We start from the raw sequence: 56,097 nt of genomic DNA on the forward strand, positions 1-56,097 counted from the left end.
AGCGGACGAAATCGGACCTCGAAGACCGTCTCGCCACCCTCGAACCGGAAGCGGATATCCCGGACCACGAGATCGAGACGGCGATCGAGGCTGCCCTCGAGCTGCGGAACTCGGTCGTCCTCATCGTTGCCAATGGCTCGGTCGGAACTGGATTTTACGTTGACGGTCGGGATTACCTGACTGCCGAACACGTAATCGGGGGCGCAACGGAGACCACCTTCCTGGAGTCCAAATCCGGTGAGACGACAGAATACACCGCACGGCGGGCGGACGACAGAATCGACACACAGGTACTTTCCGCAGAAATGGATCTCGAGGACGCTCTCGAGTTCGGGACCATCGACGACGTCTCCCCGGGAGACACGCTGTTCAGCGTCGGCCATCCATACAATGTCGGAGACTGGGTCTGTTCGGTGGGAACGTTCGAGGGGGAAGAAGAGGAGACTGATCTGGACGAACTGTACAGGGCCACAGTTCCGGGCCGCCGCGGCACGAGCGGGAGCCCGGTGTTCGATCTCGACGGCCGGGTGATCGGGATGGAGGTGGTCGGGTTGACGAGGGACGACCTCTACCATGCGCCCGAGCAACTGTTCACGAACTTCGCTGCCTACGAGCCGGATGGCGGGTTTGTCAGTATCGATACGATCGAAGAACGACTCCTGTGACGGAGAATGAACCGGGTTGTTCGATGCAGTGTCAGTTCGGCCCGACGGATCTGTGGGGGTTTGCTCGGGCTCGGGGTATCTTTGGGGTTGAAAAGGATGACAGACCTACCGGATACGTTCGGGAGCGGTTCCGAGTGGATTGTGGGATTGGGGTTGTCGATAGAGTGTATCACCACCTCCGTACAGAATCTTGGTATGTCATAACATAACATAAATTTTGTGGAGGCGGCCAAATCGACTTGCCTTGCCGGAAACACCGAACAGCGTTTTACTCGCCCCGCTTTATCTGTGTGCAACCGTTACCGTGACGAACCCCGCAGGGATCGGCAGCGACCCCGCCTTCACTCCTCGACGTCGTCTTTCTCGTCACCGACTCGGAGGTAGGCGTACGTTCCGGCGCCGCCGACTCCGGCGAGAGCGGCCAGCGGACCGAACCCGGGGACTTCGAGGCTCGCATCCTCGTCCGGATCATCTCCCGGACCCTCGCCGTTGTCATCGTCGGAATCGTCGCCTGTATCGTCTTCTCCGTCGTCTCCCTCACCTGTGTTCTCGTCCTCGTCCTCGTCCTCGTCCTCGTCACCGGCGTCACCATCCTCCTCGCCATCGTCGTCTTCGTCCTCACCGACGTCAGCGCGTTCGTCGTCCAGGCCAAGCAGTCCGTCCGAGTCCTCAAGTGAACCCTTCATGACGAAGTACTCGTATCCGGCGGAAACCGGGAGTTCGCGGAGGTTTCCTTCCTCGTCCTCGTACCCGTACGCTTCGCTGTCGGGGTCGAAGCCACCGAACACGCGTAGCGAAACGTCTCCAGGTCCGGTCGCCAACGAAAGTAGCTGGTTGTGGCTGAACGTGACGAGAACTTCCTCGCCGTCTACGGTTACGTCCCTGGCACGGACCGGCGAACCCCCGAGATGTTCGGTGATAGCTGTGAACGTGTCGGGATAGATCCCGAGAGCGTGTTCCGGCGTCTCGAACCGAATCGTGACCGTTCCCGCCTCCCCGTCGACCTCGAGTCCCGACTCTGCACCGACCTCTTCGTCCACCCTGAGAATCCGACCCTCGATCGCCGGCTCCACGACTCCCTGTTCGGTGAGATACTCGACGACTGCCGGCCCGTAGCGGGTGCCCGATTCGGCGATGACGTCCTCTTCGGGGATTTCGTGGAACGCTTCGTATCCGCTCGCGATGTCCTTGATGTAGTCGGTGGTGGCGACGGTGTACGTCTCGTCGTCCTGCAGCGGTTCGCCGTCCACGTACACTTCGTGGACTTCCGGTTCTTCGTGACCACTCCACTCGTACTGGATCCCCGCCACCTGCTGCCCCTGCTGGGCGCCGAAGGTGGCGCCCGGTAGCGCGTCGATCCTGGAGCTTTCCTCCTCGACGTCGACGAGGCCGAGTTCCCCGAGCGCCGACCGAATCCGCCACCCTTCCGCCTCGAACAGCACGATTTCGTTGTCGAACGGGTTGATCGAGAGGATGTCCTCGACCGTGAGCTCTCCGGGACCGTACGTGTCGTTCGTCCTGATCCCGCCGGCGTTCTGGAAGGCCACGTCGGCTTCGTCGTAATAGTCCAGCATCGCATCGGTGATGAGGTTCCCCATGTGGCTCTCGCGGGAGTAGTTCGTTCCACCCCAGGCGTCGAGTTCGTACGCCGTTCGTCCGGCGGGCTGGCTCACCTGTTCGTCGATCTCCTCGTGGAGGTCCACGAGTCGCTGTTTGAACACCGGATCCGGATCGATCTCCTCGTCGAGGTCGATCCGCTGCCAATCGACGAGGTCCCCGTCGGAATCGAGAGTCATCACGCCCAGGTGAGCGTACGCGTAGCCGATCTCGCTTATTGCGGTTCCCTCGTGGACGTCCGCTTCGTCGAACGTGATGTGGGAGTGAGAGCCGAAAATCGCGTCGAGATCGTCGACGGCCTCCGCGATCTCGTAGTGCGTCTCGTGGTTGACGTGCGAGGAAAGCACGACCGAGTCGCAGTCCTCCTCCTCGTAGAGGTACTCGGTCATCTCCTCGGCCCGTTCGACCGGATCCTCCTGGACGTATTCGTCGGGATAGTTGGTGATGTTGTGGAATCCCCTGAGCACCACGTTGAAAATGCCCACGCGGATCCCGTCGGCGTCGACGATGTGGTACGGCTCCGTGTCGGGAAGCTGGTCGCCGTCGGGCGTCTTCAGGTTCGACGTGATCCAGGGGAATTCGCTGTTTTCGAACTTCTCGAACGTGGCGTCGATCCCGTAGTCGAAGTCGTGGTTGCCGACGCCGGCGGCGGTGATCCCCATGTCGTTCATGAAGTCGACCTTGTGTTGTCCCTCGGTGAAAAACGAGATGAGCGACGAGCCGAGTTCGTCGCCGGTCGTCACGAACAGCGCGTCGTCCCGATCCGCGATGTGCTCCTGGATCAGGGTCTGGTATCGGGCGATGTTTGACTCGCCGACGTCCCCGACGTCGCTGTGAGAGTGCAGGTCGTGGACAATGGTGTAGGTGTCGTCCTCGTCGGCCGCCGCGCCGAGGCTGAACGTGGAAGCAGTGATGCCGGCCGCAGCTGCACCGAGCACCTGCCGCCGAGTCGGACGGAGGCTCCGATCGCGCCCACAGCCACAGCCACAGCTGGTCGTATTGTGCCCCTGTGATATCTTGTCTCCTCCGTGTGAATTGTCGTCGTCCCCCGAACGATACGCAGTTGGTCGTTTTTCTTTGCCGGACAGGTACTGTCGGTCGCGTCTCTCGTCTGGATCCGACATACCCTTCATAATGAAAGCTGGTCTAAATAATTATCCCCGGAAAAACCGATATCTCAATTTACACCCGGTTGAAAGTAACGCCGTCCGAAAGTTCGTCGGCCAGTCGCCGATTGGGTCGATGTCTGCTGCAGTTGCGAACCGTTCCTTCGAAATATTTCGTCGAACTGATCGGCGTCCAGAAAGGCGAATTTTGTCACCCTGAAACGGTCACTCGGGCTTGCGTCCGATCACAAGTTGACAGTCGGTACCCGGAACGTCTCGCACGTCGACATCGACGAATCCGGCGCGTCCGAGCCAGGTATGATACTGCTCCTCGGTGTACGTACCTCCAGTCTCCGACATGGCCAGCATGTGGACGGCAAACATCGGGGCAATGCTGGATCTCCCGCTGACGTACTCGAGGCATGCCACGGTGCCGCCCGCATCGAGTGCCTCGTAGACGTTCTCGAACAGCCGTTCGTTTTCAGCGGGAGAAAACCCCACCGTCAACCGGCCACAGAATGCGAGGTCGAACCCATCCGGCAGCGATTCGAGTGCGTCGCCCGGGACCGGTTCGACGTCGGATCCCTCGAGGTGCTGGCGTGCGAGTTCGATCACGCCGGGGCGGTCGACGAGCGTGACGGCGGCGCCCCGCCGGGCGAACTCGGTGCCGAACCGGCCGATGCCGCCCCCGACGTCGAGGACGCAATCGGGGCGGGGATGAGCGTGTTCGGTGGCCGTCACCGCTGCTCGCAGGAGGCTCCCGTCGACGGAAGCCATTCCGGCGGCGTAGTTTTCGAGCCCCGTCTCGGAAAACCCCGGCCGATCGCCGCCCTTCATCGCCGTCGGGAGGGCGAGGTATTTCTCCAGGGAATCTAGCCGGTGTGGAAGGATTCCTCGCTCTTCGATGGGCGTTTCCGGGTCGAACGCACTGAGCCGATCAGTGGGTCGGTACTCGCCGTTCCGTTCTTCGGCGAAGCCGAGGGCAACGAGGGCATCGAGCGCAACTGCAGCCGCGCGTTCGGTGACGCCAGTCGTTTCGGCGACCTCCGTCGGCTCCCGCGGCGCCTCGAGTAGTGTATCGACGATGCCCGTCTCCCGGCAGGCCCAGAGGACGAACACCGGTGCGTGTCTGGCGTATATCGTGTCACTGGCGTACGTCGTCTCGCTTCCGTCTGTTGGCTTGCTATCGTCAGTGGGATATTCGGTCATACTCGCACCGATGACGGGGCGAATAAAAAGGCGTGTGCCTGCTCGTTCGTCGCTTCGCCCGAAATCCGGGCTCACGGCTCCCCGCGGTCGCCGTTCGCTTCACGAGGTCTCACTTCGTTCGACCTCGCATGCGCGGGACAGGATTCGAACCAGAGGAAGACAGTCCGGGCTGCGGCCTCGCTTCGCTCGGCCGTTCCGGGCTGTGACTTCCAGGGTTCGAATCCGTGCCTGCTCGTTCGTCGCTTCGCCCGAAATCCGGGCTCACGGCTCCCCGCGGTCGCCGTTCGCTTCACGAGGTCTCACTTCGTTCGACCTCGCATGCGCGGGACAGGATTCGAACCACGCGAAGACGTGCTCGCATCGCTGCGCGCGTCTTCTCTACTTCGAATCCTCCAGGGCGCACTTCCGGCTCTCCCATTCGGTCGAGCCGAGAAGTGCGCGGGACAGGATTCGAACCTGCGGACCCCTATGGGACAGCGTCCTAAGCCCCACCTGCTCAAACGGCCCTCAGACACCCAAATACGCCTGTTTCTTCCCTCGACGAGATGCAAAATGGGGGCAAGAGTTATAAAAATATCTACGTCACAGCGACAGCCGAGACTCCGCCCCTACAGCGTCGGATTAACGCAGGAGCTAATGTCGTAGGGCCGGAATCGAAAATCCAGTACAGGGCGGTATAATCCCGGCACTGCAAGCCGATAGTCAAACAGTCCACTCGATCTCCCCCTACGTCCATATACGTCACCGCTATCGACGTAGAGTCACCTTGTCTGGCTCCGGCAACGGCTCCAGATAGTCGATACCCAGAGTGTAGTTGACATGGCCAAATGGAGACTCCTTTCGGACTCCATTCGTAATGCTGTCTTTCCACGCCCCACCGAAGAACGTTACCTCGTACCCGTCGAGATGACCAAGGACATAGTAGTCTGCATCGACCGCGTATTCTTTGACCATCAGTGCTTTCGGCTCTTTATTTGACGTTTTCACGTCTATGTCAGCGGGTTTCCCGTTGATTTCCGCAGCGAAGTCCTTTCCTCCGTCGCCCCACCTGCTGGTTGAGGTGTCTACAACCAGATCGGCGTACTCTGCAAACGCGAACTCACCCATGAGGCCTCGGTAGTTTCGCTCTTCTGGATCTACACCCCAGGTGTCCGACTCGTTGTTCCAGGCCTCGTTTTCTTCGAACGACTGGTTTCGTTCCTTCGCCATCTTACGGGCAAGCCGAGCATATCGCGGCGGTACTTTGATCGTGACAGTCATTCGTGAACCTCCGCCCCCGTTCGGAAGCTGGTGAGTTCGTCGATACGGCCCTCCAGGTCCTCGATCTCCTGGCGTAGCTCCTCAGCTTCTTCACCTTCTGTCGCCGCGAGTTGCTCCTTGAGGCCTTGGAGACGCGTTTCCTTGACCTCCTCGTCGACGTCGGCCTTGCGGACGTACTCACTCTCCTCGATGTCGTAGACGTCGCTCTCGGCCAGCTCAGTGACCTCCAAGGCGTCGTCGACCTTGCTCCGGTCGATACCCGTCACCCGCTCACGGTCGATTCCTTCGGCCTCCAGCTTCGCCAGTACCTCATCCTCGTCTTTCAGCGAGCGATTCCGACGCGTCGTACGCTGGACAGACCCGAAGGGGCCGCTCACGGGCCGGTCGTGATGCAGCCGGTTCAGCAGTACGTCAGCTACGTCCTGACGGAGGTCGTTGGCGTTGCGCTGGACGTCCGAGAGTAGGGTGTATAGGTTCACGAGCGCGTCCGTCTCCATCTCTGACAGTGTGGCCACGTCGTGGCGCTCAAGAGCGTCTACGAGCAACAGCGCGTCCGCATACACGTCCAAGTCCGGCTCTGACCGTTCGTCGGTTTCATTGGCGGGTTCGGCATCGAGAAGCTGGCTGGTGGTCGGCCCATCCTTCTCGATGATCACGCCCGCGTCCTCGTCGATCTCGAACCGTGGGTGGAGACTCAAAACCGCCGGGTACGGATCCGCGTCAGGTGGGAGTCGGTCAAGCTCGAAGCCGTCCGGCTCGCCGGTGATGCGCCGATACAGGGTCTCGAATTGGTCACGCTGGAGTGGTCGTTTCTCGTCCCTATCCTCGAAGTCGATGATGACACGTTGCTCCTGCACGTTGGTGACCCGAAATCGCTTGTGCGAGAGTGGGGTGATCAGCGTCGCTCCCTCGGGGAGATCGTCGAGTTCGTCGAGGAGCGTGTGCCACGAGACGCTGAACGTCATATCCGCGAAGAAGTGGCCGGAGGCTAAAATCGTGGGGGACGCTTCTCGGGCCGATCGGAGCCGTGGCCCTGGTGGCTGTTGGCACGAGCCCCCTCCAAATCTGCAAAACTCAGACGAGTATTTAAAACTCTCCGAGAGATTTATTACTCCGCACACTCATACACTCAGATGAGATGTCGAGAAGCGTCCGACTCTCGGATGAAACGGCGACAGCAATCAACGAACTTGGCGGTACGTTTGATAGCCCTGACGATGTAATTCAGCAGCTCATCAAGGAGGCTGGACATGAAGAACTGCTGGAGCAAGGTGCAGAAGAGGGGTCAACTACAGCCCAATCTAAAACAACGAACTCCGCAAAGGAACGGAAAGACCAATTTTTGTCTCAGCTTGGGGGTCGGGAGGAAGTCAGCAGGATAGAAAAGCTCCGTCGAAGCTCGTGGAAGGTGGATACGGATACCGACACCAAGATCATCTGGATCCACTACCACGTGGATTTCCAGTTCTGGGGTGGAAGCTGGAACGTTAACGATCAACTTTCAGATCGCGGAGAATTGATTCATGTATTCCTTGGACCGGGTGTCGATCAACTCTATATTGTCCCCGATGACGAGTTGCACTCTGGTCAGTTTACGATCTATAACACCGAAGACGAGTCACAGTGGAAAATTAGCACCGACCGTGGCACCCCACCCAACGGGGAAATCCTTGAAGACTCCTACACAGACCTCGCTCCGATCCTTGGCTGATGTTAGAACTACGTACCGAATGTCACCTGTGACATCAATTGTGGCCGATCATCTTCCTCCTCGTCCTCTTCGGGCGCGACGACCATCCAGCAGATCAGCTTCACCTCGTCTTCCTGAATCGGCGGGAGTGGATCGGGGGCCTCGAACGGCTGAAGACCCAGATCTTCGACCTTCTCGACGAGCTGACGCGACTTCTCAACCGGGGCAAGGGATTCATCCTCGTAGATCTCACGGAGTTCACGCTCGTACCGACGACCCCACGGAGCCTCGACGGCCTCGACCGTCTCTTGAAGCTCGTCCTGGGTCATGTCGTCCGGCCAGTTCTCCCGAAGGTGCTGGGCGACCTCGCGGAACAGCCGCCGGATGTCGGGCTGCACGTTCAACGGGTCGGTCTGCTCTTGCCACTGCGTGTAGATGTCCGAACGGGCCGTCTCCCACGCGTCGTATACGCGGTCACGCATCGAGTCCGGAAGCATACGATCGGTTTCCTCGGTACACTCGATCCGCTTGAGACAGGTGAGCGTGTCTTGGACAATCTCGTCATCTTCCTCATCCGTCTCCTCGGGGAGGAACCGCATGAACACCTCCTCGCCAATCCGAGCGCAGAAGAAGTATCCAGGCGTGTCGCCCTCAAACCCAGAGCCAGCCGCCCACGGAAGTGACGTGACCTGGTCTTCCCGTGTCTCCAGTCCCTTGCGGAGTTCCTGTCGGTACTCCTCACCGGAGTAGGCGGCCGCAGTCCCGCCGCCCTCCTCGTAGAAATCCCTGTCCTCCTCTTGGATCGAGCCGATGTCCTCGACGCGCTCCGCGAAGTTCTGATTCAACGTCTCCATGTCGGGGATGACGCCACCGCTCACGCCAATCGATCGGGCGGCCTGTGTGAGTTTCTGGCGTACCCGGTGTTCGAGTTCCAGGAGGTCGTCGAGACGATTTTCAGGGAAGAACGTGATCGGGTAGATCTCCGAGTGCGGTGAGTTCACGCGGTCGATGCGCCCATTCCGCTGGACCACCCGCATCGGGTTCCACGGGAGGTCGTAGTTGATGACCGTCCGTGCTTCCTGGAGATTGACACCTTGGCCAAGTACATCCGTGGCGATCAGGATGTCGTACTCGTCGGTGGCGTCCGGCGGCGCGTCCCCGGAGTTCGGTGCGAAGCCGTGAACCGCATCTTCGCGGCTTACTCCGTACTTCGCACCATCACCAACCACCGCCGCGATACGTCCCTCGTAGCACGACAGTTCATCGTCCTCCGCTACGACCTCCTCAAGATATTCGTAGATCCAGTCCACCGTATCTTCGTAGTAGGAGAACAACAGCACCTTGCGGTTCCGTTGGAACGCCGCCTCGACATCCTTGTCTTCGAGTTCGCGTGCCTCAGCATCATCTCGCGCTCGCTCAACGACCTCGGAGAGGGTCTCACGGAGGGCATGGAGCTTCTGGTCGTCCTCGCGGCTCACACTCCGTGCGCCGTCCCGCCAGCGTTCGAGTATCTCGATGTCGTTCTCCAAATCGTCCTGGAGGCGTATTGGATCGAGATCGGCGGCTGACAGTGGAACCCGACCATCGGCGGCTTCTCCGAGTGCTTCATCCATCGCCTCGTCGCTATCCATCTCGACCCATTCGTCGATGGCGTCGGGGTCGGGGAAGTACCCCTCATCCATCAGCCGGAGCGCGGCACGGTTTTGCTGGATCATCCGGTCGAGTGTGTTGGCAAAGGCATGACTGGAGGACTCGAACCGCTTGAGCAGACCTGTTCGGAGGAGGCCCACAAGCGAGAGTTCCGACGCGTCCTCTTCACCTTCGAGGTAGTATGATGGGCGATAGCGGGCGAGTGTCAGCTCTGACTCCTCGTGTTCTCCGGCGGCCAAGCCCCGTGCAACATCGCGGAAGTAGTCGTCACTAAGCGTGTCCGAGAACGTGTAATCGACGCGCTGGGGGTTCGGATCGGGGAAGTTGATACGGACAGATCCGCCTTCGCCGTCGGGCATCATCGCGTCCTCGTAGTGATTCTTGATGAATCGGCGTGTCCGGCGGACAGTCGTCTCATCCAACACGTCGAACAGCATATCGGGGCTGAGATCCGACGGGTCTTCGGACTGGGCCGTTTTGAACCGCTCACGGAGCGACCGGATGCCTTCGTTGGCGAAGGCGGCGTCGTTGCGGATGAAATAGTTCAGCAGGTAGTACAGGTCCCACAGCGAGTTGTTGACCGGCGTAGCCGTTAGCATGACCACGTCCTTCGGTGGATCACCACGGAGGAGCGTGCGAAGGGCGTGAGACTGTTGCGTACCAGGGTTGCGGAACGCGTGGGCTTCGTCGATGACGACAAGCTGGTACTCGTCCACGTCCAGATCCAGTACGTTCCTGTCACCACCGAGTTGGCTCTCGTTACGAAGTTCGGCGTAAGAGACCGTCTCGAACTGGATTCCCCACTCAGGTCCCTTCTGTTCCCACATACCGTCTCGGAGATAGGCGGGCGAAATCACGAGCGCACGCTGGCGGTTCTCCTGGACGTACTGGTGGAGCAACTCACCCGCGATGTAGGTCTTCCCGAGGCCGACCTCGTCTGCGATGATGACGCCACCGTGTCGCTTGAGGAAGCGGTTGGCCCGCCTGACAGCATCTTCCTGGAAGTTCACGAGATTGATCCCACCGTCTTCGTCCTCTTCTTCGGCCAGTTCGTCACCGTAGCGTTCCCAGAGCACCCGAAGGTAGATCAGGTACGGGCGATAGGGTTCGAATCGTTCTTCATAGAGGGCGGCCAGATCGTACGGTTCGCTGGCGGCCCACAGTTCCTCAAACCAGTCGTGGACGCGGTCAGTGACGTGCGGGTCGTAGGTGCCAAGGTTCAGTTCGAGGTTCGAGTTCAGTCCCGCACCGGTGAAGTTCGACGAGCCAGCGATCACACCCTCTGCGTCCGAGAACAGGTAGGCCTTCCCGTGGACGAACTTGTCCTCGTGGCGGCGAACCTCGACCTGGTCGCTTCGGAGGAAGTCAACGAGTTCCTGAAGTCCCTGATCAACGTCGCGGGAGAAACCCAGCAGGTTGCGGTCGCGTTCGAGATTCTCATCGAGTGATTGGAGAGCCTCGTCGATGCGCTGGCGTTCGTAGGCCTCACCACGTGGCTCCTCGGGTTGTCGCCAGCGTTCGATGCCTTCCTGATCGGGCTGAGCACCGATGAGGAGACGAACCTGTCCGACGTGTTCGAGGCCATCTGAAATCGAGAAGTATCCGCGTGGGTTGAAGTATCCTGTTACTACGTCGAGGTCGGGCTCGTCAGCAAGATGGCCATCGAGGTAGTCGAGGTACTCGTCGATAGCGCGGGCGAGCGTGTTTCCGTTGCGGTTATCGACGAACTGTGGGCGCTCAGTCATCGTTTCGCGTTCCCGCCGCGCGTTCTTCTTCGCGGTCGGCATGGTCAAGATCGAGTCGGTCAGCCCAGCTGGCATAGTAGTCGAGGACGCGGTTCAGACGCTCTTCGTAGTCCCAGCCGTCGTGGAACGTCTCGAAGATCACCTCGACGTGCTCGCGGGAGAGGCCATAGAGATGTGCCACGACGGCGTCCAGTTCGTAAATCTTCTCCTGTTTCGTGTCTTCGTCGAGTGGACCGTACTCCACTCCAACTGCGTCGGCCCAGTCCGCGTACCGATCGTCAACGGCGGCAAGACGACCAGATAACTGGATGACACGTTTACGAAGGGTGCTATCTTTTCCTGGTCGAGGTATAGGAAATGAATTAACCAGATAGTATTTTAGCCCCGTTTCTACGAAACGTCGGGCGTACCAATCCAACGGAATAGAACTTAATACACCGAGTAAATATGCTTCATCCTGCTCAGTTCCCCTCGGCCAAAGGAAGAATGGGGACTTCTCAACTAAGAATGTATTAGGTGGAACCAGACAAGGGATGACTGTTCTGCTATCAGTTGCCCGTGCAACGTCTCTAAAGCTAACCCTCGGTGTTAAACATGTCAGTGTGTCCTCATCAAACACCCAATCTTCGTCCATTTCATAATATGCTGATCTCTTACCCGCATATTGATACGAGTTCTCGCGTGACTCCTGAATGTAATCAAGGACAACATCAGGATCGGCCCATGCATATCGTTCTCCAGTATCAGGATTCCAGATGTTGAAAGATTTTCCAGTATATACTGGCCAGAAATCCTCGTCTGGATCGTCTGTGAAATGCATCAGTCGGGTTCCATCATCCTTCGTCTTATCTTGGGATGTATGTAGCTCAGACGTTGGCCTTGCTCTCCAGCAACCTTCTTTGTTCAAACCCAGAGGGGGTGTATCGGACATTTGTTTAAATACTCCCACTGATGCTGAATTGGCTGGAAGTGCCGGAAATGATGCTTTATCTGTCCAACCTTTCGCCTCATTCACGCTGAAATAATAGGGAGGTTCATTAACACCTTTATTGAAACTTTCAGCGTCAGGATACGGCCCTCTAATAGGGACAGTCTTCTCACCCTCCGTCTCACCCTTCGTGAAACTAAATAATCCTATAGTAAATCGAGGTTCCATTCCCTCAAAAGCCCAATTCGAATGATTTTTCAGGAATGTGAGATCTTGTATCGAGCCTTCTTCCATCACCTTTCGACGGAAAGGCTCCGAACCCGCGTTGGAAAACGCGCCTCGTGGTAAGACCACACCGACAGCCCCTTGATCTCGAACTAAGTTCCAAAATCTCCAGCTAAACGCGAGATACATATCTGGATCTCCACTTCCAATTCCAGGATAAGGGCCTTCTGTGAGGATTTTTGCTCTCTTTTCTTCTTCAATTTGCTCTTTTTGCAACTTTTGAACAAGATCTGGTCGCTCCGTTTCCAGCTCATCAATCCGAGCCTCTCGTTTTGTTGATGAGAGGCCACGGAGACCGGGATAGTGCCTTGCCCAGAACTCGTGTCGCTCTACCTTCGCTTTCTCCCATGGTGGATTTCCAACAATCACGTCGAAGCCCGATCCATCACCATCAAAGACCTCTGGAAAAGACGCCGGGAAATGTAGTGGATCAGTGGACGCCAGTATATCCTGAGCTTGCTCGTAACACTCCTCTTGCGTAATGTCGATATTGGTATCCGAAACGGGGTCTGTATTGATCTCGTCATCAATTCGTGACGCCGCCAATATGTCGAACCGCGCCCGAACCTCTTCCAGTTTCTTCTCAATCTCCTCCCGCGTCTCACGTGCCTCTTTAACCTGCTCGGCACTGGCATCCGCGAAGCTCCCTAATTGATCGATGTCGTCCCGGATCTCGTTCATCACGCTCTGACCACCCGCGAACATCCCCAGCGACGACTGCTCTACGTCAAGGATGTCGGTTACCTCGTCAAGCGTCCCAATCCCAGCCAGCGAGTCGCCAGTCACGAGGTTGTAATCAAGGAATGTCAGCGGAAGCCCTGGAACAAAGGTGTGAACCCAGATCGACAGGCGCGCAAGTTCGGTTGCAAGCGGGTTCAGGTCAACACCGTAGATGCACCGTCGGGCGACCTGACGACGGAGAAGTTGTCCCCGCTCAACTGGCGGTGCGTACTCCTCATCGTCGAAAGCCTCCAGTGCGGCGTCTTCCAGATTATCGAGTTCCTCTTCAACCGGTGGTAGCGGGTTCTCGGTGAGATACTTATAGAGTCGAGATTCAATCCGGTCAACAGCACCCACCAGGAAGTGTCCAGAGCCCATAGCGATGTCGGACACGCGAATGTCGAAGAACGCATCTGCGGCGGCGTTCTCGCCTTCCTCTTCCCGGAGTCGGTCAATCCGGTCGATGTGGTCATCCAGCGCAGGCTCCAGCGAGTGGTCCAATAGGTGCTCAACGAACCGCGTTTTCGTGTAGTACGTACCGGTCGCCTTTCGCTCTCCAGACTGTCCGTGGAGGTAGACCTCTCCCTCCTCGACGACCACGTCATCGTCACCAAGCGTCTGCTGGCCGTCAGTATCGACCGGTTCGTAGTGGCCTTCGTCGTCGATAGTGAGCGGCTGGTCGGCCACCGAAAGTTCCGATTCCAGTAGTCCCTCGTAGATCACGCCGAACTCCCGGACGCCGATGTTGCGGAAGTCTACTGGTCCCTGGAAACCGTCCTCGGTTTCGTCTACGAGCAACCGAAACAGCACGGGACCGAACTCGGCGTTGTTCAGCCGGAGATCCGCTAACATTGCTCCCGCGTCTGATATGTCGGGGTCTTCGGAGAGGAGCGTCCCGTCGTAGGCGGGAAGCCCGAGTTCGTCGTGTCCGTGGTGGACCGCCCGCGTGAGGTGCATCACGTCGTCCCAGTGGTCGTAGAACGAGTCGTCGAACTCGCCGCCGTCCTGAATGAAGTCGTGGAGATTCTTGGCCTTGCGCTTGAGCGAGTTCTCGTCGTACCGGGCGTTTCGACGCCGGGGGAGGAACTCCTCGTCTTCGGCGTAGGCGATGAACAGAAGTCGATAGAGAAGTATCAACGTCATCCGATAGGTCTCATCAAGCTCTTCCTTCGTCGGATCGTCGAGATCACGTGCTTTGGCGATGGCTTCCGCGAGGTCAGGGATCACGTCGTCGTAGATGCGTTCGCGGAGCCGCGCCCCGAGATCAGCGGCGTAGTCCTTTGACCGCTCCATGATGTCGTGGAGCGTCCCGTCGTCGCGGAGGGCGTTCGCAGAGAACAACAGCCAGAGGTACGCCGCTTTCTCGTCAGCGAGCAGTGTCGTGTTCACCTCGACGTAGGTGTCCGTCCGTCCGCGCGAGCCGAAGCCAGCGTCCGGATTCGTCGTGTACAGTCGGAGTGTATCGCCACTGTTCCCGATGACGTATTCGAGGTTGCGCTTGTCGGCCTCGTTGAGCGCATAGGCCACCGGCGACTGGCCCACGAACCGTTCTTGCGCGTGATCGAAGGACTCGTCCTCCTGGAGGAACATCGCTACGGCACGTTCGTGGCCGTCGCTGGTGTCCTTTAACACGTAGCTCTGATCGGTGAGCTGGTCGATCTCGAAGTTGAGGCCTTTGATCAGCTCGCGGGGATCGTCGTCGATAGCCTGGCGGGCCTGTTCGGCTGCATCTTCCCAATCGTCGCGCTCGGGGACACCAACCTTCAGCTCGTGCGTCGAGAGAAGACCCTGATTCCGTAGCCCGGTCAGCTCCTCGTCGAGCTGCGGGAGCATCTCGGTGAGGAACCGCTGGGCCGCGTGTCGGTCAGGCTGGTCGAGAGCGGTGTCACAGACCCGATCTGCTTGCCCGCGGTCGACATCCCGGTAGACTGGTGGTTCTTCGCCACTCGGCCCGCACAGCCCCGCATAATCGTCGTAGAGGGCAACGACGAGGATCGGGTTAACCCGTCCACCGCGTCGCTCTTTGTACGCCTTTTGTAGGAACTCTTTGGTCGGTCGTTCGCCGTGATCGACGACAATGACCTCCAGCGCGCTCGGTCCATTGCCTTGATAGAACTCGAAATCGCTGCCAGCCGGATCATCAGCCCATGGACGGCCGGAGCGAGATTCGAGAAAGTCCGAAGCCATACCAAAGGACATGGAAGACCGGGGTCATATATTTTGGTAGGTCACCTTCAGTCGGCGGTGGGTTTGCTACCTTGCCCCCGATGCCCGAGCAATCGATTCTGTTGGCATAGTCTCGACAGAATCAAAATCCGGTTCCGGGCCTCGGAGGTGTAGGAGCACGCACATACATATGGGGGCACACATACATACACATCCGATATTGGAAAAGGCGGTTACGGCCAACCCCTGGCCGGCGCACGGCCTCTGATCCGACTGACGCGGTTGCCCTAACGCCGGACAGCCCGACCATGCGCAATCCCACCTGGAGCGCACCGTGACGACATAACGCCGTCTGATGCCTTTCTACGCCGTCCATACACCCAACCAACCACCCCGACCGTTGGAACAGGCCGTCGTCGCCTACCCGAACAGCTCGTGGTCTGCGTACTCCTCGATGGCTCTCGGATGGAGGTAATCAATCAGATCAACCAACTCCTGGGCCATCTCGCTCACCTCGATCTCGTCCCCGTCGACTTCGACATCCTTGGTCAGAATGCCCATCGACTGTGTGTCGTCTTCAGCCAAGGTGTACCCATCGAGTGACTCGGCGTGCGAGGCAAGGAATTGTCGAAGCTCTTCATGCTGGGCTGGCTCTGCGTTCCAGAGGTTCACACGAAATCGAACCAAACCCTGTTCCTCAATGCGCGGTTGCATCCCGTATTTCAGCGGTCCAGGATGCTCCGGATGGTCGGATCCAAATCCGATAGAACGCTTGTGCGTCGGCTTTGCGATCCGTTCAGCGTCCTCGAAGTGTAGTTCGTCTTTGACCTGCGGAAAAACATGATCTCTAACGGCGATGATGAGCTCCGAATAGTCCTCGGAGTCTGACGTGCTCGTGACGGTCCCGGTCGGTTCCTCACTCAACGGACGGCGGACACCATCGGTCGTGAGCAGTTCGATACCTTTGTTCTCATCCCGATAGGTCGAGTACTCGACGGCCACGACATCGACGCCGTGTTCCCGCAGAAAGTCGGCCATATTGAGTGATACGTCCTGAAAGTCAGTTCCGACGACTACGAGCCGCTGTTCGTTGTTGAACTCCCGTTTGGAGAGCACATCATCGAGGTCGAAATACTCGCAGTGCGCCTCGCGAAGGCTCAGGATGTCGTTCGGCTCGGTGTGGCCCTGCTCCTCGCGGAGAAATTGGCGGTACTGATCGTCGAGATACTCGTAGTCGACGTTCCTAATTTCAGAGGCGTATTCGAGCGCCTGTGCAACGATGTCCCGCGGGGCGCGATCACGCTTGAGTTCCACGATTACGGTATCTCCCCGCTCGTCAACGCCGAGGATGTCGAAGATGCCGCCTTCCCCGGGACTCCCCTGACGGCCAACGTAGAGAACTTCGACTTCGCCGATTTTGGCTCCATCCGTCCGTACCAGTCGTTGTTCGAGGTTCGCTTCCGTGTCAAGTTCGGATTCAGGTACTCGTTTCATGTCATCTTGCTCCACGAGATACACTTCCATGCACCGCCCATCCAACGCGATCAATATCAAACTACTGAACAAGTCTAACTTTTAGACCGGTCTATCAATATGCTTACATCGGCTTTCCCGACCCCTCTGTAATCGTCAAGTGATGGCACTCGTCGACGAGCGGAAGGTCCAAGTTCTTGACTACATCCACGATAACGAACCGATCACGGGTTACGACATTGCGAGCGACAAAGACAACGACATCGACTACACCCAGAGCTACATCTACGACGTACTCGGCGAGTTAGAAGACGAGGGGATGATCGAGGTGGCTGATCGAGAACCGGAAGGGCGGAAGCGAGTCCACTACCAACTCACGGAAAACGGACGGCTCCTCCTCGAAGCCCTTGATAGGATCGACCCCTGATCCCAGCCGCTCCTGAAGCACCTGAACGATCTTCTCCTCCAGTGGGAGATGGATGCCGAGGCTGTCCACATCGTCGTCTTCGTATGAGGCTTGTACCGCCTTGGAGACCCTGTCGTGCACCGCTACCAGCTCCTCCGTCTCGATCTCCCGGAGATTGTGGGGCATCTCGTCGCCGTAAACGTTGGTAACAACCTCGTGCTCGCGATTGGTGAGTTCCATCGCTATTCCAACGGTGCCGGTCGAAGGTCTCGCCAGCGGAAGTGTTCCGTGTCCCCGTTCTCGAACTCGATGGCGAACAGATACGAGTCTCGTTCGTCGCCAGTGTGCTCGCCAGCGTCGTCCTCGATCACCTCGACAACTTCCCCGATGCGGCCGTGATAGCGGTCGAAGTCGGGGTCATCACGGTCGGGGATGTCGACGCGGACGCGATCACCGACCTCGAACCGTCTCATTATCGAAAACATCGATGGACGGGTTCCTGATCGTTACGGTCCAGCCCACTGTTCGCCCATCTCGCGGGCGCGTTCGTCGACGTCGTCTCGATGCTCGACTTCAGCCAGCGATACCCGACCCGCCATCCGTTCCCAGCCGCAGCAATCGTGACACTCGTAGTATACTTTCCAGCCAGCCGGTTCTTCCTTCGTTCCATAGACCAGCATAGTCCCGCAGTCTGGGCACGTCGCCGTATCGTGTTTCGTGAACGTCAGCACCCTTCTGACATCTCCTTCGCCGCGTCCACGAAGCCCTGCTCTCGTATGTTCTCACACCACTGCGTCACGAAGTCCTCGACATCGACCCCCGCGGGATTGTGCTGATGGATCCCCGGATGCTGGGTGTACCGCACCGGTCGCCACTCTCCGTTATCGATGTGAAACACGATTTCGGGGTCGGACATCAGATCTCCCCTCTGAACGTAGTGGTGCGCCACGCTGACCCGACTCGGCCCGATCTTCTCGATGGTCAGATCCTCATAACCGTATACTTCGATCGTGTAGCTCTCGTTGACGGTCATCTCCTCAATGGACTCGATACCGAGCGAGGCGAGGATTTCCTTGATCGCCTCCATCACACATCACCTTCCAGTTCGATGCCGAGGGCCCCCGCCGTTCGCTCGATGTTCTCCTCGCTCGTCTCGATCGCTGTCTCGATGAACTCCTCACGCGCCGTCTTGCGGCCGATGAATCGGAATACTGGGTCGAAACGGCGGAACCACCAGATCTGGAAGCAGATGAACCGCTCAAGCATCGCTGGCCATCCCCTCGCGCCAGGCATCGAGGTCGTCCTTCGTCAGCACCCAGCCACCCTCTGGAAGCTGCGCGACTACTTCTCGCTTGAACCGCTGATACCACTCGCAAGCGAACTCGTCGTCGTAGGCGTGGGCCAGTATCGCTATCGCCAACTGTGCCGGACCTGAACCACCGTAACCGAACTCGAACCCCGTTGGATTGGCGCTGAGCAGATCGTATCGCTTGTCCAGCGGTTCACCATCGACGGTGACCTCAACCTCCTCACCCACTGGGGCTGTCGGATCCCGTTGCCCTCGATAGACCGTCTCCGTCGAGAGGCCCGCCTGATTCCCCGTGATGGAAGGCCCTCGATGGGCATCTTCGGGGGTCGAACCCAGGGGTTGACGCGACATTATGCCACCTCCTCCAGCCGCTCTATCGCGTCATGGAGTTCGACGGCGGTCTCGGCGAGTTCCTGCGCTTGCTGTTCCAGCTCGGCGGCACTGGATTCGAGGTCATCAGCCGTCGTCGCGAGCTGCTCTTCGAGCTCGTCTACGTCGAGTTCCCCCGTGTGAAGTGCTACGCGGCGCTGATGCTTGCAGCGAACATCACGATGTCGAGCGTCGGGGCACTCGCAAGCCCAATCACGGGTGTCAACGAGGTACTCTTTGCCGCTCTGGGAGACGACCAAGTACAGGTCGTCAGCTCCCTTCGCTCGTCCGATGTCGGGGAGCACCGAGAACGTCTGTGTGATTGCTCGGAGCGTTCGGGGTTCGACATCGGGCTGTATCGACTGACTCACGCCTCTTCACCCCCAGTACAGCGGTAGACTTCTCTCACGTAGACGTGACTCCGAGCCTTCTCCGCGTGCTCAGTGCAACAAGGGTCCTCCGCATATCCGCGAACTGGCGCGTTGACGACCACAGTATGCGTCGCGGAGCGTTGACAGCCGAGTTCACGACACGTTAGCTCAGCTTCTGCTTTATGCATCGTCGGTCACCCCCGGCCCGTAGCCAACCTCGTACTCATCACCCAGCCGAATGACGAACTCGCCGGTTGACCGATCTGGATCTACGGACACGGCCTCGATGTCGTCTTCGTTGTGGTACCACTTACACTCGACAGCATCGACGATGTCAATCAGCTCGTCGTACACGTCGTCGTATCCGGATTCTTTCAGCCAATCTATCACACTTCGCTGGAAGACAACCTCGGGCTCGCCTTCGTCCAGTAGTGCGATGTAGGCAAGCTCGAATCGGTACGAGCGCGTGGCCTCACACTCGGCCCCTTCCTCGTAGAACGTCTCGTCGTGTTTCTGCGACGTGTACGAGTCGAGGATCTCGACCCACTCGCAGTCCTCCGTCCAGATCGCGGCGAGGTCTTCGAGGAACGGGTTGTCGTCACGTTCGGACAAGTGCCATTCGTGTTCGTGACTTGGCCCCCCGAAGTGACGGTCGATGTCTGCAGGGGTCGTGCCAGGAGGAAGATTTCCGCTCATCGCTGTCCCTCCGTCTCGCACGGGATCGTCTCCCAGCGGTGGGGCGGAAGAACCGCCTCAACTCCGCAGTTCTCGCAAGCGTAGAAGGTGTACCAAGCTGACATCCCGTCTCGTCGCTCCTCGGGCGTCAGCGGCCCTTCCCAGTCCTCGCACTTCGCCAGGTCGTGGCCGTTGACCTGCGCCGCGTGCCGTTCGAGAATCGTGTCTTTGTCGCCCTGTGCTACCTTCGTTCCCGGTGTCTTTAACCGAGTGTCGCCACTATCTATCATTGCTTCCTTGCTCCTCAGGGAAGCCTACCGAGTCCGGTGTTCCAGCACCGGGCCTATACTTCGGACTCTGTGCCCGAAGCCGCAGCTCCTCAGTAGGATTTCCCTTAAGTAATAGTAGGGAATGTATAGGTAAAGTTACAACTTTTCCAGCAGAAACTAACGGTAAACGAGCGTTTCAGGCACTCTTATTGGTCTTTAGAGGGGAGGGGGAGAGCACGCCATGCCAACAAATGCGTGAGATCGAGATACGCTGGCTTGGCGATGTGGACCACAGCGGAAAACGAGTCACCGGTGCTCTGGCCACCGGTTCTGTTGGCATGGATCGGTCAAGAATCGGGAATGATGCGTTGGCATCGCGCTCTATCGATCTGTCATACATCAATAGTATGCAGTTTCATCGGTATGGGGAGGGGGGTGGGGTGGTCTAACCTCTCCCGTGGAATAGTTGTCTGTTTGAGACCTCCCCCACCCACCACTCCACACATCAACTATCTGTCCTTCGAGTTTCTCCCCCACCCCACCACCCCCCTCCCGGTACCGATAGAACTGCACACTTTCTGAATATGACACTCTTGGTTCTTTACGTTGGGCCTCGAAAAAGGAGTAGAGCGGCTACTCGAACGGCCAAGTCAGCGGACCGGGGTTCTTTTCTTCGGTGTCCTTGCTGAACAGCCACATCAGCTCCTCATCGGCCAGCCGCACTACGTCGGCCTTCCCGCCACGGCCCTCGTGACCTTCCTCCTCGAAGTGGGCGAGACCGAGCTGGTCGACCTCCTGCATCCGTCGTTTCGCCGTGTTCTTCGAGCCCAGGTCGAGGGCGGTCTTCACCTGCTTGGTGGTGAACGTAGTGCCGTTCTCGGGGTTACACAGGAGTTTCACCATCCCCCGCCGCTTCTCGGGCATCGTCGCGAACGCAATCCGGGCACACACCTGAAGATCCTCTGTAGCTACCTGGGTGCGACCGTCCATCGCTGCTCTCGCCCGAGCGGTGAACCGGAGCATCTGGATCACACGCTTTCGGTCCTCGATCTGTACCTCTCCCTCCAGATCGCCGGCATCGTTCTCCTTCGCGTACGAGACACCGCGGCCACGGGCGATGATCTCGGCGAGTTTGATGATCGCTTTCGAAACCATCGTGCCCTTCTGCTCGTTCTCCATCTCGATGTGGCCGTCGTGTTCGTGGTAGAGCGTACGGAGCCAGTTGGCGATCTTCTCGCGTACGATCTCTTTCTTTTCATGGTACGGGATACCGCCGTTTCCGAAGATCTGGTCTTCGAGCTCGTCGTCGTTCTCAGTGTTCGGCATCCCGTGCATAAGCACCCGAGCCCCAGCGTTCCCCATCTCGGACCACGCGCGCGGAGTCGGCGGTGTCGTCGCTCCCATCAGACCGAACTGATACTCCCCCGGCTCTCCGTCGTAGCCGTGTGAACCCTGTGCCCCTGTGGACTTCACGTACCCACTCCCGTCAGCCACGCCAGACAGCGTCCGCATATAGCGTTCGATGTCATCACCGCTGAACCACGTACCCATCTCGGGAACCCAGAGCACCTGGTCGGTGATCTTCGGGAGCAGGTCCATCTCGCCGAGTTCGTCGTCATCTTGGTTTGTGTTGTGGCTGACGAACGCAGCGGGAGTCACCTCGTGGGTGGTGAAGATCCGGTCCCATCCTTTGAACAGCTCCAGGGCGGTTGTTTTCCCAGAGCTGGCGTTCCCGACGACGATCACCATCGGACAGTCGGTGAAGTCGTCGAACATGAGCTGGATTGGAACGGTCGCCAGGGCCTCACAGACTTTCAGCGTGTCTTCGTCGAAGTATTTGAGGATGGCCTCCTCGACTTCAGACCAGTCGGCCTTCTGGTCAGGCTCTTCTACCTCTGGGAGTTCGTATTTGCTTTCGGGCGCGGCCTCGTCCGGCTCTTCTGCGTTATACTTGCTCCAGTCGATTTCGTGACTGGATTCGACAGTCCGTTTCCACTCTGCGCTGTCGGGGACATCAGGCTCGTCATCTCCCCGGAACGCGTCGTAGAGCTGGTAGAACTCACCTCGGGTGTCGTTGACTTGATAGAGGTACCGCGCTCCATCAAGCACACTGGGGTAGTAGGCGAACGCCGGATTGTCTATCGCGGCTTGGAGCACCCCCTTGTAACTGAGAATACCGTTTTCGTTCTGATCGTAGGTATCGAGATCGATTCCGTCGGCACTATCTGTCGCCTCCATCGTTACGTATCGTCCAGCATCTCGGGATCATACCTTGTTTCAGCGATCCCGTGTTCTGCGTTTTTTCGCGCGCGTTCTCGGTATTCATCCATCCGGATCGAGATGTGGTGATTCCAGTGTTCTTCTACGTCATCACTCCCGACATCGATCCCGAAGTTGTCTTTGAGCTCGCATCTCATTGCGTCGAAATCAGGATTTCGTCTCCCCTCGGGCCAGTAGTCCTTCTTCAGCCTTAGGTCGATGAATCCGGGGACGAACTCGTCACAGCTACAGATGGGACAGTCCTGATTATTTTTTCTGTAATGAAGACCACACATTGCTATTCAGCCCCTTTGCCGCAGCGATTTCCCAGGACATCTATCCTGCGATTTGCTAACCTGTTGAATAGCCGGTATGTAGTCTCATTGACGAAATCTCGATCTCCCTGTGTTAATACCTGTTCGTACTCATCCGCATGGCGGTAGACTATACTATTCGGGCCGTCGGCGTACTTCTGATTTGATTGATTCATCTTTATCATTTCTTGACCGTTTAGAGGGACGGTTTTACCCTTGGAAGCCCTGACAAACCAAAAGTTAAGCCAACTGCGCCCGAATATTACGGTGCGGAGCAACCTTGGCTGTCAAGGGCTTCCAAATCGATCCACATCCGACGTGCCCCTCCCACAGAACGCGTCGGGTGTTTTTCTATCACCAGTTATCGACACAGATCACCGTTGTGGTGAGCCGCTATCTTCGTCAGCTTGGTTCAGTAGATTCGAGACTGCGTCGTTGTATGTCTCGACTCGGTTAGACTGAGCGACGATATTTCGGAGTCGCGCTCTGGTCTCGGGCTTAACCGAAACCATAACCCAATCATTCCTTGTCGACATCTGGTGTGTCTAATACTACCACCTCCATCATTATAACAGTAACGAATCTGGTACTTTATAAGAATATCAACGTTCGTGATTTGTTTCAAAATAATCTATAATCTGATATAATTAACATATGATATCTGGTATACGTGTATTCTCATTGAATAGAAGAGAAGAAATCACCCGATTACGGTACAACAGATATATTTAGGATTAGAGACATTATAATGCCATTTACGACATTCGCGTTTGGGATACAGCTCATATTTCGGCCATCGTGGTAGACAGATTGCTAAATGAAAATAAACCGAAAAATACGGCAATAGATAGCCGGTGTCAACTCCCCGATGCAGATGTCCGATATATCGATTCTTCTTCACGATGACGAGAGGACCCTGCCAACAGCGGCTTTTTGTACGACTGCGGCCGCTAAGCCTACCGTCGAGTAGTGAGAACAGCCCCCAATGAAATGTAGTCCGAGAGGGAGCTTGGGCGTCGAATACAGCTTGTAGGGGCGGCCGACGGTGGGGGCTTAGACATCGAGCCCGTGGACGTGGCGGTATTGTCTCACGGTCGCGTTGATACCCTCGTCCCGGATCTCCTCGACCAACTCCAAGTAGGCGGGTTCGTGACTGTCCATCCGATCGCGTAGGTTCCGACAGAACTGTTCTCCGTGGTCAGGATGGCCCTCGCTCGACTCGTTGTGTGCGGCCTCGTGGGCGATTACACGCCAGAGCTGGAATACCCAGCCCTCCCAGTAGGACTTGCTCCACGCACTGTCTGTGAGCCAGATAGCGTCCTCTCCGTCTGTCCAAGCCCGGCACTGGTCGTCCACCCCGTAGCGTATCTCTCTATTCAGCCCCATCTTGTGCGCAAGCACGCGGGCGATCGCCATCTTCTGTGTCGACACCTTCTCCTGACCCTCGTCATCATCCAGTTGCTCGTAGCCCCTGAACACGCCGAGAGCGCGGGCTGTTGCCTTCTCGTCCTTGCTGTCCGGGAGTTCGATCTCCTCGGAACGGTCGGCGGCCTGTCGTATTTCTCGGCCCGCCGGGTCGTCTTTGAGGATGACTGTCTCGCCGCGAGTAGCGAGCTTGCCCGCCCATGGGCTGTCCGTCGTCGACCAGATCATCTCGTCGCTGTCGCGGACGGTCGCGTAGCTGACGTACTCACCATCACCGTCCTTCAGCACAGGCGCGCCCTCAAACTCGCTGTAGCCCTTGCCGATTAGTCGCGCCACCCCCGCTCGGCCTGCATCAGTCAGCTGTTCGGGATCGTATTCACGGAACACCGCGGCCCGTGCGTCGTCGAGAGTGTCACGGACCGTCTCCCAGGTGTCACAACCGGAACGGATCTCGTTGCGGGCGGTGTTGAGGTCGAGGTTCTGCTTCGTGATGACGTAGCCTTTGACGCCGTGGCCTCGGTTCGAGGTGACCTTCAGTCCCGCACTATAGACCTTGATCCAGTCGCTGATCCCCTTCTCACGGAGCGCGACGTAGGCCAGATCATCCTCGTGCACGTAGTCAACGCCGTACATCTCGTCCTCGGGAACCCGGTCACTCACGCGTTCCCCGTTGACAATGACCTCAACGTCGTGAACCAGCTCCATGAACTGGAACCGTTCCGCGAGGTCGTCGACGTAGTCGTCCCACGTCGTTGAATCGGGATCGGGGACTTCATCGTCGTAGTGGTCGATCTCGACACGGAAGCCATCGACGGCGTCGTCGACGTCGTAGAGGCGATACTCGCGGAACCACTCGTTGGCGTCGAACTCGACGACAGTCGTCCCGCTCTGGGCCGTGACGCGTCCTTTGGCGAGGGCTTGTCCGAACCCGATGCCGAACATCCCGATCGCCTCCGGGTCGTCCCGCTTCGTCGACTTGCCGAGCTGGGTCAGGAACTTGCGGATTCGCGCTTCGGTGAGATCCATCCCCTCGCCGTCGTCCTCGACCATGGTGCGCTCCGGCGTGATTGACACAGTGACCTCCTCCGATCCGGGGGCGTCTATGCCGTTCTGGATGAGTTCACGAACGCCGTCGACGAGGGACTCGGCTTGGCTGAAGATGAGCTCTTCGAGGATACGTTCTTGGTCGACTCCAAGCTGGCCTGTCTCGATGTCGTCACTGGTGGCCATCGGTAGTCACGCCTCCTCGTCGAAGTCTCCGAGGTCTTCATTCGGGTTGACGATGTCCTCAGCCCAGCGGTTCTCGGGATCAACCGGTTTGAGGGCGTGCTTGATCTCCTCCTCGCTAAACTCCCGCTTGGAATCAATCTCCAGGCGTCGACGTTGCCATTTGCGGGATAGTTCTGGTTCTCCGGGTTCTGTTACCCGGCTTGCCCTGACGAAGAAGTGATGCCAGTCACGCCCCCGATTCTGGCCGGAATACGTGTGTTTGTCGAGAGCAACATCGTATTTCCCACCCAGCTCCAACTCGTCCTCTGTCACCGGGAAGTCGGCTTCAGGTTCTCGGCCCTCCTCGAAGGCCGCTTCACGCTCCTCACTAACCTTCGAGAACCAATCGTTGGCGTGAGTGCTTTCGCGACTTGCTCGGGCTCGTGCCGCTGTCAGGGCCGCGTGAATGGCGGTGATCCGCCCCTCCCACGACTCTGGATCCCAGCGTTCCGTCGCCAGGCGGTGGTAGTAGTCGATTAGGAGGGCCTCTTCCGAGTTAGCTCGAAGGTCCTCCACGATGAACAGTATCGTTCGTTCCCAGAACTTCATTGCGTGCCCGGAGCGGACGAGTTCCCAGGCGCAATACGCCGCAACCTCTTCGTCACTTCTTCTAACAGATTTCTGATATAACGAGACCAGTTCAAATCTATTCGCTCCCGACTTACACTCGTACCACGGCATCTCCTCGCCCTTCTCGTTGAGCACTGTCTCGTCGTCCTCGTCATCCCCGTCGTCCACCGGGTTTCCGTGGATGTCTATTTGTTGACGGTCCTGTCGCTCTTCGTCGTTCTCCTTAGCCATAGGGTATTACCCATATGTATATTGTATTTGAATGATTATAAAGACAACTTTTTGATATTTCTGGAAATTTCGTTTGCTACGATACGGGGACAGGGAATGGATTACAATCCAGCTCGCTCATATCAACAGCCATATAGGTACGAGCTTCCAAAGTAGATCCACAGCCTACCGTATCTGCGACACTTTGATTTCCTGTGTCGCACCACTACACTGTGTGTCAGTCGAAAAGCGATTACAGGAGTTGGTGCAGCGTTTAAACAGGCTACCTGAGACGGATGAACCCCCACCAACCACACTCCAGATACTCGGACGTAACCACCAAGAGCAGGACTGGCAACGCCTCCTGTTTCATTTCCTCTCGCCCAAGGAAGGCCACGGCCTCAACCATGCACTCTTGGAACACCTATTGTCGTCGCTATCCGACCGAGATGATCTGGACTATACGTTCTCTCGACTGGATCTTCAGGACATCAAGATCGAAACTGAGGTCGTTACCTCTAATGACACTCGACCCGATGCGGTTCTCTGGCTACCGGGTGACTGGTTCATTTGCTGGGAGCTGAAACTTTGGGCGTCCGAGACACATGAGCAAACCAGAGCGTATATCGATGCCTCATCGTTCCCAGCGATCGATCTCTCGAAAGACGATGTACCCGTCGACAATCGCTACTACATCTACCTCGCCCCCGAGAGTGCATCACCACCGGAGGCTAACGAGTTCGTTCAGATTTCTTGGGAGTGGATCGCTTCGGAACTCCAGGCGTTCCTTGCGAAGAGCCAGGGCGGGTATCCGGCACGAACGACAGCACAGCTTGAAGACTTCATCAGCACGATACAGCAGGAGCTGACCATGACAGAACACCAAGAGAACCAGCAAGAGAAAGCTCAACTGTACTTTGACTACTACGACGAACTGCAAGACGTACAGAGCGCGTTTGAGAACCAGTGGGATGACTTCACGGATAACTGGGGTCTACGTCTCGCCGGAGAGTTGGATGGTGTCGAGATCGTAGAGATCCCGGATCTTCCAGACAACCACGTCGGGATCGAACTGAATCCAGACTCCGAAGACTCCGATAGATGGATTTTCCGCCAGGGAAGTTCCTGGGCGGGTATCGCCAAGGAACAATGGCGGCGACGGAGAACTGATAACCACGTTGTCATCTACGGTGCCCCTGATGACGACAACTACGCCCACATCACCCTATATCATCGGCTTGAAAAGAATCGTAAGAAGGCGATCCAGAACGGTATATTGGAACTTACGCTTTGGCACGGCAACAGTAGCGACAATCAGTTCTATAAGCTGGTCAACGAACGAGTCAGCAACAAGATTGACGAGCGAGGGTATGAACTCCCGCCTACAGTTGACTTAACCAGTCGTACTGGAAATATACTTACGGCAACGTACAACATCCCTATCGCCGAGCACGACGACTTTTTTGATGCCTACACTGCGGGCCTGGGGGGTGCGTTCGTTGACTTGGTTGTTGAGAACCCCGAACTCATCACAATCATCACTGAGGCCTTTGAAGAGTCCCTTGATGAGTACTATTAACCGACTTGCGTAACCCAGTGTCGAGTCCCACCGTCACAAGAGTTCAGGCACACGAACGGTTGGACTCGTCTATATTCCCTTAACAGGCGGTTCTGAAATGTCAGAAACTCGTTACCTCAATCAATACGAGTAGGATTCCAGCGAATCCCAATCGATTTCCCATCCATTGTTATATATCACTGGAACCCAGCCAATACCTGTTCCTTCTTTTCTCTTGTTGACAGAGTACTCTCTGAGCTGATCAAGCTCACTATCTGAGACAGTAGTTGTGAAATTTCTGGGCTTATCCGGTGGTGCTTCAACTAAGAAGCTCACCGTATGGTTACCGTTCGAATAATTATATTTCTCACACAGGGCATCGTATTGAGTGGCCATATCAAATAGAAGTGTTTTGCGACTATCTATTAATCTTCTCCCAGTGGATCATTCAAAGTATCATCTAAACTGTGTACCCGACGAATCGGTATATCCCTGGCTTAGAGCCCGTCGAGGTATTTTTGCCTCGCCTCGCGTGGTTCTTCCTAAGTTCGACGATCGTAATTTTTGTCGAGTACATCTGTACTCATCACGTCTATCCGCTCGAACTCGACATAGTTTGTAACCGATCCGCGACGGATTACGTGTGAACTCACGAAGCCAGGTCTTCGAGTTATAGGTCGACACAATATGGGTTTAGAAACGGATAACGATCCATCGCGACAATGGCAACAGCTGGAAATGAAAAGGCCGCGCTGGGGCAGTTATACCACAAGCTACCGACGTCAGAAGCCGGTCAGATGTCGATCTTCGGCATCGCTGACTCGTACTCTTCGCGGATCTCATCTTCACCGTAGTGTGTGTAGAGAGACACCATATCTCCAGCAGCGTCCCCACGAAGGGCTTTAATCACGTCCCGTGAACAACCATCCCGGTTGAGCCAAGTTGTAAAGCAACGACGGGCGTCGTGAGGGGTGAACTCGACGATCTCCTCGCGAGCCCATCGGTCGTCGACGATTGATTGCTATCGCTCTTGTAGGTCACGCAGCGAGATCATCGATCCAACAATGCTACCAGCGGACATTTTATGGTATCTGGAAGCCTGCCAGTAATTTGTTGGATTCAGTTGGAGTACCAGGTAGCCCAATTAAGACAACTACTTTTCACTCGTCTTCGTCCGGCTTTTCCGACAACCGTTTCCCGAGCCGATCGAGTCGGTTTTGAGCGTCCTCACGGCGCTGTGTTGTCTCCTCTGGGCGATATTCGATCGCTTCGATCTGGCTGCCTTCCACCGTCACCGCAAGCACACTGCCCTCCTTCCGTCCCTCTTGTGGCACACGCTCGATCGGTATGTCGCGCTGGTCCTGCACCTCGTCGTCCGCCTCCAGCAGGATAACAGCCGTTTTACCGTCGACGATCCGGTCCAGAACGCCGATATAGGTTCCGTCGATCATGCTGTCCTCACCTCCAGTATTGGTCCGGACACACCCAGTGGGGGTGGCGCCAACTTCCCGTCATCATCGTTGGGTTTCTCTGCGAGCAGGTCAGCCGGATCCGTCGAGAACTCCTCACTCGTTTCGACGGCGATTTCCTCACCATCGGTCGTGATCACGATATCTCCATGGACACCCGTCCAGTAAGTCTCGATCCCCCGGTCGGCAAACCGTTCGAGGACCTCATCATGTGGATGGCCATACTGGGAGTCATACGCGCTCGAAATAACCGCAATTGAGGGCTCTGCCGTATCCAGGAACGATTCACTCGAAGAGGTCGAGGAACCATGGTGACCGGCGTGGTAGACATCGGCCGCAAGTGCATCAGCGCGTTCCTCAACGAGCCGCGATTCGACCTTTGTCTCGGCGTCACCCGTGGTCAGATAGCCGACCTCGCCGAACGTGATCGAGAGGACGATACTGTTCTCGTGGAGATCGCTCCCTGAATCGCCAGCTGGCGGGTTCAACACCTGGGCGTCGACAGTGCCGTCAGCAATGGGTATTTCATCGCCATCCTCGACGAACAGTAGTTCAACATCGTGTTCCTCGACTGCATCGAGATAGTTCTCGTAGGTCTGGGAAGTGTGGGCGACGCCGTTGTCGTAGGCGGCACCGATCCCGTCGCGTTCGGTCTCGTAGTGTTCGATGATGGCAGCGTGACCACCGATGTGATCGGCGTGGCCATGCGTGGCTACGAGATGGTCGATCCGGTCGATTTCGTGGGCTTTGAGATATTCGAGCACGCCCTGGCCGTCCTGGCGCCAGTCGCCCGTATCGATGAGAATCGTCTCCTCATCGGGGGTAATTATGAGCGTCGCATCCGCCTGCCCGACGTCGATGTGGTGGATCTGGAACTCGCCGTCGGGGAGCTCGCCGGGCTCGTCACTCGGCGTGGGCGTCTCTGTTGGCGTTGGCTCCGGTGTGGGAGTCGGGGTTACCTCAGGTTCCGGGGTCCAATCTCCGGGGGTACCGGCACAGCCAGCCAGGAGGAGAATTCCAGCGAGGGCAAGGACAAGAAGTAGCCGTCTCATAGCCGTACGTTTGCGGGCGGTCGGTTAACAGTTCGGGACGAGAGATTGTCAGAGGCACTGGACTCGTCCCATCGGAACGGTCGATTGAGGCACGTAAAGCTGTGTTGTTTTCATCGTAGTATGTCAGAATATAACTGTGATTTCACCGATACGATGTGGTGAGAGACAATCTTCGTTTTTGGTCGTGGCTTTCAGCCAGAGCAATTATCTATCGCTCATTTCGATATAAGACCCAAGTTCGCTGGTATTGTCTACCGCATCTGTGTTGGGTTCGGAGTCGGTTGACTCGGATTCGGAATCCTCAGCACCACCTTCAACCGTCACGTTTGCCTCACCACCTACCCCGACTTCTTCTTCGGTTGGCGTATCACTCTCCTCAGAGAGGCCCAACCCGCCTGCAACCGTCCCGGTCACGATCAACAGGAGAACAAGTCCACCGATGACGAGCCACAGTGTGTCAATAGGAAATTCTCGCATCACCGGGCCTCCGAAGCGGTTACCATCTTCTTGTCTTCAAGGACTGGACATACCCGATCGAGGGGCGGCTGTGCGACCGACTTGGCGTTGTCGGGTAATACCAGTCGATTCCGTGGCCGGCCGATGTCTGGAGGCACGCGTTCGGTGTCGAGGAGGCCCTGGTCTTCGAGTTCAGTTTTCGCTCGCGAGAAGGTGGCCTTCGAGGCCAAACTCACGTCTTCACCCCAGGTTGAGAGCTTGTACTGCTGGAGTTCGTGCTTGCAGCCGACGAGCAACAGGAGCGTTACGGCGTCCACATTCCCGGCTTCGTTGTCTGCGACTGCCGCCAGGACGCGATCGAAGTCTTCCCGAACGGCTGCGCCGAACCGGTCCTCAAGGCCACTACGAACCGTCGACAGTGGCGGTGTCCGCAGCGAGAATGACTCGCCAGTTTCGAACTGGTTGGTTGCCATTTCACGGGCAGCCTCAACGGCATCAGTATCCTGGGATTCGAGGGTGAGCAGCTCCGAATCGCCTGGCACCAGCGTGACCACAGTGTCTGATGTGACACAAACGCGGGTAGCCTTATCGTCGGAGCCCACCCGAAGATCAAGGCGATCCGTATCAACGAGTTCGGCAAGTTTGGCGGCGATCGGGAACCGCTTTCGGATGAACTTGAGTGTCGCCTCCTCGGCTACCACGCCCATGGACGGCAGTGTTACTGGATCGCGGTCGGTGACCACGTCGGCCAATGCCGCAAGCGTCGCGACCGGCGGGTTGACGAGCACGATTGCTGGTGATGCAGTAGAGTCCTCGATGGTACAGAGCGATTCAAGCAATGAGGTGTGATCTCGTAGATGCGACGAACTCGACATCACATTTGGATCGCAGAATGTACTATTTAATCTCACCGATTCATTCGATATAATTTGTACGTGAATATAGTAAAGACAATTGGACTGTTTGGATCGGATAGAACACGGTTTTGAGCCTAATTCAACTTCCACTTCCACACCGCCTGGCCAAATTTATTGTTCCGACTATCGGACATTACGATAATGAGCTGGCTACATCACATCGACCGGGCGAGACGGACCACGGTCCCGGTCGTCGTCGACAAGCAACAGGCCGGGCCACTCCCACCCGGATTCGAAGCACAGGGACTCACGATCAACGGTCTCTGGGGTGTCTACGAGCGCCAACGCGGCATCGAAAAGATTCAAATCATCGAACTCCCCACCCAGTATAGGGTCTCCGTATCCAACCCTGTCGCTGGAACCAACCAGCTCCCGCAACCTGCCGGTCAGTCGAACCATGGTGGAGACGCCCTGAAAGGACTCGCGGCCCTCGGACTGGGAACCCTCGGTGCTGTCGCAATCGGAAAGGCGCTCAAGGGCTCGCAGAAAAGCACCGTTCCCGACCCAAAACAAGCCCACCGCGTGTTCATCAGCCACTCTTGGACCTACGAGGATCACTACAAAGAGGTGAAAGAGCTGCTCGATGACGCCTACGGATTCGAATACTTCGACCACAGCGTATCCTCTGACGACCCGATCGACGCCCAACTACCGAACCACCTCCGAAAGAAGATTCGTGACCAGATACAGTCGACATCCGTTGTCCTCGTGTTAGCTGGGATGTACGTGGCATACAGCGACTGGATCAAGGAGGAGATCGAGATAGCGAACGAGATGGAGAAGCCGATTATCGGCGTTGTCCCGGCGAAGAACGAGCGTGCACCTACTATCGTGCAGGCGAAAGCCACGGAACTGGTCGAAGCCGACGGGGCCGAAATCCTGGACGCGATCGAACGGCACGCAACATGACTGACGACGACGGTGCCTCCGATGGCGATCGATCAGAGCTTATCGACCAGTACACGACCTATGTGGATACGACGTTGAACGTTAGCAACCGGCGGATGCGGAACAATCGTTTCTACGTCCTCCTTCTCTCCGGCACCCTCGCCGTAGTCTCCGTGCTCGCGGACACCCAGATCATCGAGGAGGTCGGGCTCCTAATCGCCGGCCTACTCGGCTTGGCGCTCTGCATACTTTGGTATCTCAGCATCGTCTCCTACAAGCAGCTGAACAGCGGGAAGTACGAGATAATCCAGGCGATGGAGAAAGACTTGCCTGCGGAGCCGTTCGCCAACGAATGGGACGTCCTCGACGAAGGGAGAGACTGGAGGACCTATATCACCCATACCCGAGTTGAACGCAAAATACCCGGGGTTCTCGCCGTCCCATATCTTATCATCACGATATACGCGACCATCAGGCTCGTGTAAACGCACTGGCTCACGACAAGATGCGTATGAGAACGAGTGAGAACTACCTCATCGCGACAATGCTAACAGCTGCAAGGGCGAAGGCCTCGCTGGCCTGGTTAGCCCATCTTGTCCAGGGCGTCTCGACGGTCTTCTACAGGCACCTGGTCGTACTTCATCGTCGTCATCGGATTCCTATGCCGAAGCTGGGCTTTCGCAGCTGCAAGGCCCCGTTCCTTCGCCATGTACGTCCCAACAGAGTGTCTGATCGTGTACCAGCTCATTTTCCGGTTCGCGGTTTCGATCCCCGCCTCGTCACATAGGCGATGGAGCAACCGGCGCAGGCTCTTCGAACTATAACGGTTCCCCCGAGCAGTGAGCCATAGTGCGTCCGTATCGTCGTACCGATCGTACCGTTCCCGTTCTTCGAGCCATCGCTCAAGGTACGCAGTCGTCTCATCCTTCAAGCTCACCGTCCAGTTTCCGACGTTCTTCGATGACTCCTCCTTTGGGATCCGCAATACGCTGTTCTGGAGGTCAACCCAACGTACTGACGCAGTACGGACCTCCGCAGGTCGCAGGCCAGCATCAAGGCTTGCGCTCACGAGTGATGGTTCCTTCCACCCAATGACCTTCTCCCAGTCGTTATCGTTGATCGCGTCCCGTGGCTTGTTGAGGAGATGGCCGAGATGGGTGAGCCAGCCTTCTCGCTCTTCACCATAGACGTCGCCGGGAGAGGGGATGTCACCGATTGTGAGCACGGCCTGACGAATCTTCCGTCGCTCTTCAACGCTTAGGAAGTCTTGGGGTTGATGGTTCCCACCGGAGCTATCGAACTGGTAGTCGTACTCCCACTCGTCGTAGTTCTTGTCGTGGTGCAGCCACTTGTTGTAGCGTCGAACGCCCTCCTGAAGCTTCCCTTTCGCCGTTTCGGACTGGTCGTAGTCAAACGCGAGCCACTCGATGAACGCTTTCGCTTCTTCTTCTGTCGGGGGCATCGAGTAGCCGCCGAACTTCTCCCAGCGCCACTTATCGAACCGGGCAGTCCGGTACGCAGTGCCGTAAACGGTGTACTCAGAGTAGCCTGAGGCACTCTCAGGATCCTTCCCAACGTTCAACAGCCATGACATGAATCGGAATCGTTGCTTCCGATAGTTGATAAGTTGCTTGTCATTCATCAAGCTTTCATGCGATTTTGGTATTACCACAATGCCACGGTCGAGGTCGATCTCGTCACCCTCCATTTCGGGACAGCGCGAGAGTGTCAGCGGTAACTCATGTTCCATAGCTTACCAGCCGAGGTGAAAACAGGCGGTAGGGCGTCTGGTACGCCCGATCTGAGTGCGCGGGACAGGATTCGAACCTGCGGACCCCTATGGGACAGCGTCCTAAGCGCTGCGCCGTTGACCGCTTGGCTACCCGCGCACACCGATTACTACGCACGAATTGGCCTAAGAACCTGTCGGACTCGCCGGACGTGACGTCGATGTTTCGACCGGATTTATAAACAATGCGGCGCAACCGGGGAGCATGTACCACCGGGCGAGTGACCGGGTCGAAAACGAACCTTGGCTCCATGAACTCGACCGCGCTGCCGACGACCTCGATGTCGGTCCTGACGCCCGGTCGACCGCAGTCGACCTCTTTCTGTCTCATCTCCCCGAAGAGGAGCGCTCGAAACCAGCGGTCGCCGCGGCAGCACTGTACACGGGCGCGCTCGTGGCCGGCGAGGAGCGATCCCAGGCCGCCGTCGCCGACGCCATGGGCGTCGCCCGCCTGTCGATCCAGTCCCGCTGGAAGGAACTGCTCGCGGACGCCGGCTTCGAGCCGCCTACTTGGTGAATGAGCGATCACCCGAGCGCCGGATCCTCGGCGACGATCCCGTGGCGGTCCCGGACGCTGTACTTCGTCATTGCCAGTTCGCTGATCGGCGTGATGGGCGTGTCGCTCATCAGTCCGGTGTTGCCGGATCTCCGTCCCGTGTTTGGGGTCTCCGACTCCCAGGTGGGCCTTGTGATCACAGCCTACACGCTGCCGGGGATCTTCGTCACGCCGTTCATGGGACTCGTCGCCGATCGGGTCGGCCGCCGGAACACACTGGTTCCGCTGTTGCTCCTGTTCGGCGTCGCCGGCGCCGGAATCGCCTTCGTCGACACCTTCCGGAGCCTGATCGCACTCCGGTTCCTGCAGGGGATCGGCGCCAGCGCACTCGTCACGCTGGCGATCACGATCGTCGGCGACGTCTACGAGGGGCCACGCCGGAACGCAGTGATCGGATTCAACGGCAGCACGATCGGTGCCGGCGCCGCGATGTATCCCCTGATCGGCGGCGCACTCGCGACGATCCGGTGGTCCGTCCCGTTTTTGTTTTTCGGGATTGCCGTTCTCGTGGGTGTACTCGCGGCACTGTTACTCGAGGAGCCGGATATCGGGACTGCAACCGACGTGCGGACCTACCTCTCGCGGCTCTGGGCGGTGCTTTTCCTCCCGGAGGCGCTGGCGATCTACCTCGCGATCTTCGTGGCGTTCAGCGTCTTTTATGGCGCGATCCTCACTGCCTTGCCACTGCTTTTGAGTGACGAGTTCGGCCTCGGTGCGGGGCAGATCGGCCCCGTGTTGGCCATGGTTGCAGTCGCGAGCGCGACCGTCTCGTCCCAGTACGGCCGGATCTCGCAGTGGCGGTCCGCCTCGCAGCTCGTCGCGCTCGGGTTCATCGCCTACGGACTGAGTCTGATCGGGGTCTGGCTCGCGCCCTCGCCCGTCGCAGTCGGGGTGGCGCTGTTGGCGTTCGGCGTCGGGTTCGGGATCGTGATGCCGTCGATCGACACCACCGTCATCACGCTCGTTTCGGCGGACCTACGGGCGGGCATGATGGGCATGCGGACCAGTCTACTGCGACTGGGACAGACGGTCGGGCCGATCGCGTTTACGTTCCTCGCGGAGGCGTTTTTCGTCACGACCGTGGAGGGATACCGAACGCTCGTTTTCGGCTCCGGTGTCGTCGTCACGATCGGGGGAGCGGTCGCTTACCTGCTCCTCAGAGAATGATCGCTACCGGTTCAGTTTGTTCGGTTCTCGACGTCAGGTGAACCCATCAGATACACCGCTGTGAGCACGCAGACGGCGATGAGGAAGTCGAATCCGTGTTCGATGAAGTGGTGGGTAGTCATCGGAACGTGACCGTACAGTGTGCCGAAACCGACGAGCGATCGGACGAAGAGTGCGGAAACCGCGACCACGACCAGGAGATACGGGGTCGACCCCCGACGGAGGTATCCCGCCACGGCGAGCAGCAACACGAGACCGGTTCCGATCGTCGCGAGCGCGAGGACGAACAACAGCGACTCCGGCAGGTCGTAGGCACCACCGGCAACAACGGCGTGTTCGATCGCGAGTGGCGGCTCCGTACCTCTCATCGGTTCTCGTTTCACCCACGGAACTATATGTGTCACGCTGTGTTCTGACGGCGACACACTGTGTTAGGTCGCGAACGACACACTGACGCCGCACCCGATCGTATCCCGATTTGAAACGAATGTACGAGGTCGAACTGAAGGTACCGGCGGCACACGAGACCGTTCGCGACCGCCTCGAGTCGATGGAACTGTCGCGGGAAACGTACGTCGAACAGACTGACACGTACTACGACGCACCACACCGCGAGTTCGCCGAAACCGACGAAGCGCTGCGTATCCGGCGGGTGCGGCGGCTCGATTCCGGCAATAACGACGGAATGGGGAACGCAAATGGTCGCGAGGAGGACGACTGCGTGACGCTCACCTACAAGGGACCGCTCGTCGACGACACCTCGAAAACGAGAGAGGAACGCGAGACGGACGTGATCGACGGCGAGGAACTGGCCGGGATCCTCACCAGCCTCGGGTTCGAACCGGCGGCAACTGTAGAGAAGCGCCGTGAGGTGTTCACTGTCGACGGATACACGGTGACCCTCGACGACGTGTCCGAGCTCGGAGAGTTCGTGGAAGTCGAAGGCGAGGCTGAACAGGCCGACCTCGAGACCGTCCGGGAGGGAGCATTCGAAGTCCTCGAATCGATCGGACTCGATCCGGATGACGGAATACGGACGTCGTATCTGGAACTCCTTCTCGAACCGAACCCATAAACTGAAGGCCGCTGAAAGAAACTACGAGTAGAACACCGGATCTGGTACGAACGATGGTCGACGCAGGGACACTCGCGCTGGTTGCCATCGCCCTCGCGGCGAGCTTTTTTGCAGCGTGGACGATCGGCGCTGGTTCGACCGGTGCGACGCCGTTCGCGCCGGCAGTCGGCGCCAACGCGATCACGACGATGCGCGCCGCCCTCGTCGTCGGCCTGCTGTCGTTTGCCGGCGCCGTGTTGCAGGGGGCTGCAGTCACGGAGACGGTCGGTCGAGGGCTGGTCACCGACATAACCCTGTCACCGCTGGCGGCGACGGTGGCGCTCACGATCGCCGCCGTTTACATCGCTGCCGGCGTGTTCAAGGGGTATCCGATCGCGACGGCGTTTGCCATCACTGGAAGCGTCGTCGGGGTCGGCCTGGCGATGGGGGGCGGACCGGCGTGGGGACGATACGCCGAGATCGGCCTCTACTGGCTACTGACTCCCGTCTTCGTCGCGCCGGCCTCCTACGTGACGACGAAACTGTTGCGAAGCGAGCGAACCTCCGAACTGTACGTCCTCGCCGCGCTCGCCGGTGTCGTCGGCGTGGTGATTGCCAACATGGAGTTTCTGCTGCTCGGGCCGCCCGGGGAACAGGCCTCGATCGCCGGCAGCGTCGCGGCCGGACTCCCGGGAGGACCCACGGTCGGCACGGCGGCAGTCACCGTCGGGATCGCGGGGATACTTGCGCTCGTCGTCGGGCGCGCCGTTGCGTACGATCCGGTGGCCGCCCAACGGTGGTTCCTGCTCGCGCTCGGGGCGCTGGTGGCGTTCACCGCCGGGGGCGGAAAGGTCGGCCTCGCGGTCGGACCGCTTTTGCCCCTCCTCGACGGGCTCGTTGCGGGCGACGCTATCACCCCGACGCTCGTCTTCGGCGGAATCGGGATGCTGCTGGGTGCGTGGATGGTGTCCGCGCGGATGATAAAGGCGCTCTCGCAGGACTACTCCTCGCTGGGGCCGCGGCGATCCGTCGGCGTGTTGATCCCCTCGTTCGTCATCGCCCAGATCGGCATCTTCTACGGGATCCCGATGTCGTTCAACGAGATTTTCATCAGCGCGATCCTGGGAACCGGCTACGCCGTGGGAAGCGAAGCTGTAAGCCACAAGAAGATGGCGTACACCGCTCTCGCGTGGATCGGATCGCTCGTGTTCTCGCTTTTCGTCGGCTACGGCGTCTACTGGGGAATCAGCTCCGTGCTGGGAGTCGCCTGAAACGGATCGACCGTCGATCGGTCTCGATTTATCCGAAGACGGTTGCGGTTGTAGTATGGCGCCAGATAACTCCGAGAACGGAATCGAGTACGAGCCGATCGGTGTCATCCACACGCCGTACGACTCGCTGGAAGGAATGCCGATTCAGCCAACCGGCGCCCGGGGAACCCGCGGTACCGTTGTCCTCGACGAAGAGTACGCCGACGGGCTGGCCGACCTCGAGGGGTTCTCCCACTGTTATTTGCTCTATCATTTCCACGGCTCCGACGGCGACGCCAGAACGACCGTCGAGCCGTTCCTGAACGCTTCGGAACGCGGACTGTTCTCCACTCGAGCACCGCGGCGACCGAACGCGATCGGGCTGTCGGTGGTCCGGATCGAATCCGTCGACGGATCCACGCTGAAAGTACGGGACGTAGACGTGCTCGACGGAACGCCACTGTTGGACATCAAACCGTTCGTCCCTGCATTCGACGTTCCGAGTGAAGTAGAGGCGGGGTGGATCGACGAAGCCGACGAGGATCCGGAACGCCGGCGGTCTGACGATCGGTTTCTGTAATTCGACTCGTACCAACTGAGGCAGGGTTTATGTCTTTGACCCGACGTACCGCGGTGGATTTAAATAGTGTAAGATAGTGAAGGTTCTACTATGCGGCGCAATAGCACGGTACGACGGCGAAAGATTCTTCGAATGACCGGCGCCTCCGCAGCTTCGGCTGGAATTCTGTCCATCGCCGGCTGTGTGGGCGAGGAAGAGGAGGACCCGGACGACCCTGACGACCCTGACGACCCTGACGACCCTGACGACCCGGATGATCCGGACGATCCTGTCGATGAACTCGACGAGATCACGATCACGCTCTCGCAGTTCCCCGACACGATCGACCCGCTCGATCACATCACCGGCGACTACTTCGACATATACGATCACATTTACGAACCGCTGTTCGACTTCGAGCCCGGCGAAGGGATCTTCCCCCGCGTCGCCGAGGAGTGGGAAGCACAGGGCGACGGAACGACACACGTCTATCTCCGGGACGACGTTGTGTTCCACAACGGCGATCCTTTGACTGCCGGGGACGTAGCATGGACGATCAACCGAACCGTCGATCCGGAGAAGGGAGTTCCCAGCCCGATCGGAACCTTCGGACTCGGATCGATCGAGGGAGCCGAAGCCGTCGACGACACCACGGTGGCGATCAATTACGGTGCCGCCCCGGGACTCGCGGAGTTCGAGTTCGGTAACTACGCGAGAGCGATCAACAGGGACTGGGCGATCGAACAGCACGACGCCGAAAACGAGGCGATCTCGGGGGCGGATGCTGAGAACTTCAACGGAACCGGTCCCTACGAGGTCGTGGAGTTCGAATCCGGTGTCGAAGTCGTCGTCGAAGCGTTCGACGACTACTGGGGTCCCGACCCCCCGTTCGAGCGGATCACGTTCAACGCGGACGGCGAATCCAGCGGCCGCGCCGCCGCAATCGAAACCGGCGAGGCTGACGTCACAATAAACATCCTGCCGGAGGACGTCGCCACGATCAACCAGGCTCCCGACGCCGAGGTCAGGAACGTGACGAGTTTCCGGACCGTCTTCTGTCCGATGAAGAACACGGTCCCGCCGTTCGACAGCCAGGAGTTCCGGCAGGCGATGAACTACGCGGTCGACAACGAGGAGATCGTCAGCACGATCCTCTCCGGGTTCGGCGAACCCCGGGGCCAGCCCGTCTCGCCCGGAATCAACGGATTCAACCCGGACATCGAACCGTACGAGCAGGACATCGGAATGGCCGAGAGCCTCGTCGAGGAGAGCGGGTACGGCGACGTGGAGATCGAGCTGTACGCGCCTTCAGGTCGGTATCTCAACGACGCCGAAATCGGTGAGACTGTCGCAGACCAGATCGACCAGCTCGACAACGTGAACTGCGAGGCGAACATCGTCGAGTTCGGGGTCGTCTCGGACGCGAACCAGGCCGGCGTCGATCCCGACGAGTTCGAAGACACCTGGGAGATCCCGTTCTACATGATCGGGTGGGGCGTCATCACCGGCGACACCGACTACGGCGTCCAGGGCTTCTTTACGATCCCGGACAACCCGAACCGGACGTTCGACGACGAGGAGCTCAGCGACGCGATCCTCGAGAGCCAGCAGATCCAGGATCCCGACGACCGGCGCGAACAGCTCGAGTACGTCAACGAACTGGCCCACGAGAAGGCGCCGTTCGTCTACCTGCACACCCAGGAGAGCATCTACGGCGTCAACGAGCAAATACAGTGGGAGCCCCGCGAGGACGAAACCATCTACACCTGGGAGATGGACACGTAAGTCGCGACGGGGAGGAGCTCTCCGAAACGGACGGACCGAACGGAACGAATCGGAGGCCTCACACCGCCAACGCTCTCCCCGAAACGAAAGCATAAACAACGTCGACTATCGTCATGAACTCCTATGTCGCTCGGTAAATTTCTGGTTCGTCGGATCCTCCAGGGTGTGTTCGTCATCTGGGGGGTAGTGACGATCCTGTTCGGACTTCGTGCGGTCTCGCCGGGCGATCCCGCGAACCTGATGCTTGCCGAGGGCGCCACACAGGATCTCGTCGAACAGGTGCGACGGGAGGAAGGGCTCGACGAACCGATTTACGTCCAGTACTTCGACTACCTCCAGGGGCTCGTCGTCGGCGACTTCGGGTACTCCTGGCAGTCGAACAGGGAAGTCGAGGCGATGGTGATAGAGCGGATTCCGGCGACGGTCGAACTCGCTGTCGCAGCGACGATCGTCGCGATCGTCATCGCGATCCCGCTGGGCGTCATCTCGGCGACGCGTCGTAACCAGCCGTCGGACTACGGGGCGACGCTGTTTTCGCTGCTCGGGATCAGCACGCCCAACTTCTGGCTCGGACTCATGCTGATCCTCGTGTTCGGCGTCTGGTTCGGGATCCCCTACCCGACGTTCGGGACGTCCGCGATCGGGATTCTCGGAGTCACCATTCCGTATCCGTCGTCGATCTGGTACGGGATGATCGAATTCCCCACGGGCAGACGGGGACCGAGTTTCGCCGACGCCGCACTCGCCATCGTCTCGAGCGGTTCGCTCTCGGAGATGGGGACCTGGCTAAAACACATCACTCTGCCGGCACTCACGCTCGGAACGTACTTCACGGCGCTGATCACCCGTCTCACCCGGAGCGGCATGGTCGACGAACTCGGCAAACCGTACGTCACCGCGACGGAGGCGAAGGGACTTCCGCTGGTTCTCATCCGGTACAAGCACGTCCTGCGCAACACGATGATTCCGATCATTACCGTTCTCGGCCTCCAGATGGGAACGCTACTGGGTGGCGCGGTCATCACCGAAACCGTGTTCAACTGGCCGGGACTCGGGTTGCGGCTCATCGACGCGATAGACATGCGCGACTGGCCGCTGATGCAGGGGATCGTCGTGTTCATCGCACTCGCGTTCGTGACGATCAACATCCTCGTCGACGCGGTGTACGCGTCTCTCGACCCACAGGTGAGCGAAGAATGATATCGCGAAGAGTCAAATCCAACCTCCGACAGACGTTCTCGGAGAGTCTGCTTCCGAAGATCGGGCTGTTCTTGCTGGTCGCGATCGTCCTCATGGCGGTGTTCGCGCCGATTCTCGCGACCCACGACCCGACCCGCACGGGCCATTACAACGAACATGGGGCGGAGTACCCACCAGTAGGGCACACTTACGACACGCAGGTCGCACAGGAGGGAGAAATCGTCGATGTGACAGTTGAACCGACCGCAGAGCACGTGCTCGGTACCAACAACGTCGGACAGGACGTCTACTCCCGGTTCGTTTACGGTGCCCGAGTCTCGATGCTGGTGGGCATCACGGCGACGATTATGGCGCTTTTCATCGGCGTGCCGATCGGTCTGGTCGCGGGCTACTACGGCGGACGGGTCGATGACGCGCTGATGCGGGTGGCAGACACCATGCTCGCGTTCCCCGCGCTCGTGCTCGCGCTGGCGCTCATCGGGGTGTTCGGTGAATCCCCGATACAGGTCCCCGATCCGATCGTAATGGCGGGGTTCGCCGAGGGAATGCCCGAAACCATACCGATTCCCGGTACCGTCACGATCGTCTCTGCGCTCGTGATATGGGTGTGGTTCGCACGCGTGGCCCGCGGGGAGGCGCTGTCGCTTCGCAACCAGGAGTACGTCAAGGCGGCGCGGAGTTTCGGGACGAGTCACCGGGAGATCCTGCGCAAACACATCCTCCCGAACAGTCTCACGCCGATCATCGTGCTCGCGACGATCCAGGTGGCGGTGATCGTCCTGCTCGAGGCGTCGCTTGCGTATCTCGGCTTCTCGGGAACGACCCTCTCGTGGGGGTACGAGATCGAACGGGGCCAGGACGTCCTCCGAACCAGACCGTGGGTTTCGATCTTCCCCGGAATCGGAATCATGCTCGCGATCATCAGCGTGAACCTGCTGGGCGACTGGTTCCGGGACGCGCTCGACCCCAACATCGAAGGGAGCGAACGAGGTGCCTGACATGAGTGAAGAAATCCTCCGCATCGACGGCCTTTCCACTCGGTTTTTCACCGCCGAAGGACAGGTCAACGCCGTCTCGGACGTGAGCCTGACGATAGAACGGGAGGAGGTGTTCGGCATCGTCGGCGAAAGCGGTAGCGGAAAAAGCGTCACTGCACTATCGCTCATGGATCTCGTCGAGTCACCCGGCGAGATCACCGACGGCAGGATCGAATACCGCAGCGAGTCGCTCGCGAACAGCCTTCACGAGAGTCATCCGGACGCCGTCGACGGCGAATTCGTCGATCTGTTGTCCGTCCCTGAGGAGGTCCGTCGGTCGCTGCGAGGATCCTCGTTCAGCATGATCTTTCAGGACCCCGAAAGCAGCTTCAACCCGAGCCTTACCGTCGGCGAGCAGATCGCCGAGGCCGTCGAGGTCCAGCGTCGCGCGAGGGCGAACCCACGATCCACACGGGCCAAAACCAGTTCGGTCGAGTACTCGCTGTCGTCGCTTATCGCCTCGACGGTGCTTCCGTCACAGCGGTTCATCACCGAATCGAGTCGAGAGCGGGCGATCGAGTTGCTGGAACTCGTGGGCATTCCGGACCCAGTAAAGCGGGCCGACGAGTATCCACACCAGTACTCCGGGGGGATGCTCCAGCGTGCGATGATCGCTCAGGCGCTGGCCGGGGAGCCGGACGTGTTGATTGCCGACGAGCCGACGACCGCACTCGACGTGACGATCCAGGCGCAGGTACTCGACATCCTCGCGGATCTGCAGTCCGAGATCGGCATGACGATCGTTCTGATCACCCACAACCTCGGTGTCATCGCCAGGATGTGCGATCGCGTGGGGGTGATGTACGCCGGCGAGATCGTCGAACGCGGAACGCTCGAGGACGTCTTCGAGGACCACGTCCACCCGTACACTCGGGGGCTTCTCGGCTCCGTTCCCGACCTCGAACACGTCGGCGGGCGGCTCGAGCCGATCGGCGGGAACGTTCCGAGCCTGCTGGACCACGAGTTGGGCAGCGGCTGTTACTTCGCGGACCGGTGTCCGAAGGCGATGGAGGAATGTCTCGAAAAACCACCGGAGTTCCGAGCCGAGGGAAGTGAGGAACACGTCGCGAAATGCTATCTCGCGGATCACTCCTACGATCCGGGGCGAGCGCTGGCAGACGACCGAGCCGAAGGATCGTCCGAGGACGCTCCCGAGGAGGTTCCAACCGATGACTGACACGAGGACCGACAGGATGACTGACACAGAGGAGACGGCCGGAGAAGCTGTCCCGGAAGACGGGTCGCTACTCCAGGTGCGGAACCTCACGAAGTACTTCTACGAACAGGACACGCTGCTGGATCGGCTGTTCGGCGAGGAACCGGTCGCAGTCCGTGCCGTCGACGGACTCGACTTCGACATCGAACGCGGGGAAACGCTCGGCCTGGTCGGCGAGTCGGGGTGTGGCAAGTCGACGGCCGGGGAGACGCTGTTGCGGCTCCAGCAACCGACGGACGGAGTCGTTCGGTTCGACGGACAAAACGTCTACGAACTCGCGTCGGCCGACCTCGATCGCTTCCGACGCAACGCACAGATCGTCTTTCAGGATCCGTTCTCCAGTCTCGATCCGCGGATGACGATCGGCGAGACGGTCAAACAGCCCCTGGACGTTCACGACTGGCCGCTGAGCGACGGTGAGGTCGATACGGAGGCGTCGGTGACCACCGACGGGATCGATCCCGACGTGGTCTCCGTCTCCATCGCCGACGACGTAGACAAGATCGTCCCTCCGGAAGATGGAACTGTGACTGTCCAGGTTGAAGTGTCCGAGAACTCCGAGGAGGGCCGGGCCGACGACCGCCGGGCCGACGACCGCCGGGCCGACGACCGCCGGGCCGACGACCGCCGAGCCGACGACCGCCGGGTCGACACCGACGGCGACGTTCGGGCATCGGTGCAGGAGGACCTCTTTATCGAGGTAGCCGCGAACGGGGACGCGGTCGACGTCACGGTGACGATCGACCGATCCGACGATGAATTGCGCCGAGAACGGGTGGAGTGGCTCCTCGATCGCGTGGGGCTCTCCGAGGACCAGTTCGACAGATACCCCCACGAGTTCTCCGGGGGCCAACGACAGCGCGTGGGCATCGCCCGGGCGCTGGCGCTCGATCCCGAGTTCGTCGTGCTCGACGAGCCGACGAGTGCGCTCGACGTATCGGTTCAGGCACAGATCCTGAACCTGTTGAACGAACTGCAGGCGGAGTTCGGCCTCACCTACCTGCTCATCTCTCACGATCTCTCGGTGATCCGTCACATCTGTGATCGAGTTGCGGTGATGTACCTGGGCGAGATCGTCGAAATCGCACCGAGCGAGGAGATATTCACGCAGCCGCAACACCCGTACACCGAAGCGCTCCTCGAGAGCGTTCCGCGGGTCGACACCGACGAGCGGGATCGCGACATCGAAACGCTTTCCGGCGACGTCCCGTCCCCCAGGGACCCCCCGAGCGGCTGCCGGTTCAGGACCCGGTGTCCCGTCGTGATCCCGCCGGAGAGCGTCGACGTCGACCAGGTCTCGTATCGGACCGTTCTCTCCGTCCGGGATCGTATTCGGGATCGCGATATCGACGTCGAGGGCGCCCGTGAACTCGTCGGTCAGGAGGCGTCGGTGGGGAACGTCGACGAACGCGTAACCGAACGGATCCTCGAGCGCCTCTTCGATGTCGAACTCCCCGAGCCGCACCGCGAACGCGTCAAGGACGCCGTCGAGGCCGTCGTGGACGACGACTGGGAGCGGGCGGAGTCGGAACTGTCCGCCTATCGGAGTATCTGCGAGGTGGTGTCCCCCGAGTTGCACCCGGAGGCGGACCATCCGGCCGCGTGCCATCGACGGAAACAGCCGTCAGAGGTCCGTACGGCCGTCGAAAACGCGGACGTCTCCCTCGACGAAACCAACACGTAGCCGATAGGTCCGGCGCTCCGGAACCGCCGGTTGTCGAGTGAAATTAACTACACGAGTTGTATTCATATAATTCACTCGAAACCGGGTTTATAGGGCGTCTAAACGCGTTATTTACTCGTTTACAAAATAGGACGGTTTACCCCCTCGACCAGTGGGTTTATGTATTAGGTTACCGGAATTCGAACTGATGCTACCAGGAGCAGATTCGGGAATCGCTCGCGACGGCAAGGTCCTCGTTTTGGCGTACGACCACGGGCTCGAACACGGACCGGTCGACTTCGATCCGGTGCCGGAGACCGCCGATCCCTCGACCGTCTTCGAGTACGCGACCCACGACGCCGTGAGCGCGATCGCGGTACAGAAGGGGATCGCCGAGGCGTATTACCCCTCCTACGAGGACGACGTGTCGTTGCTTTTGAAGGTGAACGGCACGTCGAACCTGTGGATGGGCGAATACGATTCGGCGGTGAACTGCTCCGTCGAGTACGCCGAGGAACTCGGCGCCGAGGCGGTCGGATTTACGCTCTACGGCGGCTCGAACCACGAAGTGGAGATGGCCGAAGAGTTCCGAGAGATACAGGAGGAGGCCCGCGCCCGCGACATGGGCGTCGTGATGTGGTCGTATCCGCGCGGACAGGGCGTGAAAAACGACACGAAGCCCGGGGTGATCTCGTATGCGAGTCGGCTCGGGCTCGAACTGGGCGCCGACGTCGCCAAGATCAAGTATCCCGGGTCGCCGGAGGCGATGGCTGACGCCTGCGAGATGGCGGGCGAAATGAAGGTGATCATGTCGGGCGGCTCCAAGACCGACGACCGGGCGTTCCTCGAACAGGTGAACTCCTCCATGGAGGCGGGTGCCGACGGGCTCGCGGTCGGCCGCAACGTGTTCCAGCGCGAGAACCCGATCGAGATCCTCGACGCGCTCGAGGCGATCATCTACGAGGAGACGACCGTCGACGAGGCGCTCGAACGAGCGACGCTCGCCCCGGCGGACGACTGATGGCGCGGGAAGACACCGACACCCGGGACAGCCGAGACAGCCGAGCAACCGACGGAGATCACGCAACGACTGTCGAGCGCGTGTTCGACGCGGTGGCCGAAACCGCACCCGAAATTCGGTCCGGGCTACCCGGACGTCGAAGCGCACTCGATGTGGAGAATCCATCCGGGGAGACGCAACTCGCCGCCGATGCGCACGCCGACCAGCTGCTCCGTGAACGGCTCGGGGCGATCGACGGAGTCGCAAGCTACGTGAGCGAGGAGCGCGAATCGAAGGTGGACGCATCCGACGGGGGCGCCTCCGCCGCAGACACCGGACGAGTAGCGGTTGCGGTAGACCCCCTCGACGGTTCTTCGAACCTCCGGTCGAACAACGCGATGGGGACGATCGTGGGCGTCTACGACGCGCCGCTTCCCGCATCCGGCCGGCAGCTCGTCGGTGCCGGCTACCTGCTTTACGGCCCGATCACGACGATGGTCCTCGCCCACAGCGGGGTCGTCAGGGAGGAGGTCGTCGCGTCCGACCCCGGTGACGGCGCCGTCGACCGACAGGTCGTCACGCCGGAACTCGTGTTGCCGGACGACCCGGTCGTCTACGGATTCGGGGGTCGAGTTCCCGACTGGACCCCGGAGTTTGCGGCGTTCGCCGAGGAGATCGAACGGGAGCTCAAACTCCGGTACGGTGGCGCGATGGTCGGTGACGTGAACCAGGTTCTCACCTACGGTGGAATCTTCTCCTATCCCGCCCTCGAGGACAGGCCCGACGGGAAGCTCCGACTTCAGTTCGAGGCGAACCCGATGGCGTTTATCGTCGAAACTGCCGGCGGACGTTCGTCGACTGGAACCGGCTCGATCCTCGATGTCGAACCGGAGACGCTCCACGAACGGACTCCCGTCCACCTCGGCAACCCGGAACTGATCGAACGGCTCGAAGCACAGTTCACCCGGGCGTAGTGTAGCCGACCGATTTCGCCGTTCGGTCCGGCTTCCCGCCATTTTCAAGCTATTCGATCCCTTATCGGTGCTCATGAACGGCGGAACCACAGTGGGACCACCGGGGCGGTCGCGTCCCTCGAACGCAAGGACGGAGTGGATCGGCTGATGGTCGGTCCGAGCCTCTCGAAGGAGGAACGCACCGCGGCGAACGCTCGGCTCAAAATCGGATTCGTCGCGCTGGTAGCCGTCTCGATGGGGTTGATGGCGTTGCAGCTCGATCCGTCCCCGGCGCAGTTGCTCGGCGCGCTCCTCGGCGGCGCCGTCGTGGGTACCGTTCTGCTGTGGTTCGTGTTGCGAACCCTGCGACCGATGCGTCCCTGAACGCCCATCGACGTCAGCAGGGATCGACGCGGCGGATCCACAGCTCCGGCCGGTCCAGTTCGGCGTCGGTCGGGAGGTTCTCGGGGCGTTCCCAGACGACGCCGGCCGCGGCGAGTCCACACTCGTCGGCGACGGTTTCGAAGAATCGCGTGCCACGCTCGTACTGTCTGCGTTTCAGTCCCAGACCGAGCAGCCGTCGAACCAGCCGTCCGACTGGACCGCCACCGGTGTCCCGGCGTTCGTCGACCTTTTCCCGGAGATCGGCGTACTCTTCGTCGAACGCACGATCCATGAGCAGTTCGGCGTACCCCTCGACTGCGGTCATCGCGGCGTCGAGATCGAGGAACGCCTCGCGGTCTAATCCACCCCGGGAGAGCGTCCGGACGCCCGATTCGAGGCGCGATTCGAGATAGCCCGGCAGCCAGGGGGCGGCGCCGAACTCCGCGGCGTGTGCCACCTCGTGAAAGACGATCCACCGGCGGAACCGCTCGTACTCGACGTCCAGTTCGTCCGCTACGCGTCGGATGTTCGGGTGAACGAAGTAGAGCCCGTGTTCCTCGGGATCGTCGGCCAGAAGCAGCGGGTCGTACTGTCCGAGGACGTGACGGGCGAGAAAGCCGAGGGTGAACGCCATCGTCCCCGTGTTCGCCACGCGCGAGACGTTCGGGAACAACGTCTTCACTTCGGCCTCGATCGGTTCCATCACCCGACGGAACGTGTCGACGTTCGCGTCGATCCAGTGATGTCTGTTCTGGACGGTGAGTCGATCGGGAACGTCGAACTCCGTGCCCGACACCGTCTGGAGTCGGTCGCGTGCGGCCCGAACGTCGGCTGCGTAGCCGTCGCGTTCGGCGGGACTCAGATCCAGCGAGCCCGGTCTCGTCCCGGCTTTCGCTGCCTCGCGAACGCCGTCCCAGTCGACCGCGCCGTCGCCCGAGGCGGTGGTCACCGCCCGGACGCTGCGATACAGATCCATACTCACGTTCGGGGACGGTCACGCAAATCGCTTGTGACGGGACTGGCCGAGATCCGTTCCGATCAGTATCTCCCCGGGGTAGAGGGAGTCAGTCCGTCATGGCGTCGAGTTCTTCGGCAGCCTCCAGGTCCGACCCCAGCACTCTTCGGGCTGTGACTGCCGCAGCGACGCCGATGAGAAGCCCCAGTGTCAAGAAGAGCGCGTTCCGGCCCGCGTGGCTGTGGTCGTGGTCATCGTGATCTTCGTCATCCTGGTCGTGATCACTGTGGTCGTGATCGTCGTCGCTGATCTTCCCGCCGATGGACAACTGAACGCCGTCCTGGAGGTGTAGCTCGAGCAGTGTGAACTTCTTTTCAGTCATTGTGTGTGAACTACGGTGGGTGGACTGATAAAACGAAAGGACGGACTCTTCTGCCCGTCGCCCCTGTTTCGGGTATGCACGAGAGACGACGAGAGTTCCTGAAGGATCTTCTTTCGACGCCGAGTCCATCGGGGTTCGAAACGGCCGGACAGCGGGTCTGGTGTGCGTACGTCCGGGAGTTCGCCGACGAGGTCGGGTACATCGTTCGGGACGTCACCGACGACGGCTTCCTGCGGATCGCCCCGATCGGCGGTGCAGACCGCACCGTGTCGAAAGGGCAACACGTGACGATCCACGCAGACGAGCCCGTCCAGGGTGTGATCGGACAGACGGCGATCCACCTCCGTGACGTCGGCGAGGAGGAGTCTCCCGTTTTGCTCGCGGAAACTCTGCCGCTCGGCGTCAGTCGTGACACCCGCTGACTCGGTGCGCGCAAAAAACAACCGTTAAAAGTCGCCGACGGGTTCACACACGTATGGCTGGAACTATCCAGGCGCTCGTCCCTGGCGGACAGGCCACTCCCGGCCCGCCGCTCGGCCCCGAACTCGGGCCGACGCCGGTGGACGTGCAGGCCGTCGTCGAGGAGATCAACGAACAGACCGCAGCGTTCGACGGGATGGAGGTCCCGGTTACCGTCGAGTACGAGGACGACGGCTCGTTTTCGATCGACGTCGGCGTCCCACCGACCGCCGAACTGATCAAAGACGAAGCCGGTTTCGAAACCGGCTCCGGCGAGCCACAGTCCGACTTCGTCGCGGATCTCTCGGTCGAGCAGGTGAAAAAGATCGCAGAACAGAAGCAGTCGGACCTGCTGTCGTACGACCTGAAAAACGCCGCCAAGGAGATCGGCGGCACCTGCGTCACCCTCGGGGTCACCATCGAAGGGGAAGACGCCCGAACCTTCGACGACCGCGTCGACGCCGGCGAGTACGACGACGTTCTCGCCGAATAGTTGATCGTCAGGTATCGATCTGTGGGCCGTTCGTTCCGTTTCTCGTTGCGGTAGTGTCCGGTCGTTCGGCCGGGTGTATTCCCGCTACTCCTCCGTCAGCGACGCGGGCTGTTCCCGCGCACCGCGCCCGGAGACGGTCCGCTGTGGGAACGGGATCGTGATGTCCTCCGCGTCGAACCGCTTTTTCACGCTCGTTGCGAACTCGGCACGAGTCCTGATGAAGTCCGAGCGCGAGGGGTTCGCGATCCACACGCGGGCCTGGAGCCCGACCGCCGAGTCTGCGAGTTCCGTAAGCCGAACCGACGGAGCGGGCTCCTCCAGGATGTCGGGATGGTCGGCAGCCTCCTCGAGGATGAGCTCCGTCGCGTGGTCGATGTCGTCCTCGTAGTCGATCCCGAACACGAACTTGAGCCGGAGCGTATCCTTCGCCACGGGGTTTTTGATGACACCGTCGGTCAGATCGGAGTTCGGAACCGTGAGCAGTTCGTTGTCGAACGTCCGGACACGAGTCACACGGAACGAGATGTCCTCGACGACACCGTCGTTGTCGCCCCAGACGATCCAATCGCCGATCTTGAACGGTTTGTCCGTGAAGATGAATATGCCCGAAACGAAGTTCCGGATGACGTCCTGCAGTGCGAAGCCGATCGCCAGGGTCGCCGCGGCGGCGATCGTCGCCAGCGATTGCAGGAAATTACCGTATCCAGCAAAGCCGAACGCGACGCTGAGGCCGACGAAGAGGACGACGATCGAGACGATCTTGTTCAGCGGGTTTCTGGCGTGTGCATCCAGCTGCCGCCGTTCGAACACCCGGTCGATGAGCGGACTGAAGAACGCTTTGTCCAGCACGTAAAAGACGACCAGGACGACAAGAAACACCCCTGCACTGGTGAGCGTCCCGGCGAGATCTTCGCTGACGTACTCAGCGAGGACGTTCTGGACCGGATCGATCTGCAACGGCACTGTCTGACCCGCCGCGATTGTCGGCTCGAACAGCGCGTCCGCTCCGACTGCAGCCATCGCGACCGGACAGGCCATCAGTGATACACCGCCGTGTGACCGCGGATCTCGACCAGTTCGGCGTCGACGGCGGTTGCGAGATTCTCGGCGAGCTGTTCGGTCGTCGTGTTGCCCCGTGCCGCCCTGAGAAACTTCACCTTCACGAGTTTCCTGTCCTCGAGTTGATCTGCGAGTTCGTCGACGACGGCGTCGATGCCGCTTTTCCCGACCCAGACAGTCACGTCGAGGTCGTGTGCCTCCTTCCGGAGTTCTCGATCGCTCATGCAACTGTCGTCGGGCCGCGCAGGTTTGAAACTTGAGAATCCGATCGCCTACAGCGGATCCTCGAGGGGCGGATCGTCAGCTTCCGAAAGAACGTGTACGTACCGGTCGAGGGATCGGTGGACGGGCCGGCGAAACACGGCCTCGAGTTCCCACCCGGTCGAGATCGCAGCCTCGCGCCACGATCGGTCGGCGACGAGGACGGTTCGCCCGTCCGAACGACAGATCCGGTGTGCGTCCGCGAGCGCTCCCTCGACGAGCGCGGCGAGTTCGTGGCGAGCGATCTTCGACTGTCTGCCGTACGGCGCGTCGAAGACGACCGCATCGACGGCGTCGGGGGTCCCAGAATCACACAGTGGAAGCGCCGTCGCGTCACCGCGGACGACGCCGAACTCGGCGGACTCCGGGAGATACGTTTCGAGGTTCTCCCTCGTGCCGCGGACCATTTTTTCCTGTGCATCGATCCCCAGCACCCGGGATCCCACGAGTCCGGCTTCGATCAGTACCCCTCCGGTCCCACACATCGGATCCACCACGAGTCGTCCCCTCCCTGCGCCGGCCACGTTTGCGTACGCCCGGGCGTCGATGGGGGCCATACTCCCCGGCTGGAAGAAGGGCCTGTCGGTCGGCTTCCGTTCGGTGAAATCGCGGGCCGATTCGGCCGCCAGCCAGCCGACCAGACAGACGTCGACGGACTCCCCCACGACGTCGGGGACCGGCCCGATAGCGACTTCGTCGGCGTCGACGACGCCCGACGAAAAGAGAACGCGAAGCAGATGATCCGGATCGTCGAGGTCGACCGCGAACCCGCGATCGACGAGCACGCTTCCTAGCTCTCGTTCGGCCTGCTGGGTGGAGATCTCGGAGGTCCCCCTCACGTCGCGGGCGCGAACGGCGACGGTTCCCTGGCGCTCGATCGGCGCCGCTTGCAACAGCGCCCGGGCGCTCCCGACGTCGGCGTCCGTCCGTCCGATCAACTCGATCGCGTTTCGGGTGTACGCGAGCGTCTCGACCCGGTCGGTGACCGATCCGGCAGTCGCCAGCCCCGGGGCGACGAGTTCGACACCCGCGGCGGCGCTTTTCGCCTCGTAGGCCGCGAAGACATCCTCCTCGCCGGCGAGTTCCAGCCCGTACACGCACGCCGGTCGGTCGCGGGAACGCAAGAGCGTGGCGGTTCGTTCGGGGGTCGGGCCACCGTTCGGTGGACCTCGAAGTCGGGTTTCCTCCGGCGGGACGAGTAACCAATCTTTTTAAAGCTTAAATACGACGGTTTAAGTGACGAATGACCAATCCCAAGGACACGATAAACATCGAGAACGTCGTTGCCTCCACGGGCATCGGCCAGGAGCTCGACCTCCAGAGCGTCGCCATGGACCTCGAGGGCGCCGACTACGACCCCGAACAGTTCCCCGGGCTGGTCTACAGGACCCAGAACCCCAAATCCGCGGCGCTGATCTTCCGGTCGGGGAAGATCGTCTGTACGGGAGCGAAGTCGACGGCGGACGTCCACGAGAGCCTCAACATCGTCTTCGACAAGCTGCGGGAACTGGAGATCCCCGTCGAGGAGGATCCCGAAATCACCGTTCAAAACATCGTCACGAGTGCGGATCTGGGAACGAGCCTCAACCTCAACGCGATCGCGATCGGGCTCGGGCTCGAGAACATCGAGTACGAGCCCGAGCAGTTCCCGGGACTGGTCTACCGGCTCGACGAGCCCGACGTCGTGGCGCTGCTTTTCGGCTCCGGCAAGCTCGTGATAACCGGCGGCAAGGAGCCCGTTGACGCCGAGGCCGCCGTCGACGTGATCACCGGGCGGCTCGAGGAACTCGGCCTGCTGGGCTGAGCGTCGTCGACGTCGATGGTCACCCACGTTCGGATCGCCGCGACCGGCGTTTCTCCGCTCGCCGTGGCCGGTACGTTCGGCCTGCTGGCGGCGTTTCTCTCTCTTACCGCGTTCTTGGCCGCGAGAAACGTTCTCGGCGACGTCCCAGCCGTAAAAGCGCTGGGGGTCGGGCCGTTCCCCGCGGCTGTCGCCGTCGTCGCCGGGGCGCTCGATCTCCCCTCGGCCCTGGCGATCGGCGTCGCCCTCCTGCTCGACGGCGCGGCGATCCACTACCTGTACGGGGAGTCGCCGAGGCTCTCCGCGTACATTACCCTCATCCACGTCGTGGTGACGATCCTGCTTGGAACTGTCCTGTTCGGGCTGTTGATTCTTCTCGGGACGCTCCCCGGCTGAGCGCAACGACCGGGGGGAACGATCCGCCGGCTCACTCGACGAGACGCTCGATTTCTGTGACGAGGATGTCGCTCGCGCCGACCGCCTTGAGGTCGGTGATCACCTCGAACACGCGGCGCTCGTCTACGACGGCGTGGACGGCCACCTGACCGGACTCGTCTTCCCCGTTCTCGCCGGCGATGTCCATCACCGTCGGACCACCCATCCCGGGAATCACGTCTTTGACCGCTTCGAGCCGGCTCGTCGGCACGTTCATCATCAGATACCGTTTCCCCTCGGCGGCAACGACCGACTCGAAGGCGGTCGCGACCTGCCCGACCTTCGGATCGTCGACGACGTTCGCTCTTGCGAACAGTCGTACGGAGCTTTCGAGAACGTCGGCGATAACGGCGAGCCGGTTGACCTTCAGGGTCGTCCCCGTGGAGGTGATGTCGACGATCGCGTCGGCCATCTCGACGTGTGGCGTAAGCTCCGTCGCGCCGGTCACCTCGACGATGTCGGGAGCGATCCCCCGAGAATCGAAGAACGATCGGGTGACGTTCGGGAACTCGGTGGCGACGGTGCGCCCGTCGACGTCGTCGATCTCGGTGATGTCCCCGTCCTCAGGGGCGGCAAGCACCAGTCGACACCGTCCGTACCCCAGATCGACCAGATCGACGAGCGCAGCCCCGTCTGCGTCCTCCCCGCCCGCGGTCGACGCTTCGGAGCCGTCGCCGGTGGCTTCCACCACCGCCCCGGACTCGTGGGCCTGGTCGAGACCAGTAACCCCCAGGTCGGCGGCGCCGTCACGGACGTACTCGGGGATGTCGGCCGCCCGGGCGAAAAGCACCGTCACCTCCGGATCGACAGTGTCGGCGTACAGCTGGCGGTCGGCCGTTCGTTCGACGTGGAGCCCCGCCCGCTCCAGCAGTTCCATCGTCGGCTCGTGGAGACGGCCCTTGTTGGGCACGGCGATGCGCATACCGTCACCAGTCGGGGCGGGCAGGAAACCTTTTCGCGTCGGACTCGCGGACGTTCCGGAGCCGACGATGGTTACGAGGATCGGTCCCCGAGCTGTGACCGGAGCGTCGCCGCGTCCTTGTTCCCGGCGCCGGTGTTCAACAGGACGACTGTATCGTCGTCGTCGAACTCCCCCTGCTTTGCCAGCTCGAACGCCCCGCTCGCGGCGGCCGCACAGGTCGCACCCATCTCGACTCCCGCCGTCCGGGCGACCTCGATCGCGGCCTCGAGGATCTCCCCGTCGTCTGTTGCTACTGCCCCGCCGTCGCTTTCGCGGATCGCAGCGAGGATCTGTCGGCTGGCACCCGGGTCCGGGATCGCAATACCGTTACAGACCGTGTTCACTTCCGCGACCGGCTCGTGTACCTCGCGTCCGGCCTCGAAGGCGTCCACGATCGGGGCACAGCCGCTCGCCTGTGCGGCGTACAGCGGCGGGAGGTCGTCGATCCAGCCCAGCTCGCGAAGCTCCCGGGCTGCCTTGTGCATCCCGACCAGCCCGACGCCGCCCCCGGTCGGGTAGACGACGGCGTCGGGAGGTTCCCAGTCGAGTTCCTCGAGAATTTCCAGCGCCATCGTCTTTTTCCCCTCGTGACGGTACGGCGTCACGAACGTCTTCGTCGAGTACCAGTCCTCTTCTGCCATCGCTTCCGCGTATGCGTCCCCGGCATCGCCGATCTCGGAGTCGCCGTCGATCGGGTCGGCGACGTGGAGGTTCCCGCCGTGGATCTCCACCATCGCCTTTTGAGTGAACCCGGCCCGCTGCGGGAGGAACACGTGTGCGTCCATCCCCGCACGGGCCGCGTAGGCGGCCGCCGCCTGGCCGGCGTTGCCCGCCGAGTTGAGCGCGATCGCGTCGGCGCCGTGCTCCCGTGCGGCCGTCACTGCCAGCGACTGGCCGCGGTCCTTGAAGGTGCCCGTCGGGTTCTGTCCCTCGTCCTTTATGAGCACTCTGTCGACGCCCAGCGTGTCAGCGAGCGACGGACACTCCACCAGCGGCGTCGTCCCCTCCCCCAGGCTGACAGCCGACTCGGACGGGAACGGGAGTAACTCCTCGTATCGATACATCGACTGGGTATGGCGGTCGGCTAACACGTCCGGGGTGAGTTCGACCGCATCGAGGTCGTAGCGAGGATCGAGGATCCCTTCGCAGTCGGGACAGCGGTGGCCCGTGGGTTCGGGGTCGAACTTCCCTCCGCAATCGAGACACGCGAGCCCGACGAACGCATCGGTCGTTCGCATGGGAGGGGGTTTTTTCGATCAGTCGAGGAGAACGGCGTTGATCTGTCCGGTCTGTCCGGGGCGGGAGGTGACCCGGGCGCGTCCTTCGCTGGTCTGGATGATCGCGCCCTTGGTGATGATGTTCCGGCGCACGTAGTTCA

Annotated in this window: 57 protein-coding genes, 1 tRNA gene and 1 pseudogene (2 of these 59 only partly in view); 23 read left to right on the forward strand and 36 right to left on the reverse strand. The window is 59.9% G+C overall.

The window, feature by feature from the left end:
• On the forward strand, window positions 1–665 hold the 3' portion of the coding sequence (locus AArcSl_RS11520) for a S1 family peptidase (RefSeq protein WP_119819248.1). Its footprint begins 304 nt before the window's first position; the window shows 665 of its 969 coding nt (coding positions 305–969); the start codon falls outside the window, past its left edge; it ends in the stop codon at window positions 663–665.
• Between the two features lie 341 nt (window positions 666–1,006).
• Here the strand turns inward: AArcSl_RS11520 and AArcSl_RS11525 are convergent, their stop codons facing one another.
• The 4 genes from AArcSl_RS11525 to AArcSl_RS11540 all read right to left on the reverse strand — a co-directional run bounded on the left by AArcSl_RS11525 (window position 1,007) and on the right by AArcSl_RS11540 (window position 6,822).
• Complete coding sequence (locus AArcSl_RS11525; RefSeq protein ID WP_161945942.1) at window positions 1,007–3,406, reverse strand: bifunctional metallophosphatase/5'-nucleotidase; 2,400 nt, start codon at window positions 3,404–3,406, stop codon at window positions 1,007–1,009.
• Between the two features lie 207 nt (window positions 3,407–3,613).
• Window positions 3,614–4,597, reverse strand: a complete 984-nt coding sequence (locus tag AArcSl_RS11530) for a methyltransferase (protein WP_119819254.1) — start codon at window positions 4,595–4,597, stop codon at window positions 3,614–3,616.
• A gap of 747 nt (window positions 4,598–5,344) precedes the next feature.
• Window positions 5,345–5,857, reverse strand: a complete 513-nt coding sequence (locus tag AArcSl_RS11535) for a hypothetical protein (RefSeq protein WP_133412159.1) — start codon at window positions 5,855–5,857, stop codon at window positions 5,345–5,347.
• Complete coding sequence (locus AArcSl_RS11540; RefSeq protein ID WP_119819261.1) at window positions 5,854–6,822, reverse strand: DUF2800 domain-containing protein; 969 nt, start codon at window positions 6,820–6,822, stop codon at window positions 5,854–5,856. The genes AArcSl_RS11535 and AArcSl_RS11540 overlap by 4 nt, the downstream gene beginning before the upstream one ends.
• A gap of 173 nt (window positions 6,823–6,995) precedes the next feature.
• Here AArcSl_RS11540 and AArcSl_RS11545 point away from each other — a divergent pair, with 173 nt between their 5' ends.
• A complete protein-coding gene (locus AArcSl_RS11545) occupies window positions 6,996–7,568 on the forward strand; it encodes a hypothetical protein (protein ID WP_119819264.1) in 573 nt (190 codons plus the stop codon).
• An 8-nt stretch (window positions 7,569–7,576) separates the two neighbouring features.
• Here AArcSl_RS11545 and AArcSl_RS11550 read toward each other — a convergent pair whose 3' ends face one another.
• The 3 genes from AArcSl_RS11550 to AArcSl_RS11560 form a co-directional block, all read right to left on the reverse strand.
• Complete coding sequence (locus AArcSl_RS11550; RefSeq protein ID WP_119821951.1) at window positions 7,577–10,942, reverse strand: helicase-related protein; 3,366 nt, start codon at window positions 10,940–10,942, stop codon at window positions 7,577–7,579.
• Window positions 10,935–15,062, reverse strand: a complete 4,128-nt coding sequence (locus AArcSl_RS11555) for an Eco57I restriction-modification methylase domain-containing protein (protein ID WP_119819267.1) — start codon at window positions 15,060–15,062, stop codon at window positions 10,935–10,937. Before AArcSl_RS11555 ends, AArcSl_RS11550 begins: the two co-directional genes overlap by 8 nt.
• Before the next feature lie 399 nt (window positions 15,063–15,461).
• Complete coding sequence (locus AArcSl_RS11560) at window positions 15,462–16,535, reverse strand: endonuclease NucS domain-containing protein (RefSeq protein WP_161945944.1); 1,074 nt, start codon at window positions 16,533–16,535, stop codon at window positions 15,462–15,464.
• Between the two features lie 142 nt (window positions 16,536–16,677).
• Here AArcSl_RS11560 and AArcSl_RS17790 point away from each other — a divergent pair, with 142 nt between their 5' ends.
• Window positions 16,678–16,941: a PadR family transcriptional regulator gene (locus tag AArcSl_RS17790; protein ID WP_119819273.1), complete on the forward strand. Its 264-nt coding sequence runs from the start codon at window positions 16,678–16,680 to the stop codon at window positions 16,939–16,941.
• 221 nt (window positions 16,942–17,162) lie between these two features.
• On the opposite strand, the gene AArcSl_RS11570 is transcribed toward AArcSl_RS17790, so the two are convergent.
• The 12 genes from AArcSl_RS11570 to AArcSl_RS11620 all read right to left on the reverse strand — a co-directional run bounded on the left by AArcSl_RS11570 (window position 17,163) and on the right by AArcSl_RS11620 (window position 25,981).
• On the reverse strand, window positions 17,163–17,393 hold the full coding sequence (locus AArcSl_RS11570) for a hypothetical protein (RefSeq protein ID WP_119819276.1): 231 nt from the start codon (window positions 17,391–17,393) through the stop codon (window positions 17,163–17,165).
• Between the two features lie 33 nt (window positions 17,394–17,426).
• Window positions 17,427–17,600, reverse strand: a complete 174-nt coding sequence (locus tag AArcSl_RS16915; RefSeq protein WP_161945946.1) for a hypothetical protein — start codon at window positions 17,598–17,600, stop codon at window positions 17,427–17,429.
• Window positions 17,601–17,644: 44 nt separating this feature from the next.
• Window positions 17,645–18,007 carry a DUF6908 domain-containing protein gene (locus AArcSl_RS11580; RefSeq protein WP_119819282.1) on the reverse strand — a complete coding sequence of 121 codons (363 nt, stop codon included), beginning with the start codon at window positions 18,005–18,007 and terminating at the stop codon, window positions 17,645–17,647.
• Window positions 18,007–18,186, reverse strand: a complete 180-nt coding sequence (locus AArcSl_RS11585; protein WP_119819285.1) for a hypothetical protein — start codon at window positions 18,184–18,186, stop codon at window positions 18,007–18,009. Before AArcSl_RS11585 ends, AArcSl_RS11580 begins: the two co-directional genes overlap by 1 nt.
• The gene (locus AArcSl_RS11590; RefSeq protein WP_133412160.1) at window positions 18,179–18,580 is read right to left on the reverse strand and encodes a DUF6166 domain-containing protein; all 402 of its coding nucleotides are present in this window, start codon (window positions 18,578–18,580) and stop codon (window positions 18,179–18,181) included. The genes AArcSl_RS11585 and AArcSl_RS11590 overlap by 8 nt, the downstream gene beginning before the upstream one ends.
• Window positions 18,580–18,969, reverse strand: a complete 390-nt coding sequence (locus AArcSl_RS16650) for a hypothetical protein (protein ID WP_133412161.1) — start codon at window positions 18,967–18,969, stop codon at window positions 18,580–18,582. The genes AArcSl_RS11590 and AArcSl_RS16650 overlap by 1 nt, the downstream gene beginning before the upstream one ends.
• 180 nt (window positions 18,970–19,149) lie before the next feature.
• Window positions 19,150–19,665 (reverse strand): hypothetical protein, encoded by a 516-nt coding sequence (locus tag AArcSl_RS11600; protein ID WP_119819294.1) that lies wholly within the window; start codon window positions 19,663–19,665, stop codon window positions 19,150–19,152.
• Complete coding sequence (locus tag AArcSl_RS11605; RefSeq protein ID WP_119819297.1) at window positions 19,662–19,934, reverse strand: hypothetical protein; 273 nt, start codon at window positions 19,932–19,934, stop codon at window positions 19,662–19,664. The genes AArcSl_RS11600 and AArcSl_RS11605 overlap by 4 nt, the downstream gene beginning before the upstream one ends.
• A gap of 612 nt (window positions 19,935–20,546) precedes the next feature.
• The gene (locus tag AArcSl_RS11610) at window positions 20,547–22,151 is read right to left on the reverse strand and encodes a hypothetical protein (protein WP_119819300.1); all 1,605 of its coding nucleotides are present in this window, start codon (window positions 22,149–22,151) and stop codon (window positions 20,547–20,549) included.
• Between the two features lie 2 nt (window positions 22,152–22,153).
• Window positions 22,154–22,468 carry a hypothetical protein gene (locus AArcSl_RS16655; RefSeq protein WP_133412162.1) on the reverse strand — a complete coding sequence of 105 codons (315 nt, stop codon included), beginning with the start codon at window positions 22,466–22,468 and terminating at the stop codon, window positions 22,154–22,156.
• Window positions 22,469–23,539: 1,071 nt separating this feature from the next.
• Window positions 23,540–25,141 (reverse strand): ATP-binding protein, encoded by a 1,602-nt coding sequence (locus AArcSl_RS11615; RefSeq protein WP_119819303.1) that lies wholly within the window; start codon window positions 25,139–25,141, stop codon window positions 23,540–23,542.
• A gap of 6 nt (window positions 25,142–25,147) precedes the next feature.
• Window positions 25,148–25,981 (reverse strand): hypothetical protein, encoded by an 834-nt coding sequence (locus tag AArcSl_RS11620; protein WP_217563448.1) that lies wholly within the window; start codon window positions 25,979–25,981, stop codon window positions 25,148–25,150.
• Window positions 25,982–26,195: 214 nt separating this feature from the next.
• Between AArcSl_RS11620 and AArcSl_RS11625 the strand changes: the two genes are divergently transcribed.
• A complete protein-coding gene (locus AArcSl_RS11625; RefSeq protein ID WP_161945948.1) occupies window positions 26,196–27,539 on the forward strand; it encodes a PD-(D/E)XK nuclease family protein in 1,344 nt (447 codons plus the stop codon).
• Window positions 27,540–27,659: 120 nt separating this feature from the next.
• On the opposite strand, the gene AArcSl_RS16660 is transcribed toward AArcSl_RS11625, so the two are convergent.
• The 6 genes from AArcSl_RS16660 to AArcSl_RS11650 all read right to left on the reverse strand — a co-directional run bounded on the left by AArcSl_RS16660 (window position 27,660) and on the right by AArcSl_RS11650 (window position 31,334).
• Window positions 27,660–27,914 (reverse strand): hypothetical protein, encoded by a 255-nt coding sequence (locus tag AArcSl_RS16660; RefSeq protein ID WP_133412163.1) that lies wholly within the window; start codon window positions 27,912–27,914, stop codon window positions 27,660–27,662.
• 397 nt (window positions 27,915–28,311) lie between these two features.
• Window positions 28,312–28,533 carry a tyrosine-type recombinase/integrase gene (locus tag AArcSl_RS17795; protein WP_119819309.1) on the reverse strand — a complete coding sequence of 74 codons (222 nt, stop codon included), beginning with the start codon at window positions 28,531–28,533 and terminating at the stop codon, window positions 28,312–28,314.
• 145 nt (window positions 28,534–28,678) lie between these two features.
• Window positions 28,679–28,969: a DUF3006 domain-containing protein gene (locus tag AArcSl_RS11635; RefSeq protein WP_119819312.1), complete on the reverse strand. Its 291-nt coding sequence runs from the start codon at window positions 28,967–28,969 to the stop codon at window positions 28,679–28,681.
• The gene (locus AArcSl_RS11640; protein ID WP_119819315.1) at window positions 28,966–30,039 is read right to left on the reverse strand and encodes a ComEC/Rec2 family competence protein; all 1,074 of its coding nucleotides are present in this window, start codon (window positions 30,037–30,039) and stop codon (window positions 28,966–28,968) included. Before AArcSl_RS11640 ends, AArcSl_RS11635 begins: the two co-directional genes overlap by 4 nt.
• 204 nt (window positions 30,040–30,243) lie before the next feature.
• Complete coding sequence (locus AArcSl_RS11645) at window positions 30,244–30,516, reverse strand: hypothetical protein (RefSeq protein WP_119819318.1); 273 nt, start codon at window positions 30,514–30,516, stop codon at window positions 30,244–30,246.
• Entirely contained in the window at window positions 30,516–31,334 is an 819-nt protein-coding gene (locus AArcSl_RS11650; RefSeq protein WP_133412164.1) for a transcriptional regulator TbsP domain-containing protein, read from the reverse strand. Before AArcSl_RS11650 ends, AArcSl_RS11645 begins: the two co-directional genes overlap by 1 nt.
• 219 nt (window positions 31,335–31,553) lie before the next feature.
• Here AArcSl_RS11650 and AArcSl_RS11655 point away from each other — a divergent pair, with 219 nt between their 5' ends.
• A complete protein-coding gene (locus tag AArcSl_RS11655; protein ID WP_119819324.1) occupies window positions 31,554–32,321 on the forward strand; it encodes a TIR domain-containing protein in 768 nt (255 codons plus the stop codon).
• Window positions 32,318–32,785, forward strand: a complete 468-nt coding sequence (locus AArcSl_RS11660) for a RipA family octameric membrane protein (RefSeq protein ID WP_119819327.1) — start codon at window positions 32,318–32,320, stop codon at window positions 32,783–32,785. The genes AArcSl_RS11655 and AArcSl_RS11660 overlap by 4 nt, the downstream gene beginning before the upstream one ends.
• A 98-nt stretch (window positions 32,786–32,883) precedes the next feature.
• Here the strand turns inward: AArcSl_RS11660 and AArcSl_RS11665 are convergent, their stop codons facing one another.
• Window positions 32,884–34,008 (reverse strand): tyrosine-type recombinase/integrase, encoded by a 1,125-nt coding sequence (locus AArcSl_RS11665; protein ID WP_245883228.1) that lies wholly within the window; start codon window positions 34,006–34,008, stop codon window positions 32,884–32,886.
• A gap of 98 nt (window positions 34,009–34,106) precedes the next feature.
• Window positions 34,107–34,189: transfer RNA gene (locus AArcSl_RS11670), tRNA-Leu, on the reverse strand.
• Window positions 34,190–34,294: 105 nt separating this feature from the next.
• On the opposite strand from AArcSl_RS11670, the gene AArcSl_RS11675 reads away from it, so the two are divergent.
• Both AArcSl_RS11675 and AArcSl_RS11680 read left to right on the forward strand, forming a co-directional pair.
• Entirely contained in the window at window positions 34,295–34,606 is a 312-nt protein-coding gene (locus AArcSl_RS11675; protein WP_119819332.1) for a cyclin family protein, read from the forward strand.
• On the forward strand, window positions 34,607–35,812 hold the full coding sequence (locus AArcSl_RS11680) for an MFS transporter (RefSeq protein WP_119819335.1): 1,206 nt from the start codon (window positions 34,607–34,609) through the stop codon (window positions 35,810–35,812).
• An 11-nt stretch (window positions 35,813–35,823) separates the two neighbouring features.
• Here AArcSl_RS11680 and AArcSl_RS11685 read toward each other — a convergent pair whose 3' ends face one another.
• Window positions 35,824–36,180: a DUF7471 family protein gene (locus AArcSl_RS11685; RefSeq protein WP_245883229.1), complete on the reverse strand. Its 357-nt coding sequence runs from the start codon at window positions 36,178–36,180 to the stop codon at window positions 35,824–35,826.
• 119 nt (window positions 36,181–36,299) lie between these two features.
• On the opposite strand from AArcSl_RS11685, the gene cyaB reads away from it, so the two are divergent.
• The 11 genes from cyaB to AArcSl_RS11740 all read left to right on the forward strand — a co-directional run bounded on the left by cyaB (window position 36,300) and on the right by AArcSl_RS11740 (window position 47,913).
• Window positions 36,300–36,887, forward strand: coding sequence for a class IV adenylate cyclase (gene cyaB / locus AArcSl_RS11690; RefSeq protein WP_119819339.1), 588 nt, complete (start codon window positions 36,300–36,302; stop codon window positions 36,885–36,887).
• Window positions 36,888–36,940: 53 nt separating this feature from the next.
• Window positions 36,941–38,137, forward strand: a complete 1,197-nt coding sequence (locus tag AArcSl_RS11695; RefSeq protein WP_119819342.1) for an inorganic phosphate transporter — start codon at window positions 36,941–36,943, stop codon at window positions 38,135–38,137.
• A 55-nt stretch (window positions 38,138–38,192) separates the two neighbouring features.
• Window positions 38,193–38,696, forward strand: a complete 504-nt coding sequence (tsaA, locus tag AArcSl_RS11700; RefSeq protein ID WP_119819345.1) for a tRNA (N6-threonylcarbamoyladenosine(37)-N6)-methyltransferase TrmO — start codon at window positions 38,193–38,195, stop codon at window positions 38,694–38,696.
• Between the two features lie 132 nt (window positions 38,697–38,828).
• Window positions 38,829–40,460, forward strand: coding sequence for an ABC transporter substrate-binding protein (locus AArcSl_RS11705; protein ID WP_119819348.1), 1,632 nt, complete (start codon window positions 38,829–38,831; stop codon window positions 40,458–40,460).
• Window positions 40,461–40,583: 123 nt separating this feature from the next.
• Entirely contained in the window at window positions 40,584–41,660 is a 1,077-nt protein-coding gene (locus tag AArcSl_RS11710; protein ID WP_119819351.1) for an ABC transporter permease, read from the forward strand.
• Entirely contained in the window at window positions 41,657–42,658 is a 1,002-nt protein-coding gene (locus AArcSl_RS11715) for an ABC transporter permease (protein ID WP_119819354.1), read from the forward strand. Before AArcSl_RS11710 ends, AArcSl_RS11715 begins: the two co-directional genes overlap by 4 nt.
• 1 nt (window position 42,659) lies before the next feature.
• Complete coding sequence (locus AArcSl_RS11720) at window positions 42,660–43,874, forward strand: ABC transporter ATP-binding protein (protein ID WP_119819358.1); 1,215 nt, start codon at window positions 42,660–42,662, stop codon at window positions 43,872–43,874.
• 16 nt (window positions 43,875–43,890) lie between these two features.
• Complete coding sequence (locus tag AArcSl_RS11725; protein ID WP_119821957.1) at window positions 43,891–45,597, forward strand: ABC transporter ATP-binding protein; 1,707 nt, start codon at window positions 43,891–43,893, stop codon at window positions 45,595–45,597.
• Window positions 45,598–45,784: 187 nt separating this feature from the next.
• Complete coding sequence (locus AArcSl_RS11730; protein WP_119819361.1) at window positions 45,785–46,597, forward strand: class I fructose-bisphosphate aldolase; 813 nt, start codon at window positions 45,785–45,787, stop codon at window positions 46,595–46,597.
• Window positions 46,597–47,550 carry a class 1 fructose-bisphosphatase gene (locus AArcSl_RS11735; protein ID WP_119819364.1) on the forward strand — a complete coding sequence of 318 codons (954 nt, stop codon included), beginning with the start codon at window positions 46,597–46,599 and terminating at the stop codon, window positions 47,548–47,550. Before AArcSl_RS11730 ends, AArcSl_RS11735 begins: the two co-directional genes overlap by 1 nt.
• A gap of 147 nt (window positions 47,551–47,697) precedes the next feature.
• Window positions 47,698–47,913, forward strand: a complete 216-nt coding sequence (locus tag AArcSl_RS11740) for a hypothetical protein (RefSeq protein WP_119819367.1) — start codon at window positions 47,698–47,700, stop codon at window positions 47,911–47,913.
• Between the two features lie 13 nt (window positions 47,914–47,926).
• Here the strand turns inward: AArcSl_RS11740 and AArcSl_RS11745 are convergent, their stop codons facing one another.
• Together AArcSl_RS11745 and AArcSl_RS17105 are read right to left on the reverse strand one after the other, a co-directional pair.
• Window positions 47,927–48,889, reverse strand: a complete 963-nt coding sequence (locus AArcSl_RS11745; RefSeq protein ID WP_119819370.1) for a zinc-dependent metalloprotease — start codon at window positions 48,887–48,889, stop codon at window positions 47,927–47,929.
• 88 nt (window positions 48,890–48,977) lie between these two features.
• A complete protein-coding gene (locus tag AArcSl_RS17105) occupies window positions 48,978–49,250 on the reverse strand; it encodes a hypothetical protein (protein ID WP_119819373.1) in 273 nt (90 codons plus the stop codon).
• Window positions 49,251–49,324: 74 nt separating this feature from the next.
• Here AArcSl_RS17105 and AArcSl_RS11755 point away from each other — a divergent pair.
• Window positions 49,325–49,651 (forward strand): annotated as a pseudogene (locus AArcSl_RS11755) (M42 family peptidase); the annotation flags it as partial.
• Between the two features lie 74 nt (window positions 49,652–49,725).
• Window positions 49,726–50,202, forward strand: coding sequence for a 50S ribosomal protein L11 (locus tag AArcSl_RS11760; protein ID WP_119819376.1), 477 nt, complete (start codon window positions 49,726–49,728; stop codon window positions 50,200–50,202).
• 84 nt (window positions 50,203–50,286) lie between these two features.
• Here the strand turns inward: AArcSl_RS11760 and AArcSl_RS11765 are convergent, their stop codons facing one another.
• Genes AArcSl_RS11765 through AArcSl_RS11775 form a run of 3 tightly spaced genes read right to left on the reverse strand, consistent with a single transcriptional unit; the run spans window position 50,287 to window position 52,619 of the window.
• Window positions 50,287–51,240, reverse strand: coding sequence for a mechanosensitive ion channel family protein (locus AArcSl_RS11765; protein WP_245883230.1), 954 nt, complete (start codon window positions 51,238–51,240; stop codon window positions 50,287–50,289).
• Window positions 51,240–51,485: a YhbY family RNA-binding protein gene (locus AArcSl_RS11770; protein WP_119819379.1), complete on the reverse strand. Its 246-nt coding sequence runs from the start codon at window positions 51,483–51,485 to the stop codon at window positions 51,240–51,242. The genes AArcSl_RS11765 and AArcSl_RS11770 overlap by 1 nt, the downstream gene beginning before the upstream one ends.
• 48 nt (window positions 51,486–51,533) lie before the next feature.
• Entirely contained in the window at window positions 51,534–52,619 is a 1,086-nt protein-coding gene (locus AArcSl_RS11775; RefSeq protein WP_119819382.1) for a methyltransferase domain-containing protein, read from the reverse strand.
• Between the two features lie 146 nt (window positions 52,620–52,765).
• Here AArcSl_RS11775 and AArcSl_RS11780 point away from each other — a divergent pair, with 146 nt between their 5' ends.
• Both AArcSl_RS11780 and AArcSl_RS11785 read left to right on the forward strand, forming a co-directional pair.
• Complete coding sequence (locus AArcSl_RS11780; protein WP_119819384.1) at window positions 52,766–53,326, forward strand: TATA-box-binding protein; 561 nt, start codon at window positions 52,766–52,768, stop codon at window positions 53,324–53,326.
• 15 nt (window positions 53,327–53,341) lie between these two features.
• A complete protein-coding gene (locus AArcSl_RS11785; protein WP_119819387.1) occupies window positions 53,342–53,719 on the forward strand; it encodes a DUF7473 family protein in 378 nt (125 codons plus the stop codon).
• 31 nt (window positions 53,720–53,750) lie between these two features.
• Here the strand turns inward: AArcSl_RS11785 and hisG are convergent, their stop codons facing one another.
• The 3 genes from hisG to AArcSl_RS11800 form a co-directional block, all read right to left on the reverse strand.
• Window positions 53,751–54,680, reverse strand: coding sequence for an ATP phosphoribosyltransferase (gene hisG, locus AArcSl_RS11790; RefSeq protein ID WP_119819390.1), 930 nt, complete (start codon window positions 54,678–54,680; stop codon window positions 53,751–53,753).
• Window positions 54,681–54,751: 71 nt separating this feature from the next.
• The gene (locus tag AArcSl_RS11795) at window positions 54,752–55,957 is read right to left on the reverse strand and encodes a threonine synthase (protein ID WP_119819393.1); all 1,206 of its coding nucleotides are present in this window, start codon (window positions 55,955–55,957) and stop codon (window positions 54,752–54,754) included.
• A gap of 18 nt (window positions 55,958–55,975) precedes the next feature.
• Window positions 55,976–56,097 carry the 3' end of a 30S ribosomal protein S8e gene (locus tag AArcSl_RS11800; RefSeq protein WP_119819396.1) on the reverse strand. Its footprint extends 253 nt past the window's final position, so 122 of the gene's 375 nt are visible here — the last part of the coding sequence; its start codon lies beyond the right edge, outside the window — the gene reads right to left on this strand; its stop codon occupies window positions 55,976–55,978.

It is taken from the genome of Halalkaliarchaeum desulfuricum (genome assembly GCF_002952775.1).
GTDB lineage: Archaea > Halobacteriota > Halobacteria > Halobacteriales > Haloferacaceae > Halalkaliarchaeum > Halalkaliarchaeum desulfuricum.

Bases quoted from the DNA above. Each gene is read 5' to 3' on its own strand.
- AArcSl_RS11525 (WP_161945942.1), bottom strand. From the start codon at position 3,406: ATGTCGGATCCAGACGAGAGACGCGACCGACAGTACCTGTCCGGCAAA.
- AArcSl_RS11530 (WP_119819254.1), bottom strand. From the start codon at position 4,597: ATGACCGAATATCCCACTGACGATAGCAAGCCAACAGACGGAAGCGAG.
- AArcSl_RS11535 (WP_133412159.1), bottom strand. From the start codon at position 5,857: ATGACTGTCACGATCAAAGTACCGCCGCGATATGCTCGGCTTGCCCGT.
- AArcSl_RS11540 (WP_119819261.1), bottom strand. From the start codon at position 6,822: ATGACGTTCAGCGTCTCGTGGCACACGCTCCTCGACGAACTCGACGAT.
- AArcSl_RS11545 (WP_119819264.1), top strand. From the start codon at position 6,996: ATGTCGAGAAGCGTCCGACTCTCGGATGAAACGGCGACAGCAATCAAC.
- AArcSl_RS11550 (WP_119821951.1), bottom strand. From the start codon at position 10,942: ATGACTGAGCGCCCACAGTTCGTCGATAACCGCAACGGAAACACGCTC.
- AArcSl_RS11555 (WP_119819267.1), bottom strand. From the start codon at position 15,062: ATGGCTTCGGACTTTCTCGAATCTCGCTCCGGCCGTCCATGGGCTGAT.
- AArcSl_RS11560 (WP_161945944.1), bottom strand. From the start codon at position 16,535: ATGAAACGAGTACCTGAATCCGAACTTGACACGGAAGCGAACCTCGAA.
- AArcSl_RS17790 (WP_119819273.1), top strand. From the start codon at position 16,678: ATGGCACTCGTCGACGAGCGGAAGGTCCAAGTTCTTGACTACATCCAC.
- AArcSl_RS11570 (WP_119819276.1), bottom strand. From the start codon at position 17,393: ATGAGACGGTTCGAGGTCGGTGATCGCGTCCGCGTCGACATCCCCGAC.
- AArcSl_RS16915 (WP_161945946.1), bottom strand. From the start codon at position 17,600: ATGCTGGTCTATGGAACGAAGGAAGAACCGGCTGGCTGGAAAGTATAC.
- AArcSl_RS11580 (WP_119819282.1), bottom strand. From the start codon at position 18,007: ATGGAGGCGATCAAGGAAATCCTCGCCTCGCTCGGTATCGAGTCCATT.
- AArcSl_RS11585 (WP_119819285.1), bottom strand. From the start codon at position 18,186: ATGCTTGAGCGGTTCATCTGCTTCCAGATCTGGTGGTTCCGCCGTTTC.
- AArcSl_RS11590 (WP_133412160.1), bottom strand. From the start codon at position 18,580: ATGTCGCGTCAACCCCTGGGTTCGACCCCCGAAGATGCCCATCGAGGG.
- AArcSl_RS11600 (WP_119819294.1), bottom strand. From the start codon at position 19,665: ATGAGCGGAAATCTTCCTCCTGGCACGACCCCTGCAGACATCGACCGT.
- AArcSl_RS11605 (WP_119819297.1), bottom strand. From the start codon at position 19,934: ATGATAGATAGTGGCGACACTCGGTTAAAGACACCGGGAACGAAGGTA.
- AArcSl_RS11610 (WP_119819300.1), bottom strand. From the start codon at position 22,151: ATGGAGGCGACAGATAGTGCCGACGGAATCGATCTCGATACCTACGAT.
- AArcSl_RS16655 (WP_133412162.1), bottom strand. From the start codon at position 22,468: ATGTGTGGTCTTCATTACAGAAAAAATAATCAGGACTGTCCCATCTGT.
- AArcSl_RS11615 (WP_119819303.1), bottom strand. From the start codon at position 25,141: ATGGCCACCAGTGACGACATCGAGACAGGCCAGCTTGGAGTCGACCAA.
- AArcSl_RS11620 (WP_217563448.1), bottom strand. From the start codon at position 25,981: ATGGCTAAGGAGAACGACGAAGAGCGACAGGACCGTCAACAAATAGAC.
- AArcSl_RS16660 (WP_133412163.1), bottom strand. From the start codon at position 27,914: ATGGCCACTCAATACGATGCCCTGTGTGAGAAATATAATTATTCGAAC.
- AArcSl_RS11635 (WP_119819312.1), bottom strand. From the start codon at position 28,969: ATGATCGACGGAACCTATATCGGCGTTCTGGACCGGATCGTCGACGGT.
- AArcSl_RS11640 (WP_119819315.1), bottom strand. From the start codon at position 30,039: ATGAGACGGCTACTTCTTGTCCTTGCCCTCGCTGGAATTCTCCTCCTG.
- AArcSl_RS11645 (WP_119819318.1), bottom strand. From the start codon at position 30,516: ATGCGAGAATTTCCTATTGACACACTGTGGCTCGTCATCGGTGGACTT.
- AArcSl_RS11655 (WP_119819324.1), top strand. From the start codon at position 31,554: ATGAGCTGGCTACATCACATCGACCGGGCGAGACGGACCACGGTCCCG.
- AArcSl_RS11660 (WP_119819327.1), top strand. From the start codon at position 32,318: ATGACTGACGACGACGGTGCCTCCGATGGCGATCGATCAGAGCTTATC.
- AArcSl_RS11665 (WP_245883228.1), bottom strand. From the start codon at position 34,008: ATGGAGGGTGACGAGATCGACCTCGACCGTGGCATTGTGGTAATACCA.
- AArcSl_RS11675 (WP_119819332.1), top strand. From the start codon at position 34,295: ATGTACCACCGGGCGAGTGACCGGGTCGAAAACGAACCTTGGCTCCAT.
- AArcSl_RS11680 (WP_119819335.1), top strand. From the start codon at position 34,607: ATGAGCGATCACCCGAGCGCCGGATCCTCGGCGACGATCCCGTGGCGG.
- AArcSl_RS11685 (WP_245883229.1), bottom strand. From the start codon at position 36,180: ATGAGAGGTACGGAGCCGCCACTCGCGATCGAACACGCCGTTGTTGCC.
- cyaB (WP_119819339.1), top strand. From the start codon at position 36,300: ATGTACGAGGTCGAACTGAAGGTACCGGCGGCACACGAGACCGTTCGC.
- AArcSl_RS11695 (WP_119819342.1), top strand. From the start codon at position 36,941: ATGGTCGACGCAGGGACACTCGCGCTGGTTGCCATCGCCCTCGCGGCG.
- tsaA (WP_119819345.1), top strand. From the start codon at position 38,193: ATGGCGCCAGATAACTCCGAGAACGGAATCGAGTACGAGCCGATCGGT.
- AArcSl_RS11705 (WP_119819348.1), top strand. From the start codon at position 38,829: ATGACCGGCGCCTCCGCAGCTTCGGCTGGAATTCTGTCCATCGCCGGC.
- AArcSl_RS11710 (WP_119819351.1), top strand. From the start codon at position 40,584: ATGTCGCTCGGTAAATTTCTGGTTCGTCGGATCCTCCAGGGTGTGTTC.
- AArcSl_RS11715 (WP_119819354.1), top strand. From the start codon at position 41,657: ATGATATCGCGAAGAGTCAAATCCAACCTCCGACAGACGTTCTCGGAG.
- AArcSl_RS11720 (WP_119819358.1), top strand. From the start codon at position 42,660: ATGAGTGAAGAAATCCTCCGCATCGACGGCCTTTCCACTCGGTTTTTC.
- AArcSl_RS11725 (WP_119821957.1), top strand. From the start codon at position 43,891: ATGACTGACACAGAGGAGACGGCCGGAGAAGCTGTCCCGGAAGACGGG.
- AArcSl_RS11730 (WP_119819361.1), top strand. From the start codon at position 45,785: ATGCTACCAGGAGCAGATTCGGGAATCGCTCGCGACGGCAAGGTCCTC.
- AArcSl_RS11735 (WP_119819364.1), top strand. From the start codon at position 46,597: ATGGCGCGGGAAGACACCGACACCCGGGACAGCCGAGACAGCCGAGCA.
- AArcSl_RS11740 (WP_119819367.1), top strand. From the start codon at position 47,698: ATGGTCGGTCCGAGCCTCTCGAAGGAGGAACGCACCGCGGCGAACGCT.
- AArcSl_RS11745 (WP_119819370.1), bottom strand. From the start codon at position 48,889: ATGGATCTGTATCGCAGCGTCCGGGCGGTGACCACCGCCTCGGGCGAC.
- AArcSl_RS17105 (WP_119819373.1), bottom strand. From the start codon at position 49,250: ATGACTGAAAAGAAGTTCACACTGCTCGAGCTACACCTCCAGGACGGC.
- AArcSl_RS11760 (WP_119819376.1), top strand. From the start codon at position 49,726: ATGGCTGGAACTATCCAGGCGCTCGTCCCTGGCGGACAGGCCACTCCC.
- AArcSl_RS11765 (WP_245883230.1), bottom strand. From the start codon at position 51,240: ATGGCCTGTCCGGTCGCGATGGCTGCAGTCGGAGCGGACGCGCTGTTC.
- AArcSl_RS11770 (WP_119819379.1), bottom strand. From the start codon at position 51,485: ATGAGCGATCGAGAACTCCGGAAGGAGGCACACGACCTCGACGTGACT.
- AArcSl_RS11780 (WP_119819384.1), top strand. From the start codon at position 52,766: ATGACCAATCCCAAGGACACGATAAACATCGAGAACGTCGTTGCCTCC.
- AArcSl_RS11785 (WP_119819387.1), top strand. From the start codon at position 53,342: ATGGTCACCCACGTTCGGATCGCCGCGACCGGCGTTTCTCCGCTCGCC.
- hisG (WP_119819390.1), bottom strand. From the start codon at position 54,680: ATGCGCATCGCCGTGCCCAACAAGGGCCGTCTCCACGAGCCGACGATG.
- AArcSl_RS11795 (WP_119819393.1), bottom strand. From the start codon at position 55,957: ATGCGAACGACCGATGCGTTCGTCGGGCTCGCGTGTCTCGATTGCGGA.